The 56,260-nt window shown below is 63.1% G+C and carries 55 protein-coding genes (1 of these 55 cut by a window edge); 48 read left to right on the top strand and 7 right to left on the bottom strand.

Annotated features, from left to right (window positions below):
* The 20 genes from rpmC to rplQ all read left to right on the top strand — a co-directional run.
* Positions 1-69, top strand: partial view of a 50S ribosomal protein L29 gene (gene rpmC, locus DUPY_RS01745; RefSeq protein WP_056146773.1) — the 3' portion only. The gene continues 123 nt to the left of window position 1, outside the view; 69 of the gene's 192 nt are visible here — the last part of the coding sequence; the start codon falls outside the window, past its left edge; it ends in the stop codon at positions 67-69.
* Positions 66-335, top strand: a complete 270-nt coding sequence (rpsQ, locus tag DUPY_RS01740; RefSeq protein ID WP_008444314.1) for a 30S ribosomal protein S17 — start codon at positions 66-68, stop codon at positions 333-335. The genes rpmC and rpsQ overlap by 4 nt, the downstream gene beginning before the upstream one ends.
* 266 nt (positions 336-601) lie before the next feature.
* Positions 602-970, top strand: a complete 369-nt coding sequence (rplN, locus tag DUPY_RS01735) for a 50S ribosomal protein L14 (protein ID WP_019923485.1) — start codon at positions 602-604, stop codon at positions 968-970.
* A gap of 10 nt (positions 971-980) precedes the next feature.
* Positions 981-1,295, top strand: coding sequence for a 50S ribosomal protein L24 (gene rplX / locus DUPY_RS01730; RefSeq protein ID WP_019923484.1), 315 nt, complete (start codon positions 981-983; stop codon positions 1,293-1,295).
* A gap of 6 nt (positions 1,296-1,301) precedes the next feature.
* Positions 1,302-1,841, top strand: coding sequence for a 50S ribosomal protein L5 (gene rplE, locus DUPY_RS01725; protein WP_070245983.1), 540 nt, complete (start codon positions 1,302-1,304; stop codon positions 1,839-1,841).
* Positions 1,842-1,847: 6 nt separating this feature from the next.
* Complete coding sequence (rpsN, locus tag DUPY_RS01720) at positions 1,848-2,153, top strand: 30S ribosomal protein S14 (protein ID WP_019923482.1); 306 nt, start codon at positions 1,848-1,850, stop codon at positions 2,151-2,153.
* Between the two features lie 14 nt (positions 2,154-2,167).
* Positions 2,168-2,563: a 30S ribosomal protein S8 gene (gene rpsH, locus DUPY_RS01715; RefSeq protein ID WP_019923481.1), complete on the top strand. Its 396-nt coding sequence runs from the start codon at positions 2,168-2,170 to the stop codon at positions 2,561-2,563.
* Between the two features lie 10 nt (positions 2,564-2,573).
* Entirely contained in the window at positions 2,574-3,107 is a 534-nt protein-coding gene (gene rplF / locus DUPY_RS01710) for a 50S ribosomal protein L6 (RefSeq protein WP_026637583.1), read from the top strand.
* Positions 3,108-3,120: 13 nt separating this feature from the next.
* On the top strand, positions 3,121-3,483 hold the full coding sequence (gene rplR / locus DUPY_RS01705; protein ID WP_019923479.1) for a 50S ribosomal protein L18: 363 nt from the start codon (positions 3,121-3,123) through the stop codon (positions 3,481-3,483).
* 9 nt (positions 3,484-3,492) lie between these two features.
* The gene (gene rpsE / locus DUPY_RS01700; protein WP_019923478.1) at positions 3,493-4,011 is read left to right on the top strand and encodes a 30S ribosomal protein S5; all 519 of its coding nucleotides are present in this window, start codon (positions 3,493-3,495) and stop codon (positions 4,009-4,011) included.
* 10 nt (positions 4,012-4,021) lie between these two features.
* Complete coding sequence (rpmD, locus tag DUPY_RS27060; RefSeq protein ID WP_019923477.1) at positions 4,022-4,204, top strand: 50S ribosomal protein L30; 183 nt, start codon at positions 4,022-4,024, stop codon at positions 4,202-4,204.
* 27 nt (positions 4,205-4,231) lie between these two features.
* Positions 4,232-4,663: a 50S ribosomal protein L15 gene (gene rplO, locus DUPY_RS01695; RefSeq protein WP_008444334.1), complete on the top strand. Its 432-nt coding sequence runs from the start codon at positions 4,232-4,234 to the stop codon at positions 4,661-4,663.
* Between the two features lie 33 nt (positions 4,664-4,696).
* Positions 4,697-6,031 carry a preprotein translocase subunit SecY gene (gene secY / locus DUPY_RS01690; RefSeq protein ID WP_070245982.1) on the top strand — a complete coding sequence of 445 codons (1,335 nt, stop codon included), beginning with the start codon at positions 4,697-4,699 and terminating at the stop codon, positions 6,029-6,031.
* Positions 6,032-6,049: 18 nt separating this feature from the next.
* The gene (infA, locus tag DUPY_RS01685; RefSeq protein WP_005663428.1) at positions 6,050-6,268 is read left to right on the top strand and encodes a translation initiation factor IF-1; all 219 of its coding nucleotides are present in this window, start codon (positions 6,050-6,052) and stop codon (positions 6,266-6,268) included.
* Between the two features lie 32 nt (positions 6,269-6,300).
* Positions 6,301-6,414: a 50S ribosomal protein L36 gene (gene rpmJ, locus DUPY_RS27055; protein WP_005663407.1), complete on the top strand. Its 114-nt coding sequence runs from the start codon at positions 6,301-6,303 to the stop codon at positions 6,412-6,414.
* 27 nt (positions 6,415-6,441) lie between these two features.
* The gene (gene rpsM / locus DUPY_RS01680) at positions 6,442-6,807 is read left to right on the top strand and encodes a 30S ribosomal protein S13 (protein ID WP_019923475.1); all 366 of its coding nucleotides are present in this window, start codon (positions 6,442-6,444) and stop codon (positions 6,805-6,807) included.
* A 14-nt stretch (positions 6,808-6,821) separates the two neighbouring features.
* A complete protein-coding gene (rpsK, locus tag DUPY_RS01675) occupies positions 6,822-7,226 on the top strand; it encodes a 30S ribosomal protein S11 (RefSeq protein ID WP_070245981.1) in 405 nt (134 codons plus the stop codon).
* A 321-nt stretch (positions 7,227-7,547) separates the two neighbouring features.
* A complete protein-coding gene (gene rpsD / locus DUPY_RS01670) occupies positions 7,548-8,171 on the top strand; it encodes a 30S ribosomal protein S4 (RefSeq protein ID WP_070245980.1) in 624 nt (207 codons plus the stop codon).
* A 151-nt stretch (positions 8,172-8,322) separates the two neighbouring features.
* Positions 8,323-9,300 (top strand): DNA-directed RNA polymerase subunit alpha, encoded by a 978-nt coding sequence (locus DUPY_RS01665; protein ID WP_026637581.1) that lies wholly within the window; start codon positions 8,323-8,325, stop codon positions 9,298-9,300.
* Positions 9,301-9,620: 320 nt separating this feature from the next.
* Positions 9,621-10,019: a 50S ribosomal protein L17 gene (gene rplQ, locus DUPY_RS01660; protein ID WP_026637580.1), complete on the top strand. Its 399-nt coding sequence runs from the start codon at positions 9,621-9,623 to the stop codon at positions 10,017-10,019.
* 62 nt (positions 10,020-10,081) lie between these two features.
* On the opposite strand, the gene DUPY_RS01655 is transcribed toward rplQ, so the two are convergent.
* The gene (locus tag DUPY_RS01655) at positions 10,082-11,758 is read right to left on the bottom strand and encodes a M28 family peptidase (protein WP_070245979.1); all 1,677 of its coding nucleotides are present in this window, start codon (positions 11,756-11,758) and stop codon (positions 10,082-10,084) included.
* Between the two features lie 148 nt (positions 11,759-11,906).
* On the opposite strand from DUPY_RS01655, the gene dsbD reads away from it, so the two are divergent.
* On the top strand, positions 11,907-13,880 hold the full coding sequence (gene dsbD, locus DUPY_RS01650) for a protein-disulfide reductase DsbD (RefSeq protein ID WP_070245978.1): 1,974 nt from the start codon (positions 11,907-11,909) through the stop codon (positions 13,878-13,880).
* 66 nt (positions 13,881-13,946) lie between these two features.
* Here dsbD and DUPY_RS01645 read toward each other — a convergent pair whose 3' ends face one another.
* Entirely contained in the window at positions 13,947-14,450 is a 504-nt protein-coding gene (locus tag DUPY_RS01645; RefSeq protein ID WP_070245977.1) for a Spy/CpxP family protein refolding chaperone, read from the bottom strand.
* A gap of 199 nt (positions 14,451-14,649) precedes the next feature.
* On the opposite strand from DUPY_RS01645, the gene DUPY_RS01640 reads away from it, so the two are divergent.
* The 14 genes from DUPY_RS01640 (at position 14,650) to DUPY_RS01575 (ending at position 34,552) form a co-directional block, all read left to right on the top strand.
* Entirely contained in the window at positions 14,650-15,378 is a 729-nt protein-coding gene (locus DUPY_RS01640) for a response regulator (RefSeq protein ID WP_070245995.1), read from the top strand.
* Positions 15,375-16,730 carry an ATP-binding protein gene (locus tag DUPY_RS01635; RefSeq protein ID WP_070245976.1) on the top strand — a complete coding sequence of 452 codons (1,356 nt, stop codon included), beginning with the start codon at positions 15,375-15,377 and terminating at the stop codon, positions 16,728-16,730. The genes DUPY_RS01640 and DUPY_RS01635 overlap by 4 nt, the downstream gene beginning before the upstream one ends.
* A 58-nt stretch (positions 16,731-16,788) precedes the next feature.
* A complete protein-coding gene (locus tag DUPY_RS01630) occupies positions 16,789-17,940 on the top strand; it encodes an efflux RND transporter periplasmic adaptor subunit (protein WP_070245975.1) in 1,152 nt (383 codons plus the stop codon).
* A 2-nt stretch (positions 17,941-17,942) separates the two neighbouring features.
* A complete protein-coding gene (locus DUPY_RS01625) occupies positions 17,943-21,035 on the top strand; it encodes an efflux RND transporter permease subunit (protein WP_070245974.1) in 3,093 nt (1,030 codons plus the stop codon).
* Positions 21,036-21,265: 230 nt separating this feature from the next.
* Complete coding sequence (locus DUPY_RS01620) at positions 21,266-22,180, top strand: hypothetical protein (RefSeq protein ID WP_070245973.1); 915 nt, start codon at positions 21,266-21,268, stop codon at positions 22,178-22,180.
* A 135-nt stretch (positions 22,181-22,315) separates the two neighbouring features.
* Complete coding sequence (locus tag DUPY_RS01615) at positions 22,316-23,212, top strand: ABC transporter ATP-binding protein (RefSeq protein ID WP_070245972.1); 897 nt, start codon at positions 22,316-22,318, stop codon at positions 23,210-23,212.
* Between the two features lie 10 nt (positions 23,213-23,222).
* Positions 23,223-26,819 (top strand): M1 family aminopeptidase, encoded by a 3,597-nt coding sequence (locus DUPY_RS01610; protein WP_070245971.1) that lies wholly within the window; start codon positions 23,223-23,225, stop codon positions 26,817-26,819.
* A complete protein-coding gene (locus tag DUPY_RS01605) occupies positions 26,812-27,912 on the top strand; it encodes a DUF5694 domain-containing protein (RefSeq protein ID WP_084640495.1) in 1,101 nt (366 codons plus the stop codon). The genes DUPY_RS01610 and DUPY_RS01605 overlap by 8 nt, the downstream gene beginning before the upstream one ends.
* A gap of 18 nt (positions 27,913-27,930) precedes the next feature.
* Positions 27,931-28,179 carry a DUF1272 domain-containing protein gene (locus DUPY_RS01600; RefSeq protein WP_070245969.1) on the top strand — a complete coding sequence of 83 codons (249 nt, stop codon included), beginning with the start codon at positions 27,931-27,933 and terminating at the stop codon, positions 28,177-28,179.
* Positions 28,180-28,245: 66 nt separating this feature from the next.
* The gene (locus tag DUPY_RS01595; protein WP_070245968.1) at positions 28,246-29,295 is read left to right on the top strand and encodes a MerR family transcriptional regulator; all 1,050 of its coding nucleotides are present in this window, start codon (positions 28,246-28,248) and stop codon (positions 29,293-29,295) included.
* 31 nt (positions 29,296-29,326) lie between these two features.
* A complete protein-coding gene (locus DUPY_RS01590) occupies positions 29,327-29,998 on the top strand; it encodes an ABC transporter ATP-binding protein (protein WP_070245967.1) in 672 nt (223 codons plus the stop codon).
* On the top strand, positions 29,995-32,100 hold the full coding sequence (locus tag DUPY_RS01585) for an HlyD family secretion protein (RefSeq protein WP_229255206.1): 2,106 nt from the start codon (positions 29,995-29,997) through the stop codon (positions 32,098-32,100). The genes DUPY_RS01590 and DUPY_RS01585 overlap by 4 nt, the downstream gene beginning before the upstream one ends.
* A complete protein-coding gene (locus DUPY_RS01580; protein ID WP_070245966.1) occupies positions 32,097-33,320 on the top strand; it encodes an efflux RND transporter periplasmic adaptor subunit in 1,224 nt (407 codons plus the stop codon). Before DUPY_RS01585 ends, DUPY_RS01580 begins: the two co-directional genes overlap by 4 nt.
* The gene (locus DUPY_RS01575) at positions 33,317-34,552 is read left to right on the top strand and encodes an ABC transporter permease (protein ID WP_070245965.1); all 1,236 of its coding nucleotides are present in this window, start codon (positions 33,317-33,319) and stop codon (positions 34,550-34,552) included. Before DUPY_RS01580 ends, DUPY_RS01575 begins: the two co-directional genes overlap by 4 nt.
* A 26-nt stretch (positions 34,553-34,578) precedes the next feature.
* On the opposite strand, the gene hemB is transcribed toward DUPY_RS01575, so the two are convergent.
* Together hemB and yihA are read right to left on the bottom strand one after the other, a co-directional pair.
* Positions 34,579-35,595, bottom strand: a complete 1,017-nt coding sequence (hemB, locus tag DUPY_RS01570) for a porphobilinogen synthase (RefSeq protein ID WP_070245964.1) — start codon at positions 35,593-35,595, stop codon at positions 34,579-34,581.
* Positions 35,596-35,617: 22 nt separating this feature from the next.
* Positions 35,618-36,379, bottom strand: coding sequence for a ribosome biogenesis GTP-binding protein YihA/YsxC (gene yihA, locus DUPY_RS01565; protein ID WP_070245963.1), 762 nt, complete (start codon positions 36,377-36,379; stop codon positions 35,618-35,620).
* A 155-nt stretch (positions 36,380-36,534) separates the two neighbouring features.
* Here yihA and DUPY_RS01560 point away from each other — a divergent pair, with 155 nt between their 5' ends.
* From DUPY_RS01560 to msrQ, 5 genes are all read left to right on the top strand, one after another.
* Positions 36,535-37,221, top strand: coding sequence for a c-type cytochrome (locus DUPY_RS01560; protein WP_070245962.1), 687 nt, complete (start codon positions 36,535-36,537; stop codon positions 37,219-37,221).
* A gap of 120 nt (positions 37,222-37,341) precedes the next feature.
* On the top strand, positions 37,342-39,435 hold the full coding sequence (locus tag DUPY_RS01555; protein WP_070245961.1) for a cytochrome c biogenesis protein ResB: 2,094 nt from the start codon (positions 37,342-37,344) through the stop codon (positions 39,433-39,435).
* 28 nt (positions 39,436-39,463) lie between these two features.
* On the top strand, positions 39,464-40,651 hold the full coding sequence (ccsB, locus tag DUPY_RS01550; RefSeq protein ID WP_070245960.1) for a c-type cytochrome biogenesis protein CcsB: 1,188 nt from the start codon (positions 39,464-39,466) through the stop codon (positions 40,649-40,651).
* Positions 40,652-40,742: 91 nt separating this feature from the next.
* Positions 40,743-41,723, top strand: coding sequence for a protein-methionine-sulfoxide reductase catalytic subunit MsrP (msrP, locus tag DUPY_RS01545; RefSeq protein ID WP_070245959.1), 981 nt, complete (start codon positions 40,743-40,745; stop codon positions 41,721-41,723).
* A gap of 14 nt (positions 41,724-41,737) precedes the next feature.
* The gene (msrQ, locus tag DUPY_RS01540; RefSeq protein WP_070245958.1) at positions 41,738-42,352 is read left to right on the top strand and encodes a protein-methionine-sulfoxide reductase heme-binding subunit MsrQ; all 615 of its coding nucleotides are present in this window, start codon (positions 41,738-41,740) and stop codon (positions 42,350-42,352) included.
* Between the two features lie 91 nt (positions 42,353-42,443).
* Here the strand turns inward: msrQ and lysA are convergent, their stop codons facing one another.
* Together lysA and lptM are read right to left on the bottom strand one after the other, a co-directional pair.
* Positions 42,444-43,721, bottom strand: a complete 1,278-nt coding sequence (lysA, locus tag DUPY_RS01535; RefSeq protein ID WP_070245957.1) for a diaminopimelate decarboxylase — start codon at positions 43,719-43,721, stop codon at positions 42,444-42,446.
* 4 nt (positions 43,722-43,725) lie between these two features.
* Positions 43,726-43,992: an LPS translocon maturation chaperone LptM gene (gene lptM / locus DUPY_RS01530; protein ID WP_141749381.1), complete on the bottom strand. Its 267-nt coding sequence runs from the start codon at positions 43,990-43,992 to the stop codon at positions 43,726-43,728.
* A 39-nt stretch (positions 43,993-44,031) separates the two neighbouring features.
* Between lptM and cyaY the strand changes: the two genes are divergently transcribed.
* Complete coding sequence (cyaY, locus tag DUPY_RS01525) at positions 44,032-44,364, top strand: iron donor protein CyaY (RefSeq protein WP_070245955.1); 333 nt, start codon at positions 44,032-44,034, stop codon at positions 44,362-44,364.
* Positions 44,365-44,556: 192 nt separating this feature from the next.
* On the opposite strand, the gene DUPY_RS01520 is transcribed toward cyaY, so the two are convergent.
* Positions 44,557-46,923, bottom strand: coding sequence for a penicillin-binding protein 1A (locus DUPY_RS01520; RefSeq protein WP_070245954.1), 2,367 nt, complete (start codon positions 46,921-46,923; stop codon positions 44,557-44,559).
* Positions 46,924-47,120: 197 nt separating this feature from the next.
* On the opposite strand from DUPY_RS01520, the gene DUPY_RS01515 reads away from it, so the two are divergent.
* The 7 genes from DUPY_RS01515 to aroKB all read left to right on the top strand — a co-directional run bounded on the left by DUPY_RS01515 (position 47,121) and on the right by aroKB (position 56,183).
* Entirely contained in the window at positions 47,121-48,194 is a 1,074-nt protein-coding gene (locus tag DUPY_RS01515; RefSeq protein WP_070245953.1) for a pilus assembly protein PilM, read from the top strand.
* Positions 48,194-48,910, top strand: coding sequence for a PilN domain-containing protein (locus DUPY_RS01510; RefSeq protein ID WP_229255205.1), 717 nt, complete (start codon positions 48,194-48,196; stop codon positions 48,908-48,910). The genes DUPY_RS01515 and DUPY_RS01510 overlap by 1 nt, the downstream gene beginning before the upstream one ends.
* Positions 48,907-49,596: a type IV pilus inner membrane component PilO gene (locus DUPY_RS01505; protein ID WP_070245952.1), complete on the top strand. Its 690-nt coding sequence runs from the start codon at positions 48,907-48,909 to the stop codon at positions 49,594-49,596. The genes DUPY_RS01510 and DUPY_RS01505 overlap by 4 nt, the downstream gene beginning before the upstream one ends.
* Entirely contained in the window at positions 49,593-50,138 is a 546-nt protein-coding gene (locus DUPY_RS01500) for a pilus assembly protein PilP (RefSeq protein ID WP_070245951.1), read from the top strand. The genes DUPY_RS01505 and DUPY_RS01500 overlap by 4 nt, the downstream gene beginning before the upstream one ends.
* Positions 50,139-50,149: 11 nt before the next feature.
* Positions 50,150-52,246: a type IV pilus secretin PilQ gene (locus DUPY_RS01495; protein WP_229255204.1), complete on the top strand. Its 2,097-nt coding sequence runs from the start codon at positions 50,150-50,152 to the stop codon at positions 52,244-52,246.
* Positions 52,247-52,268: 22 nt separating this feature from the next.
* On the top strand, positions 52,269-54,467 hold the full coding sequence (locus DUPY_RS01490) for a beta strand repeat-containing protein (protein ID WP_070245949.1): 2,199 nt from the start codon (positions 52,269-52,271) through the stop codon (positions 54,465-54,467).
* Positions 54,468-54,539: 72 nt separating this feature from the next.
* On the top strand, positions 54,540-56,183 hold the full coding sequence (gene aroKB / locus DUPY_RS01485; RefSeq protein ID WP_084640493.1) for a bifunctional shikimate kinase/3-dehydroquinate synthase AroKB: 1,644 nt from the start codon (positions 54,540-54,542) through the stop codon (positions 56,181-56,183).
* Positions 56,184-56,260: the final 77 nt, after the last annotated feature.

Here is a 56,260-nt window from a genome sequence, read left to right as displayed (position 1 = left end):
CAGCTCAAGAAGGTACGTCGCGATATCGCACGCGTAAAAACGGTAATGAACACCAAGGAAGCCAAATGACCGAACCAGTAAAGTCGCTCAAGCGCACCCTGATCGGTAAAGTGGTGTCCGACAAAATGGACAAAACCGTTACCGTTCTGATCGAACGTCACGTCAAACATCCTTTGTACGGCAAGATCATCGTGCGCTCGAACAAGTATCACGCGCACGACGAGACCAACCAGGTGAAAGCCGGTGACACGGTGGAAATCGTGGAAGGTCGTCCGATCTCCAAAACGAAGGCATGGACCGTGACTCGCGTGGTGCAAGCCGCGCAAATCGTTTAATTGAAGATATCGCCGCCGGAACTGTGGTTTCGGCGGCGCTTTTCAATTAGTTCTTGCAAGCCCGCAAAAGGTATGTAATACTTGCGGGCTTCGTTCATGTAACGCCGCAAAGTGTCTGGCCACAGACGCTGAACCGTGCGGTCAGTAGCAGTACGAAGGTCAAGCACCCAAACAATGGGCTCTGCAAGAGCGCATTGGCGGGACCAAGACTGACCGCAGGTCCGCATTGTGTGGATTCTTCGGCTTAAGTTGGGAAAGAGAATACTATGATTCAAACTGAAAGCCGGCTCGAAGTTGCCGACAATACCGGTGCAAAAGAAGTTTTGTGCATCAAGGTATTGGGTGGCTCCAAGCGCCGTTATGCTGGCATTGGCGACGTGATCAAAGTAACCGTTAAGGTTGCTGCGCCACGTGGTCGTGTCAAAAAAGGTGAAATTTATAACGCCGTGGTTGTGCGCACCGCTAAAGGTGTTCGCCGCCAAGACGGTTCCCTGGTGAAGTTCGACGGCAATGCCGCCGTTCTGTTGAACGCCAAGCTGGAACCGATCGGTACCCGTATCTTCGGACCAGTGACGCGCGAGCTGCGCACTGAAAAGTTCATGAAGATCGTGTCCCTGGCACCTGAAGTACTGTAAGGAGTCAGCAATGGATAAGATTCGTAAAAACGACGAAGTCATCGTTCTGGCCGGTAAAGACAAGGGCAAACGCGGTGTCGTTTCGCGTCGCGTAGACGCAGAACACGTAGTGGTTGAAGGCGTCAACGTTGCTAAAAAAGCGACCAAGCCGAACCCGATGACTGGCGTACAAGGTGGTATCGTCGACAAGACTATGCCGATTCACGTGTCCAACGTTGCATTGTTCAATGCAGCTAGTGGCAAGGCAGACCGCGTAGGTTTCAAAGATGTTGACGGCAAAAAAGTCCGCGTCTTCAAATCGACCGGCGAAGTAGTGAAGGCTTAAGAAATCATGGCACGTCTCCAAGAGTTCTATAAAGAAAAAGTCGTCTCCGATCTGACCGAGAAATTCGGTTACAAGTCGGTGATGGAAGTTCCCCGTCTGACCAAGATCACCCTGAACATGGGTGTTGGTGAGGCAATTGCGGACAAGAAAGTCCTTGAGCACGCTGTTGGCGATCTGACCAAGATCGCTGGCCAGAAGCCAGTGACCACCAAGTCGCGCAAAGCAATCGCGGGTTTCAAAATCCGTGAAGGCTATCCGATCGGTACCATGGTCACCCTGCGTGGCGCTCGCATGTACGAGTTCCTGGATCGCTTCATCACCGTGGCTCTGCCACGCGTGCGCGATTTCCGCGGTGTGAATGGCCGTTCGTTCGATGGTCGTGGTAACTACAACATCGGCGTGAAAGAGCAGATCATCTTCCCGGAAATCGAGTACGACAAGATCGATGCGCTGCGTGGTATGAACATTTCGATCACCACCACCGCTAAGACCGACGACGAAGCGAAAGCTCTGCTCGCCGCCTTCAAATTCCCGTTCAGGAACTAAGAGATCATGGCAAAACTCGCACTGATTAACCGTGAAGCGAAACGCGTGGCACTGGCGAACAAATTCGCCGCCAAGCGCGCCTCGCTCAAGGCCATCATCGATGACCAGTCGAAATCGGAAGAAGAACGTTACGAAGCGCGTCTGAAACTGCAGACCCTGCCACGTAACTCGGCTCCGACCCGCCAGCGTAACCGCTGCGCCGTCACCGGTCGTCCACGCGGCACCTTCCGTAAATTCGGTCTGGGCCGTATCAAGCTCCGTGAATTCGCCATGCGTGGTGAAATTCCGGGTATGACTAAAGCTAGCTGGTAATAGGAGAATATGCAATGAGTATGAGCGATCCTATCGCCGATATGCTGACCCGCATTCGCAACGCCCAAGGCGTTCAAAAAACGACCGTGGCCATGCCATCGTCGAAAGTCAAAGTAGCGATTGCCAACGTCCTCAAGGACGAGGGTTACATTGAAGATTTCGCAGTTGCCGAAGATGGTGGCAAAGCGGAACTGAAAATCGGTTTGAAATATTATGTCGGTCGTCCCGTCATCGAGCGCTTGGAGCGCGTATCCCGTCCGGGCCTGCGCGTCTACAAAGGCAAGGACGAGATCCCAACGGTGATGAACGGTCTGGGTGTGGCCATCGTGTCGACTCCGCAAGGCGTCATGACCGATCGCAAAGCACGCGCTACCGGTGTCGGCGGCGAAGTTATTTGCTACGTCGCTTAAGGAGTAACACATGTCCCGTGTAGCTAAAATGCCAATCGCTGTGCCAGCTGGCGCTGATGTCGCCATCTCCGCACAAGCGATCACCGTCAAGGGCCCTCTGGGCGTCCTGACCCAGAACCTGAACGGCCTGGTAAAAGTACAAAACAACGACGGCACGCTGAGCTTTGAGCCAGCGAACGACAGCCGTGAAGCCAACGCCATGTCCGGTACGCTGCGCGCACTGGTCAACAACATGGTCAACGGCGTCACCAAAGGCTTCGAGAAAAAACTGAACCTGATCGGCGTGGGCTACAAAGCCCAAGCCCAGGGCGACAAGCTGAACCTGTCGCTTGGTTTCTCGCACCCTGTCGTGCATGCCATGCCAGAAGGCGTAACGGTTGTTACCGCCACTCCGACCGAGATCGTCATCAAAGGCATCGACCGTCAAAAAGTGGGCCAAGTGGCTGCCGAAGTTCGCGCTTACCGCGCTCCTGAGCCTTACAAGGGCAAGGGCGTCCGTTATTCGGACGAAGTGGTTAAGCTTAAAGAAACCAAGAAGAAGTAATTAGGGGCTGACGATGGATAAAAAAGAATCTCGTCTGCGTCGCGGACGTCAAACCCGGATCAAGATTGCGCAGCAGAAAGTGAACCGCCTGTCGGTGCACCGCACTAACCTGCACATCTACGCAAGCCTGATCAGCCCGGAAGCCAAAGTATTGGTTTCGGCCTCGACCCTGGAAGCGGAAGTACGCGCTGAACTGGCTGGCCAATCGGGCAAGGGCGGAAACGCCGCTGCTGCCGCACTGGTGGGCAAGCGTGTCGCAGAGAAAGCACTGAAAGCAGGAATCACCGAAGTCGCCTTCGACCGTTCCGGTTTCCGTTTCCATGGCCGTGTGAAGGCGCTGGCTGAAGCCGCGCGTGAAGCCGGTCTGAAGTTCTAAGGAGCGATCATGGCAAAAATGCAAGCAAAAATGGCAAGCGACAAGCCCGATGACGGCATGCGCGAAAAAATGATCGCGATCAACCGCGTGACCAAAGTGGTCAAGGGTGGTCGTATCATGGGTTTCGCCGCGCTGACCGTGGTTGGTGACGGCGATGGCCGCATCGGCATGGGCAAGGGCAAGTCGAAAGAAGTACCAGTGGGTGTGCAGAAGGCAATGGAAGAAGCCCGTCGCAACCTGATCAAAGTACCGTTGAAAAACGGCACCCTGCATCACACCGTACACGGTCGTCATGGCGCATCGAAAGTTATGATGATCCCTGCGAAACCAGGTACCGGCGTGATCGCTGGTGGCGCCATGCGCGCTATCTTCGAAGTAATGGGCGTGACCGACGTCGTGGCGAAATCCACCGGCTCGAGCAACCCTTACAATCTGGTGCGTGCGACCCTCGACGGTCTGGCAAAAATGACGACTGCTTCCGATATCGCTGCCAAGCGCGGCAAGTCGGTTGAAGAGATCCTGGGCTAAGGTGAACGATATGACTAACAAAACTGTCAAAGTACAACTGGTCAAGGGCTTGATCGGTACGCGTGAAGATCACCGTGCCACCGTACGCGGCCTGGGCCTGCGTCGTGTAAACTCGGTCTCCGAGCTGCAAGACACCCCATCCGTGCGCGGCATGATCAATAAAGTCTCGTACCTCGTTAAAGTAGTTGGGTAAGCCGCAAGGCTTACACACGGAGAAATCATGGAACTGAATACCATTCAACCAGCCGACGGCGCCAAGCACTACAAGCGTCGCGTCGGCCGCGGTATCGGCTCCGGTCTGGGCAAAACCTCGGGCCGTGGTCACAAGGGTCAAAAATCGCGTTCGGGCGGCTTCCACAAAGTCGGCTTCGAAGGCGGTCAGATGCCTCTGCAACGCCGTCTGCCTAAGCGCGGTTTCAAGTCGCTCAACGCCACCTTCAAAGCTGAAGTGCGCCTGTCCGACCTGAACAACCTGGCTGTTGGCGATGTCGACATCCTGGTGCTGAAGCAAGCTGGCGTTCTGAGCGTGCTGGCACGCGACGTGCGCGTCATTCTGTCCGGCGAGATCACCAAAGCGGTGAACCTCAAAGGCCTGAAAGTGACCGCTGGCGCGAAAGCAGCCATCGAAGCAGCTGGCGGCTCGGTAGCCTGAGCTTGCCGCTAAACAGCTTGATCGGAGCGAAAATTGGCGACTAATCCACAACTTGCAAAAAGCGCTGCAGCCGGGTTCCCTTGGGGCCGGCTCTGGTTCTTGCTTGGCGCATTGGTGGTATATCGTATCGGTGCTCACATCCCGGTCCCCGGGATTGATCCGGTACAGCTGGCCGCACTGTTCAAGTCGCAAGAGGGCGGCATCCTGGGCATGTTGAACATGTTCAGCGGTGGCGCTCTCGCGCGCTTTACGGTGTTTGCGCTGGGTATCACGCCGTACATCTCGGCCTCGATCATCATGCAGTTGGTGTCGATCGTTTCGCCGCAGATGGAAGCGCTCAAGAAGGAAGGCGAAGCAGGCCGTCGCAAGATCACCCAGTACACCCGTTATTTCACGGTTGTTCTGGCTACGTTCCAGGCCCTCGGCATTGCCGTCGCTCTGGAGTCGCAACAAGGTCTGGTGCTCGATCCTGGTTATGCATTCCGTTTCGTAACGGTCGTAACGCTGTTGACCGGAACCATGTTCGTGATGTGGTTGGGCGAGCAAATTACCGAGCGTGGCTTAGGTAATGGCATCTCGATCATCATTTTCGCAGGTATCGCAGCCGGTTTGCCGGGCGCGCTGGGTGGCTTGGGCTCCTCGGTGTCGAACGGATCGATCGGTGCTTTCTCGGCGATCATCATCATGATCCTGGTAGTGGCGGTAACGTTCTTCGTGGTATTTGTCGAACGTGGCCAACGCAAGATTCTGGTGAACTATGCGAAACGCCAGGTGGGTAACAAGATTTACGGTGGACAAACGTCGCACCTGCCATTGAAGCTCAATATGGCCGGCGTGATCCCACCGATCTTCGCTTCGTCGATTATCTTGTTCCCGGCAACGATCGTGGGCTGGTTCACGACAGGCGCCGACACCGCCAATCCGGTGGTCAGGTTCCTGAAAGATTTGGCTGCATCGATGGGGCCAGGCGAGCCCATCCACGCACTGTTGTACGCGGTGGCCATCGTGTTCTTCTGCTTCTTTTACACCGCGCTGGTTTTCAACAGCAAGGAAACAGCAGATAACTTGAAGAAGAGCGGGGCCTTTGTGCCAGGGATTCGTCCCGGTGAGCAGACTGCCCGCTACATCGACAAGATCCTGACACGACTGACACTGGCTGGCGCCATTTACATCACTTTGGTGTGCTTGTTGCCGGAATTCATGGTCGCTGAGTGGAAAGTACCTTTCTATTTTGGCGGTACTTCTCTGTTGATTATTGTGGTTGTTACCATGGATTTCATGGCGCAAGTACAAAACTACGTGATGTCGCAGCAATATGAATCGCTGCTGCGCAAAGCAAACTTCAAGGGCGGAATTCCGACGCGATAAGCGCGGTAAACATACCGAATGGCAAAAGACGACGTCATACAGATGCAAGGCGAGATTCTTGAGAATCTCCCAAATGCAACATTTCGAGTGAAACTGGAAAACGGACACGTGGTGCTCGGACATATTTCGGGTAAAATGCGGATGAACTATATCCGCATCCTCCCTGGCGACAAGGTGACGGTAGAACTGACACCTTACGACCTGTCCCGTGCCCGCATTGTGTTCCGGACCAAGTAAATTTAATCGAACCTTTTAGAAGAGAGTTCATAATGAAAGTTAACGCCTCAGTTAAGCGGATCTGCCGCAACTGCAAGATCATCAAGCGCAAGGGCGTTGTTCGCGTAATCTGCGTCGAACCACGTCACAAGCAGCGTCAAGGTTAATAACCGTTATTTATCGAGGAATAACGAATGGCACGTATTGCAGGGGTTAATATCCCAAATCATCAGCACACCGTTATCGGCCTGACGGCCATCTACGGTGTTGGCCGCCCGCGCGCAAAGTTCATCTGCGCCGCGACGGGTATTGCGACCGATAAAAAGGTCAAAGACCTGGACGACAGCGAACTGGAAAAGCTGCGCGATGAAGTAGCAAAATTCATCGTCGAAGGCGATCTGCGTCGCGAACTGTCCATGAACATCAAGCGTTTGATGGATCTGGGTTGCTACCGTGGTATGCGTCACCGTAAGGGCCTGCCGGTCCGCGGTCAACGCACCCGCACCAATGCACGTACCCGCAAGGGCCCGCGCAAAGCCGCTCAGTCGCTCAAGAAATAATCTAGGGAAATCACATGGCTAAGCAACAGAACAGCGCAGCAGCAGCCCGCGTGCGCAAGAAGGTCAAGAAGAACGTTGCAGAAGGTATCGCACACGTTCACGCTTCCTTCAACAACACCATCATCACCATTACCGACCGTCAGGGCAATGCTCTGTCGTGGGCTACCTCCGGTGGCGCCGGCTTCAAGGGTTCGCGTAAATCGACCCCGTTTGCAGCGCAGGTTGCAGCTGAAGCCGCTGGTAAAGTGGCAGTGGAATGCGGCGTGAAGAACCTGGAAGTGCGTATCAAGGGCCCAGGTCCTGGTCGCGAGTCCGCAGTGCGCGCACTGAACAACCTGGGCATCAAGATCACCGAGATCCAGGACGTTACCCCAGTGCCACACAACGGCTGCCGTCCTCCTAAGCGTCGTCGCATCTAAGGAATCTCGGAAAACCTACTGCGCGATCCGCTATCGCCTCTCCGTTGCTCAGCGTACCTCCGTACGCTTCCGCTACTCGAGACGATAGCGAACCGCTCTCTACGGTTTTTGCGAGTTCCTTTCAGCTAGCTTACTAGCTGTCAAAAATCGCTGGAGCAGATGACCGGAAACGGTTATACTGCCCGGCTATTGCCGTCTGTCATGTCGCAAGACTGGCAGACTTTAGCCACGTCTGGCCCCTCGCGGCACGGACTAGCGCCTAACCAGGTAACCATTTTGTTGCTTGGCTGGGGCGTCATTATTTAAAACAAAGGAAGCATCGTGGCACGTTACATCGGACCAAAAGCAAAACTCTCCCGCCGTGAAGGTACTGACCTGTTCCTGAAGAGCGCACGTCGCTCGCTCGACAGCAAGTGCAAACTGGACGTCAAGCCAGGCCAGCACGGTGTCAAGTCGGGTGCCCGCACCTCGGACTACGGCAACCAACTGCGCGAAAAGCAAAAAGTCAAGCGTATGTACGGCGTTCTGGAACGTCAGTTCCGTCGCTACTTCGCAGAAGCTGACCGTCGCAAAGGCAACACCGGCGAAACCCTGCTGAAGCTGCTGGAAACCCGCCTGGACAACGTTGCATACCGCATGGGCTTCGGCTCGACCCGCGCTGAAGCGCGTCAGCTGGTATCGCACAAAGCGTTCACCGTGAACGGCCAAGTGGTCAACATCGCTTCGTACGCTGTCAAAGTCGGCGACGTTATCGCTGTTCGTGAAAAATCGAAAAAGCAAGTACGTATCGTTGAAGCGCTGTCGCTGGCTGAACAAGTCGGCATGCCAGCTTGGGTGTCGGTTGATGCCAAGAAAATGGAAGGCACTTTCAAGTCCCTGCCAGAGCGTAACGAGATCGCCAACGACGTCAACGAATCGCTGATCGTCGAACTGTACTCGCGTTAATAGTCGTAAGCGACGGCCAAGGCCGTCGTCCCCGCGCAGGCGGGGATCCAATTTTTGTTCTTCCGCCCGCTTAATATCTAAGCGGGCGTTTTTACTAATGCCATCAGCCTTATCGGCCTAACGCGCCGAGGGTATTGAAAAGGACATGTACATGCAAAACAGTTTGTTGAAGCCACGTATTATCGATGTAGAGGCGCTCGGCGCCGGCCACGCTAAAGTCGTGATGGAGCCGTTCGAACGCGGCTATGGCCATACGTTGGGTAATGCGCTGCGTCGCGTACTGCTGTCGTCGATGGTTGGCTACGCGCCAACCGAAGTGACGATCGCCGGCGTTGTGCACGAGTACTCGTCGCTCGACGGCGTACAGGAAGACGTCGTAGACCTGTTGCTGAACCTGAAGGGTGTCGTCTTCAAGGTCCACAACCGTGACTCCGTTACCCTGACCCTGAAAAAAGAAGGCGAAGGCGCTGTCCTGGCATCCGATATCGATCTGCCACATGACGTGGAGCTGATCAACCCGGACCACGTGATTGCCCACCTGACCGCTGGCGGCAAGCTGGACATGCAGATCAAGGTCGAAAAAGGCCGTGGCTACGTTCCTGGTAACGTGCGTCGCCTGTCGGAAGACACCAACAAGACCATCGGCCGCATTATTCTCGATGCATCGTTCTCGCCAGTGCGCCGCGTATCGTATTTCGTCGAGTCCGCTCGTGTCGAACAGCGTACCGACCTGGACAAGCTGATCATCAACATCGAAACCAACGGCGTGATCTCGCCGGAAGAAGCGATCCGTCAATCGGCCCGCGTCCTGGTTGATCAGTTGAACGTGTTCGCTGCCCTGGAAGGCACCGAAGCTGCTGCCGAAGCGCCATCGCGCGCTCCGCTGGTCGATCCGATCCTGCTGCGTCCAGTGGACGACCTGGAACTGACCGTGCGCTCGGCCAACTGCCTGAAAGCAGAAAACATCTACTACATTGGCGACCTGATCCAGCGTTCGGAAAACGAACTGCTCAAGACGCCAAACCTGGGCCGCAAGTCGCTCAACGAGATCAAGGAAGTTCTTGCCTCGCGCGGCCTGACCCTGGGCATGAAGCTGGAAAACTGGCCACCTGCAGGGCTGGAAAAGTAACAACTTGGGGGACAGGACTGGACATCGCGCAGCGATGCTCTGTCCTGTTAAGCCAACAGATTCGGTGACAGAGCTGGACATTGCGGAGCAATGTTCTGCTCTGTTACCAACTGATTAGCAGTTAGCAGTTTGTCGTTCCCGCGCAAGCGGGAACTCATGCGAGTCCGTGGCAACGCGGCCTCAGCATGGATACCCGCCTTCGCGGGTATGACGGTTCCACCGCCGCGAACGCGTTGTTCGCGGCGTAAAACACTTGAACCGGTCCGCGCTCATGTTGAGCGATCGAAGAACTCGGATTTAAACACCTGAAAGGAAGTACCATGCGTCACCGTCACGGCCTCCGTAAGCTCAATCGTACCTCGTCCCACCGTCTGGCAATGCTGCGCAACATGACCGTTTCCCTGCTGCGTCATGAAGCCATCAAAACCACCCTGCCAAAAGCGAAGGAACTGCGCCGCGTTGTCGAGCCTATCCTGACCCTGGGCAAGGTAGACACCCTGGCCAACAAGCGTCTGGCATTCTCCCGTCTGCGCGACCGCGAAATCGTTGGCAAACTGTTCTCGGAACTGGGCCCACGTTACGCTAACCGCAACGGCGGCTACCTGCGCATCCTGAAAATGGGTTTCCGCGTTGGCGACAACGCTCCAATGGCTTACGTTGAGCTGCTGGACCGTCCAGAAGCGACCGACATCGATGCAGCACCAACCGCCGAAGAGTAATCTTCCCGGTTAGTACAGCGTTACGAAAAAGCCAGGCTCTGCCTGGCTTTTTTTTGGGGTCATCACTTCGGTTTGAACTCCGAGCTGGCATTCCATGTCGGGGTGACGCCCTGGGCGATATCGAGCCCGACCTGGAACAGCAGGCCGATGTCCTGCACGCCACCGCTGAAGTCCCAGTCGGTTCGCACGTCGTCGGTGACCTGGTGGTAGTCCTTGCCGAAGTAGTGATCGACCACCCTGGCAGCGTAGCCTTCGGGTTTGTTGATGTAGCCGCTGCGCGCCTTGGTGTAGAGCACCGGCACGCCCACGCGGGCGAATTCCAGCTGGTCGGCGCGGTAGAAGCTGCCCAATTCGGGACGCGAGTCGTTGGCCATTTTGCGGCCCTGCGCTTGTGCGTGTTTGGTCAACAGCGCGTCGATACTCGAGTGGCCCGAGGTGACGTTTTCGATCTGCTCGGTCTTGCCCCAGGCGTTGATGCCGTCGATGTTGATGTTGGCCACGGTTTTCTTGAGCGGGTACAGCGGGTGACTGGCGTAATACTTCGCGCCCAGGAGGCCGCGTTCTTCGGCCGTGGTGGCCAGGAACAGGATCGAGCGCTTCGGTGGCGTTGGCAGCGCCCGATAGGCTTTGGCCAGCGCAAGCAGGGCGGCCGTGCCCGAGGCATTGTCGAGCGCGCCATGGTAGATCTGCTTGCTGCGTGGCCCCGGCAGGCGCCCGTCGATGCCCAGGTGATCCCAGTGGGCGCTGTAAATCACCAGTTCGTCCTTGAGCTTGGGATCGCTGCCTTCGATCAGCGCCACCACGTTGTTCGACGCGATGGTGCGCGACGTGTTGGCGATCTTGAAGCTGGCCGTTCCCTTCAGGTCGACCGGGCGGAAGGCCTTGGTCACTGCCTGCTTTTTCAAGGTTTCGAAGTTGTAACCGGCGGCAGCGAGCATGGCGCTGGCCTGGTCGCGCTGGATCCAGCCGGCGATGGCGGGCGCGTCCGGGTCGTCGCCTCCTGTCGCCTGGACCAGGCTGAACTGTTCGCCATTGCCGCCGCTGCGCACCACGTCCCACGGGTAGGCGGCCGGCCTGGTTTCGTGGATGATCAGGGCGGCCTTGGCGCCGAGCTTGGCGGCAATCTCGTATTTATAAGTCCAGCGGCCGTAATAGGTCATGGCCTTGCCGCGGAACATGGCGGGATCGAGCTCGGCCGGATTGCGTGGATCGGGCACGGCCGGGTCGTTGATCAGCATCAGCAGCGTCTTGCCGCGGACGTCCACGCCCTTGTAGTCGTCCCAGCCGTATTCGGGCGCCTGCACGCCGTAGCCGACGAATACCAGGTCGGATTGATCGACGCTCACCTGGTCGGGCGCGCTGGTGGAATGGGCGACGAACTGCTCGGGAAAATTCAGCGCCACGGTCTTGCCGGCGATGGTGTAGGTCAAGGTCGGCTTCGGTGTCTGGCCGCGCAGCGGCACTGCCTGCACCCAGGTGCCGTCCGGGTTGCCGGGCTTGAGGCCGAGTTTCCTGAATTCCTGCGTCAGGTAGGCAACAGTCTTGGTTTCGCCGTTCGAGCCGGGCGCGCGGCCTTCGAACTCGTCGGAGGCCAGCACCTTGATGTGGCGTACCAGGTCGTCGGCAGAAATGGTGGCCAGCGCCGTGGCCGGGGCCTGGTCCTGGGCCAGCACGGTGCCAGCGCTGAAGGTGAGCGCCGCAGCAAGAGCGCAATACAGCAGGGGACTTGGTGATGACATCGTGCAAACTCCCGGAAGGCGAAAAGTTGAGTGTCGCACAAAATTCCGCCGCTGTGCCCGGTCTCGACCCTGCCGTGGCCCGGACGGAAAATGCGTGCCCGGTGTACTATGCCAGTGCTTTGACTTCCCGCCCCGAGAGAAAGTATTCATGTCACGTCTTGTCCGATTTGTCGCCGCGCTGCTGCCGCTGGCGTTGTTACTGTTCTTCGGGGCCGCCCGCGCCCAGGATTTCCTCGAGCCGGCCAAGGCGTTCCGCTTTTCCGCCAGCATGGTCGATGGCCACACGATCGCGGTCAATTTCCAGATCGCCGATGGCTACTATATGTACCGCGAACCGTTCAAGTTCAGCGCCACTGGCGCCAGGCTGGGCACGCCGGTTATCCCGGCCGGCAAGATCCATTACGACCCGACGTTCGAAAAAGATGTCGAAACCTACCGCAAGAGCGTGACCATCACCATTCCGGTGGACGTGAACGGTGCATTTACCCTGCAGGTGAGCGGCCAGGGCTGCTCCGAAAAGGGGCTGTGCTATTCACCGCAGGACTACACGGCGCAACTGACCGGCAGCGGTTCGGTGCCGTTGCCCGCTGCTGCCGGCAAGGCTGCAGCGCCCACGGCAGCGGGCGCAACCGGTGCAGCCAACGCCACCGCAGCCAATGACACAGCAGCCAATGCCACCGCAGCCGGCGCAACCGCTGCCGCAGCGTCGCCCGCGATGGCCAAAGCCGCCGCAGTCGGCGAAGGCAAGCCCGCTGCCGTCAGCCCCGGCGTGACCATTTTCCCGATTGCGCCACCGACCGCTGAAGACATCGTGCCGCCACCGGCGCCCGTTGCTGCTCCCGCCACTGCAGCCGCCGCGCCAGCCAATGACAGCGGCCGCCTCGAAGCCGCCCTCAAGACTGGCAGCCTGCTGGTGATCCTGCCGCTGTTCGCGCTGCTGGGCCTGGGCCTGTCGTTCACGCCATGCGTACTGCCGATGGTGCCGATCCTGTCCTCGATCATCGTGGGCGAAGGCGACCGCAGCAACCGCAAGCGCGGCCTGCTGTTATCGGTCACCTATGCATTGGGCATGGCCATCGTGTACACAGCGCTGGGCGTGGCCGCAGGCCTGGCCGGCGAGGGGTTGTCGGCCGCACTGCAAAATCCGTGGGTGCTGGGCAGCTTCGGTGCGCTGATGGTGCTGCTGTCGCTGTCGATGTTCGGCTTTTACGAGTTGCAAGTGCCGGCCGCGCTGCAATCGAAACTCAGTTCTGTGTCGAACCAGCAGTCGTCGGGCAAGCTGGCCGGCGTGTTCGTCATGGGCGCCATTTCCGCGCTGATCGTCGGGCCGTGCGTGGCCGCGCCGCTGGCCGCTGCGCTGGTCTACATCAGCCAGACGCGCGACGTGTTCATTGGCGGCAGCGCGCTGTTCGCCATGGCGGTGGGCATGAGCGTGCCGCTGATCCTGGTCGGCGCCTCTGCCGGCGCGCTGCTGCCCAAGGCGGGCAAGTGGATGGATGCGGTTAAACGTTTCTTCGGTGTGCTGATGCTGGCGATGGCCTTGTGGCTGGTGTCGCCGGTGTTACCTCCGGTGGTACAGATGATGGGCTGGGCGGCGCTGTTGGTCGGCTACGGCATGTATCTGCTCCTTAACAGCGCCAAGTGGCCGGCCAAGGCGCTGGGCGTGGTGGCGGTGGCGCTGGGCGTGGTGCAACTGGGCGGCATGGTAACGGGCGGGCGCGACCCGCTGGCGCCGCTGGCGCACGTGACCGGCTCGAAAGACCAGCACCTGGCATTCCAGCGCATCAAGACCGTGGCCCAGCTCGACGCGATCCTGGCGCAGACTGGCGGCAAGACCGTGATGCTCGATTTTTATGCCGACTGGTGCGTGTCGTGCAAGGAGATGGAAAAGCTGACTTTTGTCGATCCCCAGGTGCAGGCCAAGCTGGCCAACACGCTATTGCTGCAGGTCGATGTGACGGCCAACGATGCCGACGACAAGGCCATGCTCAAGCGTTTTGGCCTGTTCGGGCCGCCAGGGATCATCCTGTTCGATGCACAGGGGCGCGAGATTGCCGGTTCGCGCGTGATCGGCTACCAGAATGCGGCGAAGTTTGCGCAGTCGCTGGAGCGGTTGAAATAACAGGTTCCCCGCCGGAGCGGGGAACCGTGGCAACGCTTGATGACGCTTAGTGACGCTTGATGACGCTTAACCGCGCTTCACGTCCTGGCCGCGCTGGCCACCCCAGCCACGGTGGCCACCCCATCCACCATGCTTGCCGCGCATGCTGTGCTGGTCGAACGCGGCTTTCTGTTCAGGCGTGAGCTGGTTGTAGAACGCCGTCATCGCGGTCAGATGCTGTTGCATTTTGTCTTCACGCATCTTGGTTCTTTCGATCATCTTGCTCAAACGTTCAGGCGAGGACAGCTTGGCGAATTCGCCGCGTGGTGGCCGTGCACCCGTGCGGGCTGCCGGCTTGATCGCCGCCTGGTAAGCGGCCCAGGCCGATTCCTGTTGTGCCGTCAGTTTTAGCTGGTCGTGCAGGCGCGCCTGGCGCTTGGCGTACATTTCTTCCATCTTGGCCTGGCGCTGCTCCGGCGTGGCGCGCTGGCTGTGCTCGGGTTTAGTCTGCGGTGCAGCGTCCTGTGCCTGCGCGGCCGCCATGCCCAGTACCGTAAAACCGATGAGGATGCTTTTGCGAATGATGTTCATGGTCGTTCCTTTCGTCTTGGTGGGGAGTAGCGCAGCGTTGTTTCTGCGCTTGAGACCATCTTCGCTGCCAAAGATTGCCATGACGTTTCTCTAGTCACAGTATTTGTATCCAGATGTGACGTATTTCTTCATGGCACATATACAAGCCGATACAATTGGGCATTGGTAGCGCAAGCATGAACTGGGGATAATGACGTCCATGGAACCTACATCGACAATTCTGATCGTTGACGACGATCGCGACATTCGCACCCTGCTGGCCGACTACCTCGAGTCGAACAGTTACCGGGCGCTGTGCGCCGCCGACGGCACCGCCATGTGGAAGCTGCTCGACGAGTCCAAGCCGGACCTGGTCGTGCTCGACCTGAACCTGCCCGGCGACGATGGCCTGACCCTGTGCCGCAAGCTGCGCGCGCAATCGACCCTGCCGGTGATCATGCTGACCGCCCGCGCCGAGCCGCTCGACCGTATCCTCGGCCTGGAAATGGGCGCCGACGACTACCTGCCCAAGCCGTTCGAGCCGCGCGAGCTGCTGGCGCGCATCCGCAGCGTCCTGCGCCGCAGCAATGCCATGCCCAGCGGCAGCGGCGCCGACAAGGCGCAGCAAATGCGCTTTTCCAACTGGACCCTGGACCTGACCGCGCGCCACCTGCTCAACCCGGACGGCCTGGTGATCATGCTGTCGGGCGCCGAGTTCCGCTTGTTGAAGGTGTTCCTGGAACACCCGAACCGCGTGCTCAACCGCGACCAGCTGCTCAACCTCACCCAGGGGCGCGACGCCGATCCGTTCGACCGCTCGATCGACATCCAGATCAGCCGCCTGCGCCAGAAGCTCGGCGAGGACGCGCGCGTGCCGCAAATCATCAAGACCGTGCGCAACGGCGGCTACGTGCTGGCCGGCCAGGTCACGGTGGAGCCGCACGCGTGAAAGATTTTTTCGGGTCGATGACCGGCCGCGTGTTCCTGGTGCTGCTGCTGGGCATGATGGCCTCGGCGGCGCTGACACAATGGCTGTCGGTTGGCGAGCGCACCAGGTCGTTCGAGCGCTACCGCGATTTTCACGCCATGGAGCGCGCCGAGCAGCTCATTACCACGGCCGATACGCTGGCGGCCGAATCGCGGCCCACGTATCTGCGCATGGCCGAGCGCGGCACCATCAAGCTCGAGCGCATTGCCGGGGCGCCTGCGGTGACCGGCGCAGCGACGGCATTTTCCCACGCCTTGCAGCAGCGCCTGACCAAGGGCGTGCAACTGCAGCCGGTGGCCGGCCGGCCAGTCGAGTGCGGCCAGCCGCGCCAGCGCTCCATCTTCGCGCCCAGCCAGTGGGGCGGCGCCTGCGAAGCGATGTACGTCACCCTGCGCGACGGCACCAGCCTCAAACTGTCGATCCTGCCGCCACCTGAAGTGCCAGCCAAAGCATTGAGCGAATACATTTCGCTGCTGCCGTTCTTGCTGTCGGTGGCGGCGCTGGCCTACCTGGTCACGCGCATGGCCGTGCGGCCGCTCAAGCTGCTGGCCAAGGCTGCCAAGGACCTCGGTAACGACATCAACCACCCGCCGGTGGTGCTCAGCGGCGCCGCCGAGATCCGCCAGGCCAGCGCGGCCTTCAACGCCATGCAGGCGCGCATTCGTCAGCACATCATGCAGCGCACGCAAATGCTCGCCGCCATCACCCACGACCTGCAAACGCCGCTCACGCGGCTGCGGCTGCGGCTGGAAAAAGTGCGTGACGACGAATTGCAGCAGCGCCTGATCGACGACCTGTCGGCCATGCAGCAAATGGTGCGCGAGGGCCTGGACCTGGCGCGCAGCATGGACGCGTCGGAAACCATGCAGGCGCTCGACCTCGATTCGCTGCTCGACAGCGTGTGCAGCGACGCCTCCGACAGCGGTCAGCCGGTGGAACTGCGCGGGCGCGCCAACATGGCGCTGATGGGCCGGCCGCTCGACATGCGCCGTTGCCTGGTGAACCTGATCGACAACGCCGTCAAGTATGGCCACTACGCCAACGTCACCGTCGAGCGGATCGCCGGCGCGGCGCGCGTGATCATCCGCGACGGCGGCCCCGGCATCGCCAGGGACCAGATGGCGCACGTGTTCGAGCCGTTTTACCGGATCGAATCGTCGCGCTCGCGCGAGTCGGGCGGCACCGGCCTGGGATTGACCATCGCGCGCAACATCGCCGAGCAGCACGGCGCCACCGTGGCGCTCAACAACCACCCCACCGGCGGCCTGGAAGTGACGGTGATCTTGCCGGAATCATACGCAGGCCGCTTGTAGAACACTCCCGCAGTACCAAACACAACAGCCATACCTAAAACACAAAGACTGTTCCAACATGAAAAAATCGACAATTGTTACCCTGGCGGCCACGGCCGCCGTCATCGGCTTATCCGGCTGGTACATGAAAAGCGGCGGCAACCACGCCGCGCCAGCTGGCAAGCAGGCCAGCGGTCCCCAAGGCCCGACCACGGTGAGCGTGGTGGCGCCGCAGCGGCGCGACGTGCCGGTGGTGTTGCAGGCCAACGGCACCGTCACGCCGATCAGCACCGTGGACCTGCATCCGCAAACGACCAGCACCATCGTCCGGGTGCACATCAAGGAAGGGCAGTTCGTCAAGGCGGGCGAGCTGATGTTCTCGCTCGACGACCGCAGCGCCCGCGCCAACGTGGAAAAGGCAGCGGCCCAGGTGGCGCGCGACCGCGCCGCGCTAGCCGACGTCGAGCGCCAGTACCAGCGCGCCGAAGATTTGCTGGCACAGAAATACGTGGCGCAAGGCGCAGTCGATACACTCAAGAGCCAGGTCGAGGCGGCAAAGGCCGTGCTGGCCGCCGACCTGGCCGCCGCCAGTGCCGTGGGCGTGGACGCCAGCTACAACACCATCCGCGCACCGATGTCGGGCCGGGTGGGCGCGATCAACGTCTATGCCGGCAGCCTGGTGCAGATGAGCACGTCGCTCACGACCGTCACCCAGCTCGACCCGATCAACGTCGCCTTTACCTTGCCGGAGTCGGCGCTGGGCGGCCTGCTTGAAGCGCAGCGGCGCGGCGCGGTGCCGGTGCGCGTGACGCAGCCGACGTCGGACAAGGAACTGACCGGCGCACTGAGCTTTATCGACAGCACGGTCGATCCGGTGGCCGGCGTGATCCGCGTCAAAGCCCAGTTCGACAACAAGGTCACCAGCCTGTGGCCGGGCCAGTACGTCAACGCGCAACTGGTGTCGCACGTGCTGCCGAACGCCACGGTGATCCCGCAAAACGCCATCATCAGCAATACCCAGGGCACGTTTATCTATGCGGTCGATGGCGACCAGTCGGCCAGGGTGGTGCCGGTCAAGCGCCTGCACGCGTTCGGTGACTTTGCCGCCGTCTCCGGCCTCAAGGGCAACGAGCAAGTAATCGTCGACGGCAAGCAGAACCTGCGCCCGGGCGGCAAGGTCCGCATTGCCACCGCCGACAAGGCGCTTGATGCTACCGTCACCAAGGGCTGAGCATGAATATTTCCGAGTTGTGCATTCGCCGTCCGGTGATGGTGGTGCTGCTGTCGGTCACGCTGGTGCTGGCTGGCGTGCTGTCGTATTTCTACATTCCGGTGGCTGCGCTGCCCAGTTACAACACGCCGGTGATCAACGTCTCGGCCGACCTGCCGGGAGCGTCGCCCGAGACCATGGCGTCGTCGGTGGCGCTGCCGCTGGAAAAGCAGTTTTCCACGATTGCCGGCCTGACCCTGATCACGTCGTCGAACACGCTGGGTAATTCTTCTCTCACGCTCGAATTCGATACCAGCATCAACGTCAACGAAGCGGCGGTCGATGTGCAGGCCGCCTTGCTGCGCGCCCAGCGCCAGTTGCCGATCGAAATGACCGATTTGCCGTCGTACCGCAAGGTCAACCCGGCCGACGCGCCGGTGCTGTTCATGACCATGAATTCGCCGTCGCTCACCTTGGCCGAACTGAACGATTACGCCGAAAACCTGGTGGCGCCCAGCCTGTCCACCTTGCCGGGCGTGGCGCAGGTGAGTGTCAACGGCCAGAAGCGTTTCGCGGTGCGTATCCGCGCCCGGTCCGACCTGCTCAACGCCCGCGACCTGACCCTGGAAGAACTGCAGCAGGCGATCAAGTCGGCCAACGCCAATACGCCGCTCGGTGTCCTCGACGGTCCCAGCCAGACCCTGACCATCCAGGGCAATCCGCAACTGATGAAGGCATCTGAGTTCGCCGACCTGATCGTGGCGGTGCGCAACGGCGAGCCGGTGCGCCTGAAAGACGTGGCGACGGTGGAAGACAGCTTCCAGTCGGTCAAAGCGGCCGGCAGCTACAACGGCGAGCGCTCGATCGTGCTGCTGGTGCAGCGCCAGCCCGACGCCAACACCGTGCAGGTGGTCGATGGCGTGCGCGCGCTGCTGCCGCGGTTCCAGTCGCAGTTGCCGGCGTCGGTCAACATCAACCTGGTCAATGACCGCTCGGTGTCGATCCGCGAGGCGATCCACGATGTGAATCTGACCTTGCTGCTGACCATCGTGCTGGTGGTGCTGGTGATCTTTTTGTTCCTGCGCCGCGCGGCCGCCACCTTCATTCCGGCGATTACCATGCCGATTTCGCTGCTGGGCGCGCTGGCCTTGCTGTACGCGTTCGGCTACAGCCTCGACAACATCTCGCTGCTCGGCATCACGCTGGCCGTGGGGCTGGTGGTCGATGACGCCATCGTGGTACTGGAAAACATCGTCCGTCATATCGAGCTGGGCAAAAAACCGCTGCAGGCGGCACTGATCGGCTCGAAGGAAATGGGTTTTACGATTATCTCGATCTCCGTGTCGCTGGTGGCCGTGTTCATTCCGATCTTCTTCATGCCCGGTGTGATCGGGCTGATGTTCCACGAATTTGCGGTGGTGGTGGCGCTGGCGGTGCTGGTATCGGCGGCGGTGTCGCTGATGCTGGTGCCGATGCTGGCCAGCCGCCTGCTGCCGGCCGATACCATCGACCCCGAGCATGACAAAGGCAACTGGCTGGGACGCTGGTTCGAGGCCGGTTTTACCAGGCTGCGCAATGGCTACGCCAGCACGCTCGACATCGCGCTGCGCCATCGCTTCCCGGTGCTGATGCTGGCCTTCGGCACTTTTGCGCTGACGGTGGTGCTGTACATGGCGATCCCGAAAGGCTTCTTCCCCGAGGAAGACCTGGGGCAAATCCGCGTCAACACCGAGGCCTCGGAAGATATCTCGACGTCGGCCATGCTGGCGCTGCAAGACCGCGTGGTGGACGTGCTGCGCGCCGACCCCAATGTGCAGGATGTGACGTCCTTTACCGGCGGCGGCAATACCGGCCGGATGTTCCTGGTATTGAAGCCACGGGCCCAGCGCGACAAGATGCCGCAAGTGCTCGACAGCCTGCGCAAGGCCACCGGATCGATACCGGGCATTGCCGTATACCTGAGCCCGGTGCAGAACCTGCAACTGGGCGGGCGCCAGTCCAAGAGCCGCTACCAGTACACCTTGCAGTCGGTCAGCCCCGGCGCGCTGGGCGAGTGGGCGCAGAAATACCAGGAGCTGCTGCGCGCCGATCCCGATTTCCGCGACGTCACCAGCGACACGCAAAATCGCGGTTTGCAAGCTTCGCTCAAGATCGACCGCGACAAGGCCAACAACCTGGGCGTGGCGCTGGGCGACGTGCGCACCGCGCTGTACCTGGCCTTTGGTGAGCGGCAGGTCTCGACCATCTATTCGCCGGCGGCCAGCTACTACGTGATCCTCGAAGCGGCCGACGCCGATCGCCAGTTCGATAATGCACTGACGAAAATCTCGGTGCGCAACAAGGCCGGTCAACTGGTGAAATTGTCGAGCTTTGCCAGCGTGGAGCGCACCGTCGGCCCCACGGCAGTCAACCACCAGGGCCAGTTGCAGGCGATTACCCTGTCGTTCAACCTGGCGCCCGATGTACCGCTGGGCAAGGCCACCGCCAAGATCGACCAGATGGGCATCGACATGCGCCTGCCACCATCGATCATCACCAACTATGGCGGCGACGCGGCCGTGTTCCAGAGTTCGCAAGGCAGCCAGGTGGTGCTGATCCTGGCGGCGCTGGGCGTGATCTACGTGCTGCTGGGCGTGCTGTACGAGAGCTATATCCACCCGCTGACCATCCTGGCCGGCTTGCCGTCGGCAGCGGTGGGGGCATTGATCACGCTGTGGATTTTTAATCTCGACCTGACCATGATCGCCATCATCGGCATCCTGATGCTGATCGGCATCGTCAAGAAAAACGCCATCATGATGATCGACTTCGCCCTGCACGTGCAGCGCACCGAGGGCAGGGCGCCGGCCGACGCGATCCGCGAAGCTTGCATCCTGCGCTTCCGGCCGATCATGATGACCACGCTGGCAGCCATCATGGGCGCGCTGCCGATCGCCCTGGGCCTGGGCGCCGGCGCCGAATTGCGCCAGCCGCTGGGTCTGGCCGTGGTGGGTGGGTTGATCTTTTCGCAAGCAATTACGCTGTACATCACGCCGGTGATTTACCTGTACCTGGACCGGTACAGCGGTACTGGACCGCTCAGTGACGAAGAATGTGGCGTCGCGCACGCAATATGAGGTGCAACCGTGGCATCCTTACGCATCCGTAATGCAAATTACTTGCTTTGGATACATAAGGTAACACCCGTCAAGAGCCGTAACTTGTAAAGTAGATACTTGGAGCACGCACGCCGTTTCGTGCGGCGCGCTATGATGGCTGGCTTTGAATTCCCGAGCGATTCCCAAAATGCCGGGAGTCTGGCACTATGGCCGCATTTTGAAGACTTCGTTCCACAAGGTTCCGTATCTTGCACCACGACTCCCACATCCTTTCCGCCAACGGTTATTGCGAAACCTGCGGCCAGCCTTTGCCGCTGCCGGGGGACGCGTACGCCTTGTGGGAACAGAAGAAATCGATTCCCCGCCGCTACGGCCTGGCGTTCACCGTCGCCCTGCACCTGGCGTTCGTGCTGTACTACCTGTTCGCGCCGTCGCCGCCACCGCCGAAGACCAAGTCCGCGCCCAAGGGCGGCGAGATGGTGTACATCTCGCCATTGCCGATTACGCCGCAAAAGCCGACCGTCAAGCCGTCACCGAAGAAGGCTGAACCCAAGCCGACCAAGCCGGTCAAGCCCGCGCCAAGCAAGCCGAGCACCGTGCGTACCAAGCCGACGCCGGCCCAGCCCAAGCTGGAAACCTTCGTGCCGCCGGTGCAGGCGACCATGACGCCGCCACCACCACCGCCGCAAGAGCAGGACATGTCGCAGATGCTAGCCAAGCGCCGCGCCGAGCGCGAGGCGGCCAATCCGTCGCCGCAGCCGGCCGAGCCGGCCCAGTCGGCCGCCGAACGCTCGCTGGCGCGCGCCAAGGCCAATATCGCCGGCGCCAACGCCCGGGGCGGCCAGGATCCGAACGACACCGGCGGCGTGTTCTCGGTGGACAAGCGCTCCAACAGCGCCGACGTGAAATTCCGTGGCTGGAATACCAACTTCAAGCGCAACTGGCTGCAACAGATCCACGTCGAGCAGGGCAGCGAGAAGGATATCGAGACCGCCGTGGCCAAGGAAATGATCAAGATCATCCGCAAGGAAAAGCCGGGCGACTTCGAATGGGAATCGCGCCGCCTGGGCCGTACCGTCAAGATGAGTGCGCGCAAAGAAGACGAGGCGGAATTGCTGTCCTTCCTGCTCAAGGAAATGTTCCCCGAGTATCGCCAGTACTAACGTCCACCCCGCGTTTTCTGCCGTCTGTCGCACAAAACCGCCGTTGATCGAAAGACACTGATAAGTTTGCAACTTTGCTCTATAGTAAGGTTGCTTCGGAGCGTGTGGCTCCGGCTTATCAGGAGACCTGGCGTCATGCTTTCGATCAAACAGCTCAACAAGACCTACGACAACGGCGTCAAGGCCATCAACGACGTCACGCTGGAGATCGGCCATGGCATGTTCGGCCTGCTGGGTCCGAACGGCGCCGGCAAGTCGTCGCTGATGCGCACCATCGCCACCCTGCAGGACCCCGACAGCGGCTCCATCACCTTCAACGGCCTCGATGTATTGGCCGAGCCGCAGGCGCTGCGCCGCCAGCTTGGCTACCTGCCGCAGGATTTCGGCGTCTATCCCAAGGTGAGCGCCGATGTGCTGCTCAACCACTTTGCCGTGCTCAAGGGCCTGACCGCGCGCGGCGAGCGCAAGGAAGCGGTCGAAGCGCTGCTGCAGCAAACCAACCTGTGGGACGCGCGCAAGCGCAACCTGGGCACGTATTCGGGCGGCATGCGCCAGCGCTTCGGCATTGCCCAGGCGCTGCTGGGCGCGCCCAAACTGGTGATCGTCGACGAGCCGACCGCCGGCCTCGATCCCGACGAGCGTAACCGTTTTCTCAATCTTCTGGCCCGCATCGGCGAACAGGTGGTGGTCATCCTCTCCACCCACATCGTCGAAGACGTCACCGACCTGTGCCCGCAGATGGCGGTGATCGTCAAGGGCCAGGTACTGGTGCAGGGCGAGCCGCAGGCCGCCATCGACACCCTGCGCGACAAGGTCTGGCGCCGCACCGTGAGCGCCGAAGCGCTGCCTGGCTACCAGGAGCGCATGAACGTGCTGCGCACCCGCCTGGTGGGTGGCAAGCCGCAAATCCACGTGTATGCGGACAGCCAGCCCGACGACGGCTTCATCGCGGTCGAGCCGAACCTGGAAGACGTGTACTTCCTGCACGTGCGCGCCGCCCACCGCGCCGCTGCGGCTGTGGTTCAGGCTTGAGGAGCACGCCATGCTGATGGAATTCTTCAAGTTCGACCTGCGCTACCAGTTGCGCCAGCCGCTGCTGTGGGTCACCGCCTTCGTGCTGGGCCTGATGGCCTTCGGCGCCACCACCAGCGACGCCGTGGTGGTGGGCGGCGCGATCGGCAACGTCCACCGCAACGCGCCGGTGGTGGTGGTGCAGCTGCTGGGCGCCTTTACCGTGCTGTCGATGCTCACGGTGACCATCTTTATCGCCGGCGCCGTGCTGCGCGATACCGAGGTGGGCATCTCCGACATGTTGTTCGCCACGCCGATGCGCAAGTACCAGTACCTGGTCGGACGCTTCCTGGCCGGCCTGGCAGCGTGCCTGGCGATGTTCGTGGTGATCGCACTGGGCACGGTGATCGGTCCGATGATGCCGTGGGTGGACGCGGTGCGCGTGGGCCCGGTGCCGTTGCACGCCTACCTGTGGGCGTTCGCCTGGCTGGTGATCCCCAACCTGGTGTTCATCGGTGCGCTCCTGATGCTGCTGGCGGCCACCACCCGCTCGATGATGATGGTGTACCTGGGCGTGCTGGCTTTCTTCGTGCTGTGGGGCGTGGCCGGCGTGTTGACGCGCGATGTCAGCAATGAATGGGTGGCGGTGCTGCTCGATCCGTTCGGCATGCGCGCCTTTGGCCGCGCTACCCGCTACTTCACGTCCGCCGAAGCGAATACCATCGTGCCGCCAGTGGCCGGCTACCTGCTGGCCAACCGCGCGCTGTGGCTGGGCGTGGCGCTGGCCTGCTTTGGCGCCACGCTGGTGCTGTTCAAGCCGCAGCGCGCCGGCACCGGCCGCCGCTGGTGGGGCCGCAAGCGCAGCACCGCAGCCGCAGCCGCAGCCGCAGCCGTGCCTGTGCTGCCCGCCACCACCGTCCTGCCGGCGATTGTGCCGCGCTTCGGGCCGGGCACCGCCTGGCAGCAATGCTGGCACATCCTGCGCTTCGACGCCGCGGCCGTGTTCAAGAGCGTGCCGTTCCTGGTGATGCTGATCTTCGGCATGGCCAATTTTATCGGCGCCGCCAGCCAGGGCAGCAAGATGTTCGGCACCGCCATTTACCCGGTGACGTACATGATGCTCGAGACCCTGCAAGGCAGCTTCAGTTTCCTGCTGATCATCGTGCTGACCTTCTACGCCGGTGAGCTGATCTTCCGCGACCGCCAGTTCAAGGTGGCCGACGTGAGCGATGCGCTGCCGGTGCCCGACTGGGCCCCGCTGGTGGCCAAGAGCCTGGCGCTGGTGGGCGTGGTGTTCGGCTTTTTGCTGGTCGGTGCGCTGACGGCGATGTGCGTCCAGCTGCTCAAGGGCGGCGTGCCGGTGGAGCCGGGCCTGTACCTGCAGGCGCTGCTGCTCGACTCGGCCAGCTTCGTGATGCTCGGCTTGCTGGCGCTGGTGTTGCAGGTGCTGGTCAACAACAAGTTCATCGGTTACCTGGCGATCGTCCTCTACATGGTGGCGCAACTGGTGCTGGGCGCGCTGCATTTCGACCACAACCTCTACAACTTCGCTTCGCTGCCGCAACTCAAGTATTCCGACATGAACGGTTACGGCCACTTCCTGCTGGGCTGGTCGTGGTTCGCCGTGTACTGGGGCTGCGCCACGCTGGCGCTGCTGGCGGTGGCGCAGGCGTTCTGGGTGCGTGGCCTGGTACTGCCGTGGCGCCGCCGCGTGCGCGCCGCAGGCAGCCGCCTGCGCGGGCCGTCCGGCGTGCTGCTGGCGCTGTGCCTGGCCGGCTTTGCCGGCACCGGCGCCTGGATCTTCCACAACACCAATCAGCTCAACCGCTACCAGCCTGGCAATGTGCGCATGGACGAGCAGGCCCGTTACGAAAAATCGTACCGTCGCTACAAGGACCTGCCGCAGCCGCGCGTGACCGACGTGCGCGCCGATGTCGATATCTATCCGGACCAGCGCCGCGTGATCGTGCGCGGTCATTACCGCATGGAAAACAAGAGCGGCGCGCCGCTGGCCGAGCTGCGCCTGCAACTGAACCCGGACGTGACCACGCGCTTTGCCAACCTGCCCGCGCACACGGTCGTCAGCGACGACCAGGCGCTGGGCTTTCGCGTGCTGCGCCTGGCGCAGCCGATCGCCGCCGGCGCCCAGCTCGAGCTCGACTTCACGGTCGACGTCCATCCCGAAGGGTTCACCAACCAGGGCGCGCCCGATGGCATCAACCTGAAAGGCACTTTCTTCAACAACGGCGCCTTCTTCCCGCGCTTTGGCTACCAGCCGGACATGGAGCTCAAGGACCGCAACGAGCGCCGCAAGCGCGGACTGGGCGAGCCGCAGCGCATGGCCAGGCTGGAAGATGAAAAAGCGCGCGCCAACAACGTCTTCGGCGACACCGACTGGATCAACTTCGAGACCACCGTCTCCACGTCCTCCGACCAGATCGCGATGGCGCCCGGCTACCTGCAAAACAGCTGGGAAAAGGATGGCCGCCGCTATTTCCATTACAAGATGGACCGGCCGATGGTGGGCTTCTTTGCCTACCTGTCGGCGCGCTGGAACGTCAAAAAGGGCGAATGGCGCGGCTTGCCGATCGAGGTGTATTACGATGCCAGGCACGGCTACAACGTCGATCGCATGATCACCTCGACGCAAAAGTCGCTCGACTACTTTGTCGCCAACTTCACGCCGTACCAGTTCCGCCAGGTGCGCATCCTCGAGTTCCCGAGGTACCAGAGCTTTGCCCAGTCGTTTGCCAACACCATCCCGTATTCGGAAGGCATCGGCTTTATCGCCGACCTGCGCGACAGGGACAATATCGACTACGTGTTCTACGTGACCGCGCACGAGATGGCGCACCAGTGGTGGGGCCACCAGGTGGTGGGCGCCAATGTGCAGGGCGCGTCGATGCTGATCGAATCGCTGGCGCAGTACTCGGCGCTGATGGTGATGGAGAAGGAATACGGCCGCAACAAGCTGCGCCGCTTCCTGCGCTTCGAACTCGACGCCTACTTGCGCGGCCGTGGCGGCGAAGTGATCGAGGAGCTGCCGCTGTACCGCGTGGAAAACCAGGACTACATCCACTACCGCAAGGGCAGCCTGGTGTTTTACCGCCTGCGCGACGAGATCGGCGAAGACGCGGTCAACCGCGCGCTCAAGCGCTTCCTGCAGGACAAGGGCTACCAGCAGGCGCCGTACACCACCAGCCGCGAATTGCTCGAGTATTTGCGCGCCGAAGCGCCGCAGGACAAGCAGGCCCTGATCACCGACCTGTTCGAAAAGATCGTCCTGTACGACAACCGCGTGACCGAGGCGAGCGCCAAAAAGCGCCCGGACGGCCAGTGGGACGTCACCCTGAAACTGCACCTGGCCAAGCTGGAAGCGGACGGCAAGGGCAAGGAAACGCCGCGCGCCTACGACGAGCCGGTGGAAATCGGCATCTTCGCCCGTGCCCCGGGCGCCAAGGAGGCCGACGAAAAAGTGCTGTACCTGGAAAAACGCCTGCTGCGCGGCAGCGACCCGGTCTTGACGGTGACGGTCAAGGACAAGCCGTTCGAGGTGGGCATCGATCCGTACAACAAGATGATCGACCGCGTGCCGGGCGATAACCGCAAGGAGGTGGGCAATGAATAGGACGCTGGTGCGCAGGTTGATGGCGGGACTGGTTGCAGCGGTGGTGACGCAGGGGGCAGCACTGGCCGCCGAACCGCCCAAGCCGCAGTTCGATCCTTCAACCCTCAAGCTGGCGCGGGGGCAGATCAACCAGGTGATGGTGCTGGGTTCGCCGCATTTTTCGCAGCTGCCCAAGCCGTTCGATGCCACGACCTTGCAGGTGCTCAACGCGCGGCTGGCGGCGTGGCGGCCGCAGGCAATCGCCATCGAGCATCTGTCTGGCGTGCAGTGCGCGATGATGCAGCGCTACCCGCAGCGTTACGCCGATAGCGTCAAGACCTATTGTCGCGATACCTCGGCAGCCCAGGCGGCGACCGGTCTCGATGTGTTCGAGGCCACCGACCGGGCCGAGCGTCTGCTGGCCGCCTGGCCGGCCGCTCCCACCACCGGCCAGCGGCGCGAACTGGCAGCGCTGTTCCTGGCCGCCGGCGAGCCCGGTTCGGCCCTGGTGCAGTGGCTGCGCCTGCCGGTGACTGAGCGGCACGCTGGCGACAGCCTTGATGCCGCGCTGGTGGAAACCATCAACAAGCTGATGGTGCGGCCCGACGAGAGCTACCTGGTCGCCGCGCAGGTAGCCGCACGGGTGGGACTCGAGCGGCTGTACGCAATGGACGACCACACGGCCGACAGACCGGAACCATCCGCAGCAGAACAGAAGGCGGCCGGTGCGGCCATCATGGCCGCTTGGGACAACCCGGCCACCGCCCAGCGCAGCCGCAACGACAAGGTCCTGCAAAGCCGGATCGGCACGTCCGCCGGCGTGCTGGCGATGTACCGGGCGTACAACGACCCCAGCGAACCGGCGCTGGTCTTCAAGAGCGACTTCGGCGCGGCGCTGGAAGAGCCATCGCCCCGGCACTACGGCCGTGGTTACGTGGCCTACTGGGAGACGCGCAACCTGCGCATGGCGTCCAATATCCGCGACGCCATGAGTCCGCCCGGCCTGCGCATGCTGGTGGTCGTGGGCGCATCGCACAAGTTTTATCTTGAAGCGTATCTGAACCAGATGCATGATGTGCGTATCGTCGGTACCGATGTGGTACTGCACAACTGACCTTGAGGAGACTACGCCATGCTGCAACTGCGACCCAGCTGCGAATGCTGCGACACCGACCTGCCGCCCGAGTCCACCGAGGCGCGCATCTGCTCGTTCGAATGCACGTTCTGCGCACCGTGCGCCACGTCGAAACTGGCGGGCAAGTGCCCGAACTGCGGCGGCGAACTGGTGGCGCGGCCACGGCGCCCGCTGGCCAAGCTGGTCAACAATCCCGCTTCCACCGAGCGCATCTTCAAACCGGCCGGTTGCGCCGAGTTCGTATAAAGTCCTTGACCCTCACGCAACGTCAGGCGCCAACCTGTCTGTACGCACAAAGACGGGAGCTTGACGATGTTGTTGAAAATAGGTGAACTGGCCAAACGCACGGGGTTGACGGTGCGCACGCTCCACCATTACGACGCCATCGGCCTGCTCCAGCCTTCCGCGCGCACCGATGCCGGCTACCGGCTCTACAACCGAACCGACATCGCCCGGCTGCATCACATCCAGGCGCTGCGCAAGTTCGGCTTGTCGCTGGCCGACATCGGTGCTTCCCTGGACAGACCGGACCTGCCGCTTGCCGACGTGGTTGCCCAGCAGATTACCGTGCTGACGCGACAGATCGACCAGGCCGCCACCTTGCGTGCGCGCCTGGTGGCGATGCACGAGCAACTGGCGCAGCAGCAGGAACCCGGACTGGCCGATTGGCTGACCACTCTGGAGCTCATGACCATGTACGATCGATACTTTACCCCCGAAGAACTCAAGCAACTGCCGCTGTACAACCCCGCCAACGCCGTCAAGGCCGAGTGGACCACGCTGGTGGCCGCCGTGCGTGCGCTGATGGCGTCTGGCGCCGGACCGGACCACCCGCAGGCACAGGCCTATGCCCGCCAGTGGATGGCAATGGTGGTGCGCGACACCGGCGCCAACCCGGCCCTGTTCGCCAAGCTCAACACGATGCACGAGCGCGAAGCACTGGTGCAGGACGACACCGGCATCACGCCGGCAGTCATGCAGTTCGTGATTGCCGCCTCCGGCCAGCGCAAGCTGGCGCTGTACCGCAAATACCTGGACGACGACGAGTTTGCCTTCTTGCGCGACAACATCGGCAAGCGCGCGTCCGAATGGCCGCCGCTGGTGGCGCAGGTGCAAACTGCGATGGATGAGGGCAGGGCGCCCGAGTCGCCCGAGGTGCAGGCGCTGGCGCGCCACTGGTTCGACCTGTTCCGCTCGTTCGCGGGCGACAGCCCGGCCACCCAGCACAAGGTGCGGCAGGCGCTGGTGAACGAACCGGGGCTGACCGACGACGGCTTCGTCACGCCGGCGCTGCGCGACTTCATGCGGACGGCGATGGCGGCTGCAGCGGCGGTTACCAATTGGACCAAGTTAAGTAATTGACAAAACCTGAAGGCGCCCGGATACTTGTTCAATGATAGAGCTGAGCAACATTCGCAAAACTTACCACCAGGGCGGCAACGCCATCCACGCGCTCGATGGCATCGACCTGCGCGTGGCGCCCGGTGAATTTGTCGCCATCATGGGGCCGTCCGGCTCCGGCAAATCGACGTTGCTGAACGTGCTCGGTGCGCTGGACCGGCCCGATACCGGCCGCTACCGGCTGGCCGAGGACGAAGTCTCCGCGCTCGACGACGATGCCGCGTCCGACGTGCGTAACCGCCGCATCGGCTTCGTGTTCCAGTCGTTCCACTTGCTGCCGCGTTTGAGCGTGCTGGAAAATGTGCTGCTGCCGCAGCGCTATGCGCGCCAACCTGACCCGGGTGCGGCAGCGCGCGCGGTGGCGCTGCTCGAACGCATCGGCCTCGGGCAGCGCACCGGCTATTTGCCGGGCCAGTTGTCGGGCGGCCAGTTGCAGCGCGCGGCCATCGCCCGGGCCTTGTTGAACCAGCCGGCGCTGCTGCTGGCCGATGAGCCGACCGGCAATCTCGATTCGCGCAGCGCGGCCGATGTGCTGGCCCTGCTGCACGAACTGCACGCCGGCGGGCAGACCGTGGTGCTGGTGACCCACGATCCGGCGATCGCCGCCGGCGCCCAGCGCACCATTCATTTACGCGACGGCCGCATTGCCGGGGACGCCGCGTGAGGTTCGCCACGCTGAAGTTCACCATGCTCAGGCGCGCCAGGCTGACGCGCACCACGCTGGCGCTCTCGGGCGCCGGTTTGCTGGCGCTGGTCATCGCTGCCGGCCTGAAACTGGGGCGGGCCGACGCGGCCAGCCCTCCGGCCCCGGCCCCGGCGCCAGCGCCAGCGAGCCGGCCCGACACTGCCAGCCGTGGCCAAGACACCGCGCCGCGACCGGTACTGCTGACCGGCGAAGTCGAGGCGCTCGACTCACAAACCATCCTGGTGCCGCCGTCGAACTCGTCGCCGCTGGTGCTGCGCAACTTCGTCGCCGAAGGCAGCCAGGTCAAGACCGGTGACCTGGTGCTGCGCATCGAGACCGGCGATGCCGCCAATATCGAGCGCTATAAAACCGAACTGGAGCAGGCGCGCGCCCGCGCCGAGGGCGAAATCGCCAACCTGGACGTTGCGGTGGTGGAGACCGGCAAAGCGCTGGTCAGCGCCCAGGCCGCGCTGGACAAGGCCAGGCTCGATGCGGCGCTGCCCAAGGTGCAGATCTCGGCACTCGATTACGACCGCCACCAGGCCGAACTGGATCGTGCCACGCGCGACCTGGCCATCAAGCGCGACGCCGATGCCAGCGCGCGCGCGGCGGTGGATCGCCGCCGCGAAGACGGCGCGCTGGAAATCAAGAAGCTGCAAATCAACCTGGCGTTCCAGATTGCCCTGCTGGCGCAGGCGGAAGTGCGCGCGCAGCGCGACGGCGTGGTGGTGCATGGCTATAGCCCATGGATGGGCACGCGTTTCGAGGAAGGGTCGTCGGCCTGGCCCGGCAACGCCGCCGGCGTCGTGCTGGGGAGTGGCGAGATGGTGGTGACCGCGTGGGCACTGGAAGCGGACCGGCCCTACCTGGCCGAGGGCCAGGCGGTCGATCTGCAGTTCGACGCCTTGCCGGCGACCTTTACCCGTGCGGTGGCGGGGGTGATCAAGTCCATCACCAGCGCGCCGGAAGCACGCGCCAGCTGGGGCCGGGGCCGCTACTTCCGGGTCAAGATCGGCTTGCCCGCCGGCCATGCACTGGCGCTGGTGCCGGGCATGAGCGTGCAGGTAGCACCGCGCCTGCCCAGGGCGGGTGCTTCAAACCAGGCTGCAGCGCAACCTGCAGCGCCGACGCCAATGGCCGGCGAGGCGCTGGCCGTCGAGGGCGAAATCGCCTCGCGCAGCGCGCTGCCGGTAGCACCGCCCAGCATTCCCTACATCTGGCAATACAAGCTGGCGCGACTCGCGCCGGAAGGCACGCTGCTCGAAGCCGGCCAGCCGATCGCCGAGTTCGAGTCGAACGACGTCACGACCAGGCTGGTCACGCAACAGGGCGCGCTGCAGGAAAAACTGCGGGCACTCGACAAGCTCAAGCTGGACCAGGCCGAGGCCGACCGGGCCGGCGAACTGGCGGTGGCCGAGGCGCGCAGCAATGCCGACAAGGCCGACCGCAAGGCCACCATGCCGAAGGAATTGATACGGCGCGTCGATTACGACAAGCTGGTGATCGACCGCGTGGAGAAAAACCGCCTGGCCACGCTGGCAGTGACCCAGCAGCAGGCCCAGATCCGCGCCCGCCACGCCGAGCGCACCGGGCTGCAAGCGGAGATCGCCCAATTGCAGGCGCAGCTTGCCGCGCTGGTCAAGGGCAAGGCAGCGCTGGCCGTGCTGGCGCCGCGCAAGGGCATGGTGGTGTACCGCACCAGCTTCGACGGCCAAAAATTCAGCGCTGGCAGCCAGGTATGGATGGGCCTGTCAGTCGCCACGCTGGCCGACCCCGAGCAGTTGTACGTGGCCGCCAGTGTGCCCGAAGCGCAGTCCTCGCGGGTGCGCCTGGGCCAGGCGGCGCGCGTGACGGTCCCCGGCAGCAACCAGACGCTCGATGCGCGGGTGGTGGCGCTCGGGCGCGCGTTCCATGGCAAATCGAGCGCGCAGGCCCTGGTGGTGCGCGATGTCGAATTGCAGTTCGAGGGCAAACCGGCCGGACTTAAACCCGGCGCGGCAGTGCAGGCGGTGCTGGTGGCCGACACCGCGCGGACCGTGCCGCCCGTAGCGTCGCAACCAGGAAAAACCAGCCAACCATGACCATGCACGTATTCAAACCCGCTGCGATGGCAGCGGTGGCCATGATGGCTGCTTTGGCCGGCTGCAACGTTGACCCGTCGGCGGGCAGTGTGGCCGCGGAAACGCTGGCGCCGCGCGCCTGGCTCGAAACCCTGGCGGTCGATGGCGAAATCAAGGCTGCCGCCAGCACCGCGCTCAACGTGCCCGGCAACGGCTGGAGCCGCCGCGTGCTGGTGGACATGGTGGCCGACGGCAGCAGCGTGCAAAAAGGCCAGGTGGTGGCGCGCTTCGATGCCCCGCAGTCGCGCATGGAGCTGTCGCAGGCCGAACTGGAATTGCTGCGCAAGGCGCTGGCCGAGCAGGCCAGTGCCAGCAACGCTGCCGTCGAGCGCGACAAGCTGGCTGGCGACCGCGCCAAGGTCGAAGACGACCTCGGACTGAGCCGCCGCTATGCCAGCGTCGACCTGAGTATTTTCGCGCGCAACACCGTCCTCGACGCGCTGGCCGATGTCGGCTTTTTGAGCACCAAGCGCAGCTACCTGGACTGGAAAGAAGGCCAGTCGCAGGCGCGCACCGCCGCCCAGGACGCGGTGCTGCATTCGCAGCGCGACAGCGTGGTGCAGACCGCCAGGCAAAAACGCGACAGCCTGGCCGCGCTGGAACTGGTGGCGCCGCATGACGGCATCTTCCTGCTGGCTGCCAAGTGGGACGGCACCAAGCCCCAGATCGGCGCCAGCCAGTCGGCCGGCCAGGAGTTCGGCAGCCTGCCCGACCTCGACCAACTGGTGGCCCACTTCAGCGTGGCCGAAGGCGAGGCGTTCGGCCTGCGCACCGGCTTGCCGGTACGGGTGCGCCTGGCCGGCACCGGTACCGAGCTGACCCTGACGGTCACGCGGGTGGGCAGCAGCGCCAGTACCACGTCGCAGGAGTCGCCGGTCAAGTACAGCGATTTCGACGCCGCCATCGACACCGCCACCGCGCGCAAGCTCGGCCTCAAGCCCGGCCAGGCGTTGCGCGGCACGGTGCAACTGGTGGCGCGCAGCACCGCGCTGACGGTGCCCAATATCGCCGTGGTGCAGGATGGCGCCGGCCATGCCGTCTACACCGAAGAACATGGACGCCCAGTCCTGCACAAGGTGGAACTGGGCCAGCGCGGTCCCGTGCGCAGCGAACTGAAGAGCGGCATCGCGGCCGGCGCACGCATCGTGTTGCTGCCGCCGGCCGCCACGGAGAAATCATGAACCTGGCCCTGTTGCACGAAGCGCTAACCGAACTGGGGCGGCGCAAGCTGCGTACCGGCCTGACCTTGCTGGGCATGGTGTTCGGCGTGGGTGCGATTGTCGCCATGCTGGCGGTGGGCGAGGGCAGCAAGCGCGAAGCATTGCGGCTGGTGGCCGAGCTGGGGCTCGACAATGTCCTGCTCGAAAGCAAGGCTATCGATCCCGAGCAGCTCAAGGAGTTGCGCACCCGTTCGCTGGGCCTGTCGGCAGCCGATGGCGCGGCGGCCCTGTCGGTGGTGCCGGGCGCGGTGTCGGTCGCGCTGAAAAAAGAAATCAAGGTCGATCAGCTGGTGCTCGACCAGCGCGTGGTGCCGGCGCGCGCCTACGCCGTCTCGCCCGACTACGCCGCGCACGGCGGCCTGCAACTGGCTGCCGGGCGCTGGCTGACGCCTGCCGACAGCGCCACCCTGGCGCCGGTCTGCGTGATTGGCGCGCGGCTGGCGCGCACGCTGTTCGGCGCTGCGCCGGCGCTGGGCCGTCGCGTCAAGCTCAACCATGTATGGCTGGAAGTGGTGGGCGTGCTGCAAGACCGCGCGCAAAGCAAGTCCGACTTCGAGGGCATCAAGCTCGGGCTCGACGACGAGCGCCTGTTCGTGGCCTGGGAGACCGGGCGTGCCCGGTTCAGCTTCAAGGCCATCGAGGACGAGGTCGACGGCATCAGCGTGCGGCTCGACGGCAAGGTAGCGCCGGACCAGGCCGCTCGCGTGTTGCAGGCATTGATCGCCCGCCGCCACGGTGGCGCCGACGACACCAACCTGATCGTGCCGATGGGCTTGTACCGCCAGAACCAGCAGACCCAGCGTATCTTCGCCATCGTCATGAGTTCGATTGCGGCGGTGTCGCTGCTGGTGGGCGGGATCGGCATCATGAACATCATGCTGGCCAATGTGCTCGAGCGGCGCCGCGAAGTGGGGCTGAAGCGGGCGCTGGGCGCCCGGCGCCGGGACGTGGTCGAGCAGTTCCTGGCCGAAGCGCTGGTGATCGCCGTCAGCGGCGCGCTGCTGGGCGTGGTGCTCGGCGCCGTGGCCGCGTACAGCATCGCCGCGTTGGCCGGCTGGTCGGTGGCGTGGTCACCGCTGAGCCTGGTGGCGGCAGTGCTGCTATGCGTGGCGGTGGGCCTGGCCTTCGGCGTGTTCCCGGCGCGCCAGGCAGCGGCGCTTGATCCGATCGCTGCGTTGCGCAGCGATGGCTGACCGACAGTGCCTGCGCCTGCGCTGGCTTATTTGGCCGCCTTGAGCAGGCGCGCGATATCGAGTGCGAAATAGGTCAGCACGGCGTCGGCGCCGGCGCGCTTGAACGCCATCATCGACTCCATCATCACCTTGTCGTGGTCGAGCCAGCCGTTCTGGGCGGCGGCCTTGAGCATCGCGTATTCGCCGCTGACCTGGTAGGCAAACGTGGGCACCTTGAATTCGTCCTTCACGCGGCGCACGATGTCGAGGTACGGCATGCCCGGCTTGACCATCACCATGTCGGCGCCTTCGGCCAGGTCGAGCGCCACTTCGCGCAGTGCTTCGTCGCTGTTGGCCGGGTCCATCTGGTACTGGTTCTTGTCGCCCTTGCCCAGGTTGGCAGCCGAGCCGACCGCATCGCGGAACGGGCCGTAGAAGGCCGAGGCGTACTTGGCCGAGTAAGCCATGATGCGGGTGTGGATGTGGCCGTGTTCTTCCAGTGCGGCGCGGATGGCGGCGATGCGACCGTCCATCATGTCCGACGGCGCCACCACGTCGGCGCCGGCCTCGGCGTGGCACAGCGCCTGCTTGACCAGCGCGGTGGTGGTGATGTCGTTGATCACGTAGCCGTGCTCGTCGATGATGCCGTCCTGGCCGTGCACCGTGTACGGGTCGAGCGCGACGTCGGTGAGGATGCCCAGTTCCGGGAACGCCTGCTTGAGGGCGCGGATCGCGCGCGGCACCAGGCCGTCCGGGTTGTGCGCCTCGGCGCCGTCGAGCGACTTGCCCGACGCCTCGATCACCGGGAACAACGCCATTACCGGGATGCCCAGCTCCACGCAATCCTGCGCCACTTTCAGCAGCAAGTCCACCGACACCCGCTCCACGCCCGGCATCGACGCCACGGCTTCGCGCTGCTGCGTGCCTTCGAGGATGAACACCGGGTAGATCAGGTCGGCGGCGGTGATGACATTCTCGCGCATCAGCGCGCGCGAAAACGGATCGCGGCGCATGCGGCGCAGGCGCAGGGCCGGGAACGAGGAGGGGGCGTGAGGCGTATGCATCTTGTTACTTCCTTATTGAACGTTACTTGGCTTCTTTGACTTCGTCATCGTCATCTTCAGCGTCATCGGCGATGTCGATCTGTTCGACCTGGGCGGCAATCTGCGCAGCGGCGTCGTCGTCGGCGCTGACGCCGGCCAGTTCCAGGATCTTGTCGTTGGCTTCGTCGATGCCCACGCGCTTGAGCGCGGAGAACAGTTGCACGGTGAACGGGAAGCCTTCGCCGTCTTCATCGACATAGCTGTCGAGACGGGCGCGCGCCTGGCGCAGCACGTTGACCGATTCGTTGCGGTTGAGCTTGTCGACCTTGGTCAGGATGCAGTGGATCGGCTTGCCGGTGGGGGCAAACCATTCGAGCATCTGGATGTCGAGGTCGGTGAACGGGCGGCGCGAGTCCATGATCAGGATCAGGGCAGCGAGCTGTTCGCGGCGCTGGACGTAGTCGCCCAGCAGGCGCTGCCAGTGCAGCTTGGCCGAGCCCGACACTTCGGCGTAGCCGTAGCCGGGCAAGTCGACCAGCAGGCATTCGATCTCTTCGACGATGGTCGGGTCCTTGCGGTGCTGGGCCACGTGGGCGCCGCCGATCGAGAAATAATTGATGTGCTGGGTGCGGCCCGGGGTCTTGGATGCGAACGCCAAACCCTTCTGGTTGCACAGGATATTGATGGCGGTCGATTTGCCGGCGTTGGACCGACCGGCAAAGGCAATCTCCGGCACCGTGGTGTCGGGGAGATCGCGCAGTTGGTTTACGGTCGTAAAGAAGCGGGCTTGCCAGAGTTTAGACATGAGATAACGTAAGATGGGGGAAAATGCAACAAAGTGGGGCGGTTAGGCAGGTAAGCTATTGTACAATGCCTAGTCACGGAATGTTGCCAGGCATTCGAGAATGCCACGCCTTCATTCGGACGTAAAACTTTATAGACTCCTTCCAAGGTGCTTGAATGAAACGTGCGTTTTCTCCTTTGCTGAAACCCCTGCTCATCGCCGCCATCGCCTTTTCCGCTGCCAGCGGATACGCCCAAGATAAAGCTTCCGCCGCACCTGCTGCACCTGCGGCCCCCGCCAAGGTCGATCCCGCCAAGGGCGGCGTCCTGTACGTGGAAGGGGACGCCGCGCGCGGGCTGCCGGCCTGCGTGTCTTGCCACGGCGCCAATGGCAACTCGACCATTGCGGTCAATCCCAAGCTGTCGGCGCAAAGCCAGAGCTACCTGTACAAGCAGCTGGTCAACTTCACCACCGACGCCCGCAACCAGCCGGTGATGTCGCTGTACGCCAAGATGCTCACCGACGCCGACAAGCACAACGTGGCGGCCTGGCTGGCCACGCAGCCGGCCAAACCGGGTGCGGCCAAGAACCGCGACAGCATCGACCTTGGTAAAAAAATCTACCGCGGCGGCATCGCCGAGAAGAACGTGCCGGCCTGTGCCAGCTGTCATGGCGCCACCGGCGGTGGCATTCCCGCGCTGTACCCGCGCCTGGCCGGCCAGCACCAGGATTACACGGTCGCCCAGCTGGGACTGTTCAAGGGCCATGGCCGCAAGAACAGCCCGGAAATGGCCACCATCGCTGCCCGCATGTCGGATGATGAAATGAAAGCAGTAGCAGACTATGTCGCCGGGCTGAAATAGCGCTGCCTCGTAATTCGCTTGTAAGGGCGTTTTTATACCAATTGGGAGGGCGGCGGCGTGAGCGGGCCGCCCTTTTTATTGGTATGCTGCGCGGTTGCCCCATTTTTTAGATCGCCATGCATGACTAGCACCACCGGTATCCAAATCAAGACCCGCCGCCCCATCATCGGCGAGACGATCGAACTGATGTCGTCGATGCGCTTTGCCATCGCCATGCTGGCGATGATCGCCATTGCCGCCGTGATCGGCACCGTGATGAAGCAGAGCGAGGCCACGTCCAACTACATCAACCAGTTCGGGCCGTTCTGGTTCGAGGTGTTCGACAAGGCCGGCCTCTACGCCGTGTACTCGTCGTGGTGGTTCATGCTCCTGATGACGCTGCTGGTGTCGTCCACCAGCTTGTGTATCGCGCGCAATGCACCGAAGATGGTGCGCGACATGCGCAGCTGGCGCGAGAACGTGCGCGAACAGTCGCTGCTCAACTTCCCGCACCGCATGCACTGGCGCGCACCGCTGGCGCGCGCAGCACTGGCGCAGCAAACCGCCGCCCGCCTGGCCGACAACGGCTACCGCGTGAAAATCGTCGAGCGTGACAACGGCACCTTGCTGGCTGCCAAGCAGGGCGGCGCCAACAAGTTCGGCTACATCTTTGCCCACGCGTCGATCGTGGTGATCTGCGTGGGGGCGCTGTTCGATTCGGACTTGCCTATCCGCTTCCAGGAGTGGGTGCTGGGCAAAACGCCGTTTGCCGGCAGCGGCCTGATCGCCGAAGTGCCGGCCAAGCATCGCCTGAGCACGTCCAACCCCACCTTCCGTGGCAATACCCTGATCCCGGAAGGCTCGAATAGCTCGAGCGCGTTGCTGCAGCGTCCCGACGGCGTGTTGATCCAGGATCTGCCGATCACCATCAACCTGAAAAAATTCACCATCGATTTTTACAGCACCGGCATGCCCAAGCTGTTTGCCAGCGACGTGGAAGTGGTCGATCACGCCACCGGCGAGAAGGTCAACGCCGTCATCGAGGTCAACAAGCCGTTGATCTTCAAGGGCCTGGCGATTTACCAGTCCAGCTTTGAAGACGGCGGCAGCAAGCTCAAGCTCAAGGGCTACCCGATGCTGGGCACCGGCACCCGGAGTTTCGACCTCAATGGCGAGGTGGGCGGCACCACGCCGTTCAGCGACGCCTACACCATCGAATGGTCGGGCTTCCGGCCGTTCAACGTGGAAAACATGAACACCAATAACGACGTGCGCGCGGTCAAGCAGGACAAGAGCCTGCGCGAGCAGTTCTCGGCCAGCCTCGACAAGCACACCGGCTCGGCCGGACGGGGCAGCCTCTCCAACGAACTGAAAAACGTCGGCCCCAGCGTGCAGTACAAGCTGCGCGACAAGACCGGGCAGGCGCGCGAATACCAGAACTACATGCAGCCGATGACGCTCGACGGCGCCGCCGTGTTCCTGGCCGGCGTGCGCGCCAATCCGTCCGATCCGTTCAGCTACCTGCGCATTCCCGCCGACGACGAACACTCGGTGCGCGACTGGATGCGCCTGCGCGCCGCGCTGGCCGACCCGGCCCTGCGCGCGGCAGCCGCCAAACGCTACAGCGAGCGCGCCGCGCCGCAAACCGCCGATGCGGCTGCCGTGCGCGGACATATCGAAGCGTCGTCCGAGAAAAGCCTGAGCCTGTTTGCCGGCGACGGCAAGGTTGGCGGCTTCGTGTCGATTTCACAATTCCTGGAAAAAGTGCCGGTCGAAGGCCAGGAAAAGACCGCCGAAGTGTTCATGAAAATCCTGAACGGCAGCCTGTGGGAGCTGTGGCAGGTCGCACGCGCCAAGGATGGCCTGGCGCCGGTTGCGGCCGACGAAGCCCATGGCCGCTACCTGCTGCTGGCCACCAACGCGCTGTCGGACGCATTCTTCTACGGCGCGCCCGTGTATTTGCAACTGGACGAATTCGTCGAAGTGAAGGCGTCGGTGTTCCAGGTCACGCGCTCACCGGGCAAGAATATCGTGTACTTCGGCTGCGCGCTGCTGGTGCTGGGCGTGTTTTCGATGTTTTATATCCGCGAGCGCCGGCTGTGGGTGTGGATCAAGGACGATACTGAACATTCCGGCGGCGCCGAGGCATTAATGGCCATGAGCACGCAGCGCAAGACGCTCGATTTCGAGCGCGAATTTGTAACACTGAAGGAAAAGTTGCCGCAATCGGCTTAATGTACGATCAGTGCAGCACGGAGAAATGATGGAACTGACTGAAAAATCCCAAGGCTCGACACCTGCCACCCAGGCCAGCGGCAGCACCTATGTGCAGGCGCCCGGCTACTTCAAGCGCTTGACCGTGGTGGACTGGCTGTTCGCCGCCGCCTTGCTGGCCGGCGCCGTGTTCGCCTTCAACCGCTACGGCCATTTCATGGACGTGTACGAGGAAGCGATCATGCTGCTGTGCGCACCCGTGTTCGCGGCGCTGGGCTGGCACTGGAAGCCGGTGCGCTGGCTGATGGCGCTGGTCGCCTTGCTGTCGCTGTGGGCGATCTCGATGTACGCGGGCCAGCTCGACATGGGCACGCAAAAGTTCTGGCTGCGCTACATGATCTCTAGCCAGTCGGCGATTTTGTGGATGAGCGTGATGTTCTGCCTGTCCACGCTGTTCTACTGGATCGGCTTTGCCGGCCGTTCGGAAGCGTGGAGCAGCCTCGGCACCAAGCTCAGCTGGGCTGCCGTGGTGCTGGGCTGGACCGGCATGATGGTGCGCTGGTACGAGTCGTACCTGATCGGCGCCGACGTCGGTCACATTCCCGTCTCCAACCTGTACGAAGTGTTCATCCTGTTCTCGCTGATCACGGCGATGTTCTACCTGTATTTCGAGGACCGCTACAAGACCCGCCAGATGGGCCCGTTCGTGCTGCTGATTATCACGGCTGCCATCGGCTTTTTGTTCTGGTACACCACGTCGCGCGACGCGGCCGAGATCCAGCCGCTGCTGCCGGCGCTGCAAAGCTGGTGGATGAAGATCCACGTGCCGGCCAACTTCATCGGCTACGGTAACTTCGCGCTCGCTGCCATGGTGGCAATGGCCTACCTGCTCAAATCGTCGGGCCGCCTGGCGGACCCCCTGCCGTCGCTCGAGGTGCTCGATGATGTCATGTACAAGGCCATCTCGGCCGGTTTCGCTTTCTTTACCATCGCTACCATCCTGGGCGCGCTGTGGGCGGCCGAAGCATGGGGCGGCTACTGGTCGTGGGACCCGAAAGAGACTTGGGCGCTGATCGTCTGGCTCAACTACGCGGCTTGGTTGCACATGCGCCTGATGACGGGCTTGCGCGGCCGTCCGGCGGCCTGGTGGGCGCTGGTGGGCTTGCTGGTGACCACGTTCGCTTTCCTGGGCGTCAACATGTTCCTGTCCGGTCTGCACTCGTACGGCAAGCTGTAAAACTATTTTCCTAGTTAACTGAGCTGTCATCTTTGTTTTCCGGGATTGGTGTAAGGTGGAGTTATTGCCTTGCCCCTTTTCTGGAGACAACATGCTGATCAAGCGTAGCCCCAACGGTATCGAACTGCCGTTTTCGTCGGAAATCACGCCGCGCGAGCTGTACGAATCGCGCCGCACCTTCATCAAGCAGGTGGCTGCCGGTGCCATCGGCAGCGCCGCGCTGCTGGAAATGGCCAACCGCGAAGCGTTCGCCCAGGGCGCCGGCCTGGCCAAGCTGCCGGCCAAGCTCAACCCGGCCTATTCGGCGCTCGACAAGCAGACGCCGTACAAGGACGCCACCACCTACAACAATTTCTACGAGTTCGGCACCGACAAGAGTGACCCGGCAGCGAACGCCGGCACCCTGAAAACCCGGCCGTGGACGGTGCAGATCGAAGGCGAAGTCAAAAAACCGATGACGCTCGACATCGACGCGCTGCTCAAGCTGGCGCCGATGGAAGAGCGCATCTACCGGCTGCGCTGCGTGGAAGGCTGGTCGATGGTGATTCCGTGGGTCGGTTACTCGTTCTCCGAGATCATCAAGAAAGTCGAGCCGACCGGCAACGCCAAGTACGTGGAATTCATCACTCTCAACGACCGCAAGCAGATGCCGGGCGTGGGCAGCCGCGTGCTCGAGTGGCCGTACACGGAAGGGCTGCGCATCGACGAAGCCAATCACCCGCTGGCGCTGCTCACCTTTGGCATGTATGGCGAGGTGCTGCCGAACCAGAACGGCGCGCCGGTGCGCATGGTCTTGCCTTGGAAATATGGTTTCAAGTCGGCCAAGTCGATCGTCAAGATCCGCTTCGTGAAGGACATGCCGCGCACGTCGTGGAATATCTCGGCGCCGCGCGAGTATGGTTTTTATTCCAACGTGAACCCCGACGTCGACCATCCGCGCTGGTCGCAGGCATCCGAGCGCCGCATCGGCGAAGACGGTTTCCTGGCCCGCAAGCGCAAGACCTTGATGTTCAACGGCTACAGCGACGTCGCACCGTTGTACGCCGGCATGGACCTGAAAAAATTCTATTGAGGGCGTAGCACAGCATGGCTTTCAATCCCACCGCGCGCCAGACCAGCCTGATCAAGGCTGGCGTATTTCTGGCCGCCTTGATCCCGCTGGCGCGCATGGTGTACCTGACGGTGACCGGGCAACTGGTCGAACCGCTCGAATTCATCACGCGCTCCACCGGCGACTGGACCTTGTACTTCCTGTGCTTTACGCTGGCGGTCACGCCGTTGCGGCGTGTGAGTAAATGGAACTGGCTGGTCAAGCTGCGCCGCATGCTGGGCCTGTTCATGTTCTTTTACGCCGTGCTGCACTTCATGACGTTTTTATGGTTCGACCATTTCTTCGACCTGGCGGAAATGTGGAAAGACGTGCTGCGGCGCCCGTTCATCACGGTCGGCTTCATCGCCTTCGTGCTCTTGATACCGCTGGCGGCCACCAGCACCAACGCCATGATCCGCCGCCTGGGCGGCAAGCGCTGGCAGTGGTTGCACCGGCTGATCTACGTGATCGCACCGCTGGCGATCCTGCACTTCTGGTGGATGAAAGCAGGCAAGCACAACTTTACCGAACCAATCATCTACGGCTCGATCCTGGCAGTGCTGCTGGGAATGCGGGTGTTCTGGGCGCTGCGCAAGCAGGCCAAGGCCTGAAACTAGTTCGGGGTCAGTGCCGACATTCGGACACAAGCTCAGCTGCTATAGCTCGAGTTCGTGTCCGAATGTCGGCACTGACCCCGAAGTGTTAGTTGATCAGCGATTCGAGGGCGTAGAGCTCGGCTGGGGTTTCGCGGCGGCGTATTACGTGGGTGGTGGCGCCGTCGACGATGATTTCGGCGGCGCGGCCGCGGGTGTTGTAGTTCGACGCCATGGTCATGCCGTAGGCGCCTGCCGAGTGCATGACCAGGAGGTCGCCCGCTTCAACTGCCAGGTCGCGGTCGCGGGCCAGCCAGTCGCCTGATTCGCAGATCGGGCCGACGATGTCGTAGGTCTTGCTCTCGGCAGCCGTTTGCGCCACCGGTTGCATGTCCATCCAGGCCTGGTACAGGGCCGGGCGCGCCATGTCGTTCATGGCGGCGTCAACGATGCAGAAGTTCTTCTCTTCGCCGTGCTTGATGAATTCCACGCGGGTCAGCAGCACGCCGGTGTCGCCGACGATCGAGCGGCCCGGTTCGAAAATCACCTTGATTGGACGGCCTGCGTAACGCTCGGCGCGCCAGGCGTCGATGCGGGCGAACACGCGGCCCAGGTAGTCGCCCACCGGTACCGGCGCCGCTTCACCGGCTTCGCGGTAGTCGATGCCGATGCCGCCGCCCATGTCGAGGTGGTGCAAGGTGATGCCTTCGTCGCCGAGGCGGTCGATCAGTTCGATCAGGCGGTCCAGCGCTTCGAGCAGCGGCTGGTCGTCCAGCAGTTGCGAACCGATGTGGCAGTCGATGCCGGCCACGTCGATGTGCGGCAGCGCGGCGGCGGCGCGGTAGGTGTCGAGCGCGTCATCGAACGCGACGCCGAATTTGCTCGCTTTCAGGCCGGTGGCGATGTACGGGTGGGTCTTCGGATCGACGTTGGGGTTGACCCGCAGCGAAATGCGCGCGGTCTTGCCCATGGCGCCGGCCACGTCATTGAGGCGGTGCAGTTCGGGGATTGATTCGACATTGAAGCACAGGATGTCGTGCGACAGCGCCAGGCGCATTTCATCGACGCTCTTGCCCACGCCCGAGAAGATCACCTTGCGCGGGTCGCCGCCGGCGGCCAGCACGCGTTGCAGCTCGCCGCCGGAGACGATGTCGAACCCGGCGCCCTGGCGCGCCAGCAGGTCGAGGATCGCCAGGTTGGAATTGGCCTTCATGGCGTAGCACACCAGCGCGTCGCGGCCCCGGCAGGCGTCGGCGTACGAGGCGAAGTTGCCCAGCAGCGCGGCTTTGGAGTACACATAGGTCGGGGTGCCATGCTCGGCAGCGATGGCGGCCAGCGACACGCCTTCGGCGTGCAGCACGCCGTCTTGATACGAAAATTGCGACATAGAATTATTTGATGGTCGGTACGGTGGTGGGAGACTGCATGGACGGCGGCGCAATCGGCTCGGCCGGCGTGGGCACGATGGGCGCCGGCGGTTCGGCGGCCGGGGATACCGGGACCGTGCTGCTCTTGGCAGGCTTGGACACTGGCGGCTTGGGCAGGTAAAGCGGGCCGGGTTGGCCGCAACCGCTGAGCATGACCGTCAGCGCCACGGTGGCGGCGCCGATAATCGGAAAGACAGCATAACGAATAGGGGATGTCGGGACAGACTTCACGATAGAATCACGGATTGACTATAGATATCGGAGTTTAGCATGGGCGATTCAGAATTCCTGGCGCAGGCCGAGGCCACCCTCGACGCCATCGAGGCGGCGTTGGACAAATTGAACGACGAAGACATGATCGACGTCGAATGCAGCCGCAGCGGCAACGTGCTGGAAATCGAATTCCTCCACAACGGTTCCAAGATCATCGTCAACAGCCAGGCGGCGATGAAGGAGCTGTGGGTCGCTTCGCGTTCGGGCGGTTACCACTATCGCCAGAAGGAAGGCCAGTGGATCAATACCCGTGACGGCTCGGAAATGCTGGCGTCGCTGTCGGAGATGGTCAGTGCCCAGGGCGGCGCCCCTGTGGTCATCACCGGCTGAAAATAGCTGAGCTTGAAAACAACAACGGCGGCCACCAGGGCCGCCGTTTTTTTATGCCAGCCCGGCTGGCGAGGGAGCTCGAAAAACCGTAGCGAGCGGCTCGATATCGTCGGGAGTAGCGCAAGCGTACGCAGGTACGCTGAGCAACGCAGCGGCGATAGCGGGCCGCGCAGTAGGTTTGTCGAGCTTCCCTTAGAACAACTCGTTCTTGACCGCGTCCTTGGCCTTTTCTTCGGCCGGGGTGCCCTGGTTGGCGCCGTCGATATTGTGTACGCCGGTGCCCGGCGGGTTCTCGGCATAATAATACTCGTCGCCGACCAGCATCACGCCCTCCGGCACCGCGCGCTCCTCGATCGGGATGTTTTTCAGCGCCTTTTGCATGTAGTTGATCCAGATCGGCAGCGCCAGGCCGCCGCCGGTTTCGCGGTTGCCCAGGTTGCGCGGCTGGTCGTAGCCGATCCAGGCCACGCCCACCAGCTTGGGCTGGTAGCCGGCAAACCAGGCGTCGATCGAATCGTTGGTGGTGCCGGTCTTGCCCGAGATGTCGGGGCGCTTGAGCGCCAGCGCCTTGGTCGCCGTGCCGAAGCGCACCACGTCCTTGAGCATGCTGTCCATCAGGAAGGCGTTGCGCTCGTCGATCACGCGGTTCTTCTCGTCGCCAGCCTTGTCTGGCGTCGCCTGCGACAGGATCTTGCCGTCGGCGTCGGTCACCTTGGCGATCAGGTACGGGCTGACCTTGTAGCCGCCGTTGGCGAACACCGCGTACGCGCCGGCCATTTGCAGCGGCGTGACGTTACCCGCGCCCAGCGCCAGGGTCAGGTACGGCGGATTCTTGTCGGCGTCGAAACCGAAGCGCGTGGTGTATTCCTGGCCATACTTGGCGCCGATCTTGTGCAGGATGCGGATCGAAATCATGTTTTTCGACTTGGTCAGGCCACGGCGCATGGTCATCGGGCCGTCGTATTTGCCGTCGTAGTTCTTCGGCTCCCAGGCCTGGCCGCCGGTCTGGCCGGCGTCGAACGAGATCGGCGCATCGTTGATGATGGTCGAGGGCGACAGGCCGCGCTCGAGCGAGGCCGAGTAGATGAACGGCTTGAACGACGAACCCGGCTGGCGCCACGCCTGGGTGACGTGGTTGAACTTGTTACGGTTGTAGTCGAAACCGCCCACCATGGCCTTGATGGCGCCGTCCTCGGTGCTGGCTGCAACAAAGGCCGATTCGATCTGCGGCATCTGCGTCAGTTCCCAGTCCTTTTCTTCGCGCATCACGCGCACCACGGCGCCACGGCGGATGCGCTTGTTGGGCGCGGCCTTGTCCGACAGCCAGGCGCGACCCATGGCCAGGCCGGCGCCGCTGATGCGGATTTCCTCACCGGAGGCGGTCACCGCCACGATCAGCTGCGGGGTGGCCTGCAGCACGATGGCGGCAATGATGTCGTCGCTGTCCGGGTGGTCGGCCAGTTCGGTTTCGATGGCGTCGTCGGCGTCTTCCTTTTTCGCAGGGATGTCGATGTACGCTTCCGGGCCGCGATACGGGTGGCGGCGCTCGTAGTCCATCACGCCACGGCGCAGCGCCAGGTAGGCAGCGTCCTGGTCGGCCTTGGTGATGGTGGTAAACACGTTCAGCCCGCGCGTATACGTGTCTTCCTTGAACTGTTCATAGACCAGCTGGCGCGCCATTTCGGCCACGTACTCGGCGTGTACGCCGAACTCGCTGCTGTCGGTCTTGACCTTGAGCGGCTCGGCGCGCGCTTCCTCGTACTGCAGGTCGCTGATGTAGCCCAGGCTGTGCATGCGCGTAAGGATGTACTGCTGGCGGGTGCGCGCGCGCTTGGGATTGACGACAGGATTGTAGGCAGAAGGGGCCTTGGGCAGGCCGGCCAGCATGGCCGCCTCGGCCACGCTGATGTCGCGGATATTCTTGCCAAAATAGATTTGCGCGGCCGACGAGAAACCGTAAGCGCGCTGGCCCAGGTAGATCTGGTTCATATACACCTCGAGAATCTGGTCCTTGCTCAGGTTTTTCTCGATCTTCCAGGCCAGCAGCATTTCATAGACCTTGCGCTTGATGGTCTGCTCACTGGACAGGAAGAAGTTGCGCGCGACTTGCTGGGTGATGGTCGACGCGCCCTGCTTGGCGCCGCCGGTGGCGTTGTGCACGGCCGCGCGCAGGATGCCGGTGTAATCGACGCCGCCGTGCTCGTAGAAGCGGTCGTCTTCGATGGCCAGCACGGCCTTCTTCATCACGTCGGGAATGTCCTTGATGCGCACCAGGTTGCGGCGCTCCTCGCCGAACTCGCCGATCAGCACGTTATCGGCCGAGAAGATCCGCAGCGGCATCTTCGGACGATAGTCGGTCAGCGTGTCGAGCTCGGGCAGGTTGGGGTAGGCCATCGCCAGGCCGAAGACCACCAGCAGCACGCCGCCCACGGCCAGGCCCAGCGCGGACAGGCCGGCGATCAGGAAGAATCGCGACGCTGGCGACGCGGATTTGGTTTTGCCGCCAGCGCGCGGGGTGTCGCCGTCGCCGGTGGGAGGAGCCGATTTGGAAGAAGCCATGCAGTTCGATCTTTCTGAAAATAATCCGGGCCATTATAAGCGAGTGCCGAACCAGCGGCGCGCCTGTGGCGGCCCGGTTTTGCCGCGCCGGCATGATCAACGGTAATAAGTGTGGCGAAAGCGAATCGTGCACGACAGAAATATCTTTACACCGTTACAGGCTCGACTTACTGTAGGAGTTCACTCTGGGGACGCGCATGAATGCATTCCAGGCCCTTTTCGGCCCCCGTAATCCGCCATTGATCGGGATTGACATTAGTACATCGTGCGTACGGTTGGTGGAGCTGGCACAAGGCGCCAAGGACGAGTTGCGGCTCGAGCGTTATGCCGCCGAGGCGCTGCCGCGCGGCGCCGTGGTCGATGGCGCCATCGAGAACATGGACCAGGTGGTGGAAACCCTGCGTCGCGTATGCAAGAAAAGCGGCACCCGAGCCAGGCTGGTGGCGCTGGGCATGCCGCCGGCCTCGGTGATCACCAAGAAAATCATCCTGGCTGCCGGCTTGTCGGAAGAGCAACTGGAAATGCAGGTCGAGTCCGAGGCCAGCCAGTACATTCCATTCGCGCTCGATGAAGTGAGCCTGGACTTCGACATCATCGGCCCAGCCAATTCGCCCGAGGACGTGGAAGTAATGCTGGCTGCCTCGCGCCGCGAAAAGATCGAGGACCGGGTGGCGATTGCCGAGGCCTCCGGCTTGAAAGCGACGGTGATGGACATCGAATCGTACGCTGCCCGCGCCGCGCTCGACCGCGTCACCGCCCTGATGCCCGAGGCGGGCGCCGGCCGGGTGGTGGCGCTGTTCCAGGTTGGCGCCCAGGTCACGCATATTTCCGTCATGCTCGACGGCGCCACCGTCTACGAGCGCGAGCAGCCGTTCGGCGGCAATTCACTGACCCACGACATCGTGCGCGCCTACGGCATGGCGTTCGAGGAGGCCGAGGCGCGCAAGAAAACCGGCGACCTTCCCGACAATTACGTGCCGGAACTGCTCACGCCATTCCTGGAAAGCGCGGTGATGGAAGTCACGCGTGCGATCCAGTTCTTTTACACGTCCACCCCCTACACGCGCATCGACCGGCTGTTCCTGGCCGGCGGCTGCGCCTTGCTGCCGGGGCTGCTGGACCTGATCGCCAGCCGCACCCGCATCGCCTGCGCGGTGGCTGCGCCCTTCAAGGGCATGCAACTGGGACCGACGGTGCGCGAATCGCAGTTGCGCCTCGACGGTCCGGCCTACCTGGTGGCCTGCGGGTTGGCGTTGCGGAGGTTTGGCTGATGATACGCATCAACCTGCTGCCCCACCGCGAAGAAAAGCGCAAGCAGAAGCAGGCCGCCTTCGTGGCGCTGCTGGCGCTGGGCGGCGTCGCGGGCGTGGCGGTGGTGTTGATGGTGGGCGCGTACAACGCCCGTGCGATTTCGATCCAGGACGAGCGCAACGGCGCACTGACCTCGGCCATCGGCGAGCTCGATAAAAAGATCGTCCGCATCGCCACGTTGAAACAGGAAATCGAAGCGCTGAAAGCGCGCCAGCAAGCGGTCGAGGACTTGCAGGGCGACCGCAACCAGCCGGTGTACCTGCTCGACGAACTGGTCCGGCAAACACCGGCCGGCGTGTACCTGAAAGGCTTTCGCCAGGAGGGGCAGAAGGTGACCATCGACGGCTATGCGCAATCGCAGGAGCGGGTGTCCGAACTGCTGCGCAACCTGGCCGGCGTCTCGCCCTGGCTGGAAAAGCCGGAATTGATCGAAGTGAAAGCCGCGCCGCTGGCGCAGGGACGCACGGTGCGCAAGGTGGTCGAATTCAACTTGATCGTCAACATTCGCCGGCCGCGTGACAAGGATGTGGCGGCCCCGCTGCAGCCCGGTACGGCGCCAGCACCAGCATCAGTACCAGCACCATTGCCAGTACCAGCACCATTGCCAGTACCAGCACCAGCACCAGCACCAGCAGCACCAGCAGCCCCAGCAGCGGCGGGAGGACCGGCAGTATGAAGAGCAAACCCAAGCGCCGCAGCGGTCCCGACCTGGGCGAACTGTTCGCACGCTTTACCGCGCAGTTTCGCAACCTCAACCGTCGCCAGCCGGGCCAGTGGCCGCTGGCGCCGCGCGTGCTGTGCGCCGCCGGCGTGGCGGTGGCGGCCATCGTGGGCGGCTATTTCGCCTACTGGAGCGGCCAGTTCGAGATGCAGGACGCCGGCGCCCAGGCCGAGGTGCGGCTGCGCGCGGAATACCGCCTGAAGACCGCCAAGGCGGTCAACCTGGAAGCGTTGCAGGCGCAAAAGCTGCAAGTGGACCGCTATGTCGACCGCCTGCAAAAGCAGCTGCCGAGCAAGGCCGAGATGGCCGCGCTGCTGACCGACATCAACCAGGCCGGCTCCGGGCGCGGCCTGCAGTTCGAGCTGTTCAAGCCGGCCCAGGTGGTGCTCAGGGATTACTACGCCGAACTGCCGATCGACATCAAGGTCACCGGCAGCTACCACGACATCGGCGCGTTTGCCGCCGACATGGCCAACCTGCCGCGCATCGTCACTCTCAACAACATGACGCTGACGACCAACAAGGACGGCGTGCTGACGCTGGACGCCGTCGCCAAGACCTTCCGCTACCTCGACCCCGACGAGGTGCAGGCCCAGCGCAAGGCGGCCGACGCCAAAAAGAAAGCGGCCAAGCGATCATGAACCTGCGCCCCCGTCCATGGTGGTTGTTACTCTTGCTGGCCGGCTGCGGCGACAGCGACGTGCAGGAAGTGCGCGCCTGGATGAAGCAGGTCGACGCGGAGACCAAGGTCGGCGTGCCGCCGCTGGCCGAACCGAAAACCTTCATTCCGTTCGCCTACCAGCAAAAGGACGTGCTCGATCCGTTCAACCCCAACAAGCTGCTCGCCGAGCTGGCGCGGCAGGGGCTCGACGTCGGCGCCGGTGGCGGCGGCCTGGCGCCTGACCTCAAGCGGCGCAAGGAACTGCTGGAAAACTACCCGCTCGACACCATGAAAATGGTGGGCACCATGGAAATGAACGGCACCATGTACGCGGTATTGCAGATCGACCGCAACGTGTACAAGGCTGTCAAGGGGCAGTACCTGGGCCAGAACCATGGCGTGATCACCGGCATTACCGATGCCACCGTGTCCATCCGCGAAGTCGTGCAGGACGCCACCGGCGAATGGGCCGAACACCTGGCCACGCTGGAACTACAGGAAAGCAAGGAGACCGCCAAATGAGGGCTCGACTGATGGCTCAACTATTTTTGTTGCTCGTGTTGCTGTCTGGCGGCGGCGCCGTTCGCGCCCAGGACAGCAACGCCATCGACTCCATTACCGCCAGCCAGCAGGGGGCCAATCTGGTGGTGCGCATCGGGCTGACGCAGCCGCCGACCGCGTTGCCGGCGGCGTTTGCCATCAGCAACCCGCCGCGCATCGCGCTCGACTTCGGCGCGATCGCCAACCGCACCGGCAAAACCGAGCACGACTTCGGCCTCGGTGACCTGCGCAGTGTGCACGTGGTGCAGGCGGGCGACCGCGCGCGGCTGCTGTTCCACCTGAATCGCAGCCTCGGCTACAGCATGGCCATCGACGGCAAGGCCGTGGTGCTGACCATCGATACCGGTGCCGGCGTTGCTGCCTCGGCTGCCTCGGCCGCCTCTGCTGCGGCTAGCGAGCGGCCGCAGTTGAAAACCATCGACTTCCGCCGTGGCGACAACGGCGAGGGGCGGGTGGTGGTGGAGCTGCCCCGTGGCGCAGCGGCCGATGTGCGGCAAACCCCCACCGGCGTGGTAGTGGACTTCATCGGCGCCGGTGCGCCGGAGGCATTGCGGCGCCGGCTCGACGTCGGGGACTTCGGCACGCCGGTCAGCTTCGTCACCACGGTGCAGCAGGGCGACCATGCGCGCATGACCGTCGAGGCGCGCGGCCTGTGGGAGCAGAGCGTGTACCAAAACGATGCGCAGCTGGTGGTGGACGTACGGCCGATCAAGGAAGATCCGCGCCGCATCGTGCAGGGTTCGCAAGGCTATCGCGGCGACAAGCTGACCTTCAATTTCCAGAACCTCGAGGTGCGCGCGGCGCTGCAGGTGATTGCCGACGTCTCGGGCCTGAACATCATCACCAGCGACAGCGTGACCGGCAACCTGACCCTGCGCCTGAAAGACGTGCCGTGGGACCAGGCGCTGGACGTGATCCTGCAAGCGAAGGGTCTCGATATGCGCAAGAACGGCTCGGTGCTGTGGATCGCGCCCAAGGAAGAGCTGCTGACCAAGGAAAAACTCGAACTCGAGCAGCGCGCCCAGATTGCCGACCTGGAACCGTTGAAATCGGAAATCTTCCAGCTCAACTACCAGAAGGCCGAGGCGTTTCGCACCGTGTTCGGCCTTGACGCGGCCGCCGGCGCCGGCAACCGCGTGCTGTCGCGGCGCGGCAGCGCCATCATCGAGCCGCGCACCAACCAGCTGTTCGTCACCGATACCGTGGCCAAGATCGAGGACGTGCGGCGCCTGATCGCCAAGACCGACGTCGCCACCAAGCAAGTGCTGATCGAGGCGCGTATCGTCGAGGCCAGCGATACCTTCACCCGCAACCTCGGCGCCAAGCTCGGCTTTTCCGACATGCGCACCGTGCGCGGCGGTGACTCGGGCTACCAGGTGGGTAATGGCAACAGCCGGGTGGGCATCGGCGGCAATATGACCGGCGTGGGCGAGGTGACCGGCCAGATCGCGCCCACTACCAGCAGCTACAACAACACCCAGTTCGTCAATTTGCCGGCCGCCGGCATCAACGGCATCAATGCCGCCAGCCTGGCGCTGAGCCTGTTCTCGGCGGCCGACAACCGCTTCCTCAACCTCGAACTCTCGGCGCTGGAAGCCGACGGCACCGGCAAGATCGTTTCCAGCCCGCGCGTGATCACGGCCGACAAGGCGATGGCGCTGATCGAGCAGGGCATCGAACTGCCGTACCAGGTGGCCACCAGCAGCGGCGCCACGTCGATCCAGTTCCGCAAGGCCAATTTGCGGCTGGAAGTGACGCCGCAGATCACGCCCGACGGCAACGTGGTGATCGAGGTCGATGTGAACAAGGACAGCGTGGGCCAGGAAACCCGGTCCGGCTTTGCCATCGACACCAAGCATATCAAGACCCAGGTGATGGTGGAAAACGGCGGCACGGTAGTGCTGGGCGGCATCTACCAGCAGACCGAGCGCAATTCGACCAGCAAGGTGCCGCTGCTGGGCGACGTGCCGGTGCTCGGCTACCTGTTCCGCACCACGGGCCGCACCAACGACAAGACCGAATTGCTGGTGTTTATCACGCCGAAGATTGTCACCGACAAAATCAAGTAAGCAGTTTGACAGGGGATACTGTATGAAACGCATCATCGGATGGCTGGCAGCGACCATGTTTACAACCTTGCTGGGCGGCTGCGGCGGCGGTGGCGGCTCGCCCGGCACGGTCGGCGGCGGTACCGGCACGGTCACGCCTCCCACGGCCTCCAAAGTCGCCAGCGTGGCGTTGCAGGCCAGCGCCGCCACGATTGCCTCGTCCGGCCTGGCCGGCACCGAGGTGACGTTGACTGCCATCGTCAAGGACAGCGGCGGCAACGCGCTGGTCGGCGAGACGGTGAGCTTTACCGCCAGTTCCGGCACCGTGGGCAGCACCAGTCGCCTGACCGACACGGCCGGCCAGGTGGCTGAAAAACTCAGCGTGGCGGGCGACGCGTCGCTGCGCACCATCACCGTGACCGCCAGCGCCGGCGGACGCACGTCGGCGCCGGTGCAGGTGGCGGTAGTGGCCGCCGTGCCGTCGCTGTCGCTCACCACCGACAGCGGCAGCCTGGCCTCGTCCGGCGCGGCCGGCAGCGAAGTGACGGTGGTGGCGCTGGTGCGCGATGCCAACAATACCGCGCTGCCCGGCGTGGTGGTGGACCTGAAAGCCGATTCCGGCAGCCTGACGCTGACCTCGCGTACCACCAATGCCCAGGGCATCGTCAGCGAAAAGCTGAGCACCGGCGGTGATCCCGCCTCGCGCGCGATCCGCATTACCGCCGGCGCGGTGGGGGCCACGGCGGTCTCCACCGTGGTCAACGTGGCCGGCAACCGGCTCACCGTCAATGCACCGTCCACCATCAACGCGGGCGCGGCTTTCGATGTCGCGGTCAAGCTGGTCGATTCGGCCGGCAATGCGCTGGTCGGTAAGCCCGTGACGTTCTCATCAACCGCCAATGCGCTCACGGTCAAGGGCGGCGGCACGGCCGTGACCAACGCTGCCGGCCAGTTGATCCTGACCTATGCAGCCAGTGGCGGCAGCACCGACGTGATCACCGTGCGCTCGCTGGGCGAGACGGCATCGACCACGATTGCGATCAACACCTCGAGCTTTGCCGTGCGCGTGCAGGACGGCGGTGGCAACGTGGTTACCAGCACCACTATCGGCAGTTGCCGCCAGGTAGCAGTGACCGGTGGCAGCACCGGCGATGTGACGATCAGCAGCTCGCGCGGCACCGTGTACACCAATGCCACCTGTACCGTGCCCTTGAACGGCGCGCTGACGCTCGCCGACGGCACCGCCACCGCCTATATCGATGCCAACAGTCCGGGCGTGGCCACGCTGACGGCCAGGGCCGGCGTGCTGGGCACCCAGTCCGACCTGGAATTCGTTGCGCCGCTCACCACCGCATCGACCATCACGGTGCAGGCCGACCCGGCCGTGATCGGGGTAAACACGCCCGGCAGCATCAGCCAGCAGGTCACGCTGCGCGCCGTGGTGCGCGACGGCCCGGCGCAGAACAACCCGGTCAAGAACGCGCTGGTGTCGTTTGCCATCGTGTCCGATGCCAGCGGCGGTTCGCTCACCCAGCCATCCGACGTCACCACCGCCGCCGATGGCTCGGCCACGGTAAGCTTCATTGCCGGCGCCACGCCCACCGCCACCAACGGCGTGCAGATCCGCGCCCGCATCGTCGGTGGGAGCGTGGTCAACAACAGCGCCACCGCCATGCTGACCGTGGCGCAGCGCTCGCTGTTCATCAGCGCCGGCACGGGCAACCTGATCACCACGCCCGACAGTTCCACCTACCAGCAGGACTACGCGGTGTTCGTCACCGATGCGGCCGGCAATGCGGTGTCCGGCGTGCGCCTGACGGCGTCGGTGCTGCCGGTGCAATATTTCAAGGGCTTTATGAACTACACCGCCCCGGGGCCATGGGCGCCGGTGCAGAAAGTACCGTGCGATAACGAGGACTTGAACCGCAACGGCATTCTCGATGCCGGCGAGGATCTGAACGGCAATGGCAAGCTCGAACCGGGCATTCCGGTCAACGTGACGCCGGCCGTCACCACCGATGCCACCGGACGGGCCACGGTGTCGCTGGTGTATCCGCGCGACCGCGCCAACTGGCTCGATGTGAACCTGACCGTGCGCGGACAGTCAAATGGCAGCGAGTCGACCTATACCTCTCTGGTACACTTGCTAGGTTTGAGTAGCGATTACACAAACCAGAATGTCGCGCCGCCGGGCGCGGTCAGCCCATACGGGGTGGCGACGACGTGCAGCAACCCGCAATAGCCGCTCGGTAACGGGGCTTGATGCGAGGGCGTGTGCGGGCGTCGGAGCCGCCCGCATTTAGTTGGATTTTGCATGCAAAATGTGTTTCTAGTCGGTTTGATGGGTGCTGGAAAGACCACCATCGGCCGCATCCTGGCCCGCAAGCTGGGGCTGCGCTTTGTCGACTCCGATCACGAGATCGAGGCGCGCACCGGCGCGTCGATCCCGTGGATCTTCGAGATCGAGGGCGAGCCGAGCTTTCGCCGCCGCGAAGCCGACGTGATCCGCGAGCTGACCGGCCAGCAAGACCTGGTGCTTGCCACCGGCGGCGGCGCCGTGCTCAATCCAGACAACCGCGCCCACCTCAAGGCGCGCGGCACGGTGATCTACCTGCGCACGACCGTCAACAGCATCCTGCAGCGCACCGCGCACGACAAGAACCGGCCCCTGCTGCAAACCGCCGATCCGCGCAAGAAGCTCGAGGAGCTGATGGCGGTGCGCGATCCGCTGTACTTGGAAATCGCCGATATCGTCATCGATACCGGCCGTCCTAACGTACAATCGATGGTCCTGACCATCCTGAATCAACTGGAAAAGCTGGCCTGCGAAGCCGCGCCCAACTGTTCCACCAGAGCCCAACCATCGATGAACGAAGAATCCACCATCCTGTTAAATGTTGACCTGGGCGAGCGCAGCTACCCGATTTCGATCGGCCCATCGCTGCTGGAAGACCCGTCGCTGCTGGCGCGCCATGTCAATGGCGGCAAGGTCGCCATCGTCACCAACACCACCGTTGCGCCGCTGTACCTCGAGCGCGTGGAGTCGGCGCTGCGCGCGGCCGGCAAGCAGGTGATGTCGGTGATTTTGCCCGATGGCGAAGAGTTCAAGAACTGGGCCAGCCTGATGCAGATCTTCGACACCCTGCTGGCCAACAAGGCCGACCGCAAGACCACGCTGATCGCCCTGGGCGGCGGCGTGATCGGCGACCTGACCGGCTACGCGGCCGCCAGCTATATGCGCGGCGTCGATTTCATCCAGGTACCGACCACCTTGCTGTCGCAGGTCGATTCGTCGGTGGGCGGCAAGACCGGCATCAACCATCCGCTGGGCAAGAACATGATCGGCGCGTTTTACCAGCCGCGCGCGGTGATCGCCGACACGTCCACCTTGGAAACCTTGCCCGACCGCGAACTGTCGGCCGGGCTGGCCGAGGTGATCAAGCACGGCGCCATCATCGATGCCGCCTTCTTCGACTGGATCGAAGCCAATATCGGCCTCCTGATGGCGCGCGACAAGGGCGCGCTCGCGTATGCGATCGCCCGTTCGTGCGAAATCAAGGCTGACGTGGTGCGCCAGGACGAGCGCGAAGGCGGCCTGCGCGCCATCCTCAATTTCGGCCACACGTTCGGCCACGCCATCGAAGCCGGTCTCGGCTACGGCGAGTGGCTGCATGGCGAGGCGGTCGGTTGCGGCATGGTGATGGCGGCCGACCTGTCGCAGCGCATGGGCCTGATCGACGCGCCTTCGGTGGCGCGCGTGCGTGCGCTGGTGGCCGCTGCCGGTCTGCCGGTCAAGGCGCCCGACCTGGGCACCGCGCGCTGGCTCGAACTGATGGAAGTGGACAAGAAGAACGAAGGCGGCGCCATCAAGTTCATCCTGCTCAAGCCGCTGGGTGCGCCGAGCATTACCAATGCGCCGCAGGAATTGCTGCTGGCCACGCTGGCGGCGCACATTTAAGGAATCATCATGGTGCCTGAAGAATATCTGGCTCCCTATGCCGCGCACTCGTCGTCGGCGTCTGCTGCGGCTGGCGG

This window comes from Duganella phyllosphaerae, assembly GCF_001758785.1.
Classification (GTDB): domain Bacteria; phylum Pseudomonadota; class Gammaproteobacteria; order Burkholderiales; family Burkholderiaceae_D; genus Rugamonas; species Rugamonas phyllosphaerae.
The sequence above is the reverse complement of the archived record's forward strand: the minus strand, read 5'-3'. Positions and strand labels throughout refer to the sequence as shown.

What these genes read in the sequence shown, in the direction of transcription:
- rpsM (WP_019923475.1), top strand. Translation starts at nt 6,442, where the DNA reads ATGGCACGTATTGCAGGGGTTAATATCCCAAATCATCAGCACACCGTT.
- DUPY_RS01590 (WP_070245967.1), top strand. Translation starts at nt 29,327, where the DNA reads ATGATAGAGCTGAGCAACATTCGCAAAACTTACCACCAGGGCGGCAAC.
- ccsB (WP_070245960.1), top strand. Translation starts at nt 39,464, where the DNA reads ATGGAACTGACTGAAAAATCCCAAGGCTCGACACCTGCCACCCAGGCC.
- rplR (WP_019923479.1), top strand. Translation starts at nt 3,121, where the DNA reads ATGGATAAAAAAGAATCTCGTCTGCGTCGCGGACGTCAAACCCGGATC.
- DUPY_RS01505 (WP_070245952.1), top strand. Translation starts at nt 48,907, where the DNA reads ATGAAGAGCAAACCCAAGCGCCGCAGCGGTCCCGACCTGGGCGAACTG.
- DUPY_RS01575 (WP_070245965.1), top strand. Translation starts at nt 33,317, where the DNA reads ATGAACCTGGCCCTGTTGCACGAAGCGCTAACCGAACTGGGGCGGCGC.
- rplQ (WP_026637580.1), top strand. Translation starts at nt 9,621, where the DNA reads ATGCGTCACCGTCACGGCCTCCGTAAGCTCAATCGTACCTCGTCCCAC.
- DUPY_RS01560 (WP_070245962.1), top strand. Translation starts at nt 36,535, where the DNA reads ATGAAACGTGCGTTTTCTCCTTTGCTGAAACCCCTGCTCATCGCCGCC.
- msrP (WP_070245959.1), top strand. Translation starts at nt 40,743, where the DNA reads ATGCTGATCAAGCGTAGCCCCAACGGTATCGAACTGCCGTTTTCGTCG.
- DUPY_RS01610 (WP_070245971.1), top strand. Translation starts at nt 23,223, where the DNA reads ATGCTGATGGAATTCTTCAAGTTCGACCTGCGCTACCAGTTGCGCCAG.
- rpsH (WP_019923481.1), top strand. Translation starts at nt 2,168, where the DNA reads ATGAGTATGAGCGATCCTATCGCCGATATGCTGACCCGCATTCGCAAC.
- rpsQ (WP_008444314.1), top strand. Translation starts at nt 66, where the DNA reads ATGACCGAACCAGTAAAGTCGCTCAAGCGCACCCTGATCGGTAAAGTG.
- rplE (WP_070245983.1), top strand. Translation starts at nt 1,302, where the DNA reads ATGGCACGTCTCCAAGAGTTCTATAAAGAAAAAGTCGTCTCCGATCTG.
- lysA (WP_070245957.1), bottom strand. Translation starts at nt 43,721, where the DNA reads ATGTCGCAATTTTCGTATCAAGACGGCGTGCTGCACGCCGAAGGCGTG.
- DUPY_RS01630 (WP_070245975.1), top strand. Translation starts at nt 16,789, where the DNA reads ATGAAAAAATCGACAATTGTTACCCTGGCGGCCACGGCCGCCGTCATC.
- rpmD (WP_019923477.1), top strand. Translation starts at nt 4,022, where the DNA reads ATGACTAACAAAACTGTCAAAGTACAACTGGTCAAGGGCTTGATCGGT.
- DUPY_RS01605 (WP_084640495.1), top strand. Translation starts at nt 26,812, where the DNA reads ATGAATAGGACGCTGGTGCGCAGGTTGATGGCGGGACTGGTTGCAGCG.
- DUPY_RS01515 (WP_070245953.1), top strand. Translation starts at nt 47,121, where the DNA reads ATGAATGCATTCCAGGCCCTTTTCGGCCCCCGTAATCCGCCATTGATC.
- rplO (WP_008444334.1), top strand. Translation starts at nt 4,232, where the DNA reads ATGGAACTGAATACCATTCAACCAGCCGACGGCGCCAAGCACTACAAG.
- dsbD (WP_070245978.1), top strand. Translation starts at nt 11,907, where the DNA reads ATGTCACGTCTTGTCCGATTTGTCGCCGCGCTGCTGCCGCTGGCGTTG.
- rpsK (WP_070245981.1), top strand. Translation starts at nt 6,822, where the DNA reads ATGGCTAAGCAACAGAACAGCGCAGCAGCAGCCCGCGTGCGCAAGAAG.
- DUPY_RS01500 (WP_070245951.1), top strand. Translation starts at nt 49,593, where the DNA reads ATGAACCTGCGCCCCCGTCCATGGTGGTTGTTACTCTTGCTGGCCGGC.
- rpsN (WP_019923482.1), top strand. Translation starts at nt 1,848, where the DNA reads ATGGCAAAACTCGCACTGATTAACCGTGAAGCGAAACGCGTGGCACTG.
- DUPY_RS01655 (WP_070245979.1), bottom strand. Translation starts at nt 11,758, where the DNA reads ATGTCATCACCAAGTCCCCTGCTGTATTGCGCTCTTGCTGCGGCGCTC.
- rpsE (WP_019923478.1), top strand. Translation starts at nt 3,493, where the DNA reads ATGGCAAAAATGCAAGCAAAAATGGCAAGCGACAAGCCCGATGACGGC.
- DUPY_RS01580 (WP_070245966.1), top strand. Translation starts at nt 32,097, where the DNA reads ATGACCATGCACGTATTCAAACCCGCTGCGATGGCAGCGGTGGCCATG.
- DUPY_RS01645 (WP_070245977.1), bottom strand. Translation starts at nt 14,450, where the DNA reads ATGAACATCATTCGCAAAAGCATCCTCATCGGTTTTACGGTACTGGGC.
- rpmJ (WP_005663407.1), top strand. Translation starts at nt 6,301, where the DNA reads ATGAAAGTTAACGCCTCAGTTAAGCGGATCTGCCGCAACTGCAAGATC.
- DUPY_RS01665 (WP_026637581.1), top strand. Translation starts at nt 8,323, where the DNA reads ATGCAAAACAGTTTGTTGAAGCCACGTATTATCGATGTAGAGGCGCTC.
- DUPY_RS01490 (WP_070245949.1), top strand. Translation starts at nt 52,269, where the DNA reads ATGAAACGCATCATCGGATGGCTGGCAGCGACCATGTTTACAACCTTG.
- DUPY_RS01495 (WP_229255204.1), top strand. Translation starts at nt 50,150, where the DNA reads ATGGCTCAACTATTTTTGTTGCTCGTGTTGCTGTCTGGCGGCGGCGCC.
- DUPY_RS01625 (WP_070245974.1), top strand. Translation starts at nt 17,943, where the DNA reads ATGAATATTTCCGAGTTGTGCATTCGCCGTCCGGTGATGGTGGTGCTG.
- DUPY_RS01520 (WP_070245954.1), bottom strand. Translation starts at nt 46,923, where the DNA reads ATGGCTTCTTCCAAATCGGCTCCTCCCACCGGCGACGGCGACACCCCG.
- rplX (WP_019923484.1), top strand. Translation starts at nt 981, where the DNA reads ATGGATAAGATTCGTAAAAACGACGAAGTCATCGTTCTGGCCGGTAAA.
- DUPY_RS01615 (WP_070245972.1), top strand. Translation starts at nt 22,316, where the DNA reads ATGCTTTCGATCAAACAGCTCAACAAGACCTACGACAACGGCGTCAAG.
- cyaY (WP_070245955.1), top strand. Translation starts at nt 44,032, where the DNA reads ATGGGCGATTCAGAATTCCTGGCGCAGGCCGAGGCCACCCTCGACGCC.
- rplN (WP_019923485.1), top strand. Translation starts at nt 602, where the DNA reads ATGATTCAAACTGAAAGCCGGCTCGAAGTTGCCGACAATACCGGTGCA.
- hemB (WP_070245964.1), bottom strand. Translation starts at nt 35,595, where the DNA reads ATGCATACGCCTCACGCCCCCTCCTCGTTCCCGGCCCTGCGCCTGCGC.
- DUPY_RS01555 (WP_070245961.1), top strand. Translation starts at nt 37,342, where the DNA reads ATGACTAGCACCACCGGTATCCAAATCAAGACCCGCCGCCCCATCATC.
- DUPY_RS01510 (WP_229255205.1), top strand. Translation starts at nt 48,194, where the DNA reads ATGATACGCATCAACCTGCTGCCCCACCGCGAAGAAAAGCGCAAGCAG.
- DUPY_RS01595 (WP_070245968.1), top strand. Translation starts at nt 28,246, where the DNA reads ATGTTGTTGAAAATAGGTGAACTGGCCAAACGCACGGGGTTGACGGTG.
- DUPY_RS01640 (WP_070245995.1), top strand. Translation starts at nt 14,650, where the DNA reads ATGGAACCTACATCGACAATTCTGATCGTTGACGACGATCGCGACATT.
- rplF (WP_026637583.1), top strand. Translation starts at nt 2,574, where the DNA reads ATGTCCCGTGTAGCTAAAATGCCAATCGCTGTGCCAGCTGGCGCTGAT.
- yihA (WP_070245963.1), bottom strand. Translation starts at nt 36,379, where the DNA reads ATGTCTAAACTCTGGCAAGCCCGCTTCTTTACGACCGTAAACCAACTG.
- msrQ (WP_070245958.1), top strand. Translation starts at nt 41,738, where the DNA reads ATGGCTTTCAATCCCACCGCGCGCCAGACCAGCCTGATCAAGGCTGGC.
- DUPY_RS01600 (WP_070245969.1), top strand. Translation starts at nt 27,931, where the DNA reads ATGCTGCAACTGCGACCCAGCTGCGAATGCTGCGACACCGACCTGCCG.
- aroKB (WP_084640493.1), top strand. Translation starts at nt 54,540, where the DNA reads ATGCAAAATGTGTTTCTAGTCGGTTTGATGGGTGCTGGAAAGACCACC.
- infA (WP_005663428.1), top strand. Translation starts at nt 6,050, where the DNA reads ATGGCAAAAGACGACGTCATACAGATGCAAGGCGAGATTCTTGAGAAT.